Here is a 57,671-nt window from a genome sequence, read left to right as displayed (position 1 = left end):
TAAGGTTTCTCTGACTTTTTTATGATCAACGATTTTTATCTGCCAAATATCTCCCATGGTCTTTATAATAAGAGGGTTTCTTTCCAAAATTTCCGCATCTTTTTTTATATTGTTATTTCGTATATCTTCAGCACAGGCAATGTCATTTGCAAGCATATTGCCAAAAACAGCGTAACTTATATCCTGCATCATTCTATTTACTAAAAGGGGAGTACCATCATATTTTGAAAAACAAATACCATCGGGAAGGTTGTCCATACTATCCTTAATAGAATTATTTCCGATTATTGTTTTGCTTCTTTCCATGAATTTCTTTGCGAATATTATTTCTATACTTAGAATAATTAGATAGTAGATCAATAATACGTATACTGGAATATTTACAAGAAATTTTGCCATATAAATTCTTCCCGTACCAAGCTCTGCTAAAATCTGTAATGGAATCAAGCTTAATAAAAATAGTATCAGACTATAAATAAAATATTTGCTAGAAATCTTAGTATTTGTGGATTCTACTACCATATTGATATTAATAGTTAAGAGGATTGCATTAAAAACAAATAATAAGGCAAGCTTATAGATGTTTAGATTTCCTAATATCATAGTTTGCTCCTTTCAAGAGAAATTACAAGCTTAATTTCATCTTTCGCAATATCTTCACTAATTAAAATCCCATTTTGTTGATAGTTATCATCCAAATCGTACAAGAAAGATTTTTCTTTCGCACCAGTAATTTTAATAATAAGCTGAGGCTTTTTGTTTTTCATAAAAAAGCTTATACTAATTGAACTTATACCTGGCATATAAAATTCTAAGGCATTTTGAAATATCTCATAGAGACTAATACAAAAGTCTTTATCATAGCTAGTATATTCTTCCCAATCTATTTTTGTCTTCACACCAGTTAGACTTAAATAATCAAGAGATTCGCAAAATGCAAGTTTTAACTCGGATAAATTTAGTGTGCTTTTATTTTTTGTTAGTAAAAATAAATTGGAATATCTTTTGATATAGACATCGAGAAAACAAGCGTGTTTGAGCTTTGTCTCAAACAAATCTTCATCTTCAGGTAGATTCATAAAAATATCGTTAAGTATGTCAAATTGCGGTTGAAGCTTGGTATGAATATGTTCTCTGATTTGATTTTGTTCTTCAACTTTTATCATATTTTTCTTCAAGGAGTTCTTTGCTTTGAGAAGCTCATTTTCATTTAACATATCTTCGCTCATATTCATCAGTTTTCTCTTTAATTGGTTAAAATCAGTCAGATCAACAAAATAAAATGAGATTCCACCATTGATTTTTGCACTTTCTAATAGTGTGTTCTCATCAATGAGGATAGGATTATAAAGTGCCCTACACACTAAAGAAGAATCAATGTTTTCATAAATCTTTGGTCGATAAATCATTTGACCATTTGAATCCATAATACCGATATTGAGAGAAGATAGGGACAGAAATAATTCGTATCCTCTGTTTGAAGGCAGAAGTCTTTTAAATACCAAAGATTCAATAAATAGCATTACCATCAATATGTTAAATTCAGCGCTCTTGAAAAATATTTTAAAATACTCAAATTTGTCCCATCCAGTCATATATAAGAAAGTATAAATCCCCCAGATGATAATAATTGATATAGGAAGTTTTACTGAAGAAAGATATCTGTTTTTATATGAATAAATCATTGTAAAAGCAATATTCATTATAGTTAAAAGACCAATGTAAAAAACGACAAAGTAGAATACAGGTCCATACATTTGTAGGCTTTTGGCATTCGGATCAAGAGAAAAAAGTAGACCGTGTAAATTGTTTGTTATGATTAATAAACTCGCTATCAAAGTTGGTATCCAAAGAAGACTCCAATACTTGTTTATATTTTCTCTCTCAGATTTCCCAACATGTAAAGAGGTAAGAAATATCAGCTGAGTGAGAACTAATGGAAAAACTAAATAGAGATACCTTATAAATCTGACGGCATCTTCATTTTCTATTAAGATTAGATATTTTAAAGTTCTCACAAGCAAATAAGAAATTAGAAGAAATCCAATAAGTTTAAATCTAGCTACAATTGCACTTCTTAGAACCCTATTTTTCATATTATTCATCCATAGAACAATTACAAAACTATAAAGTGCGAAAATAATAGCATGAACAGGGAAATAAAGTTTCTTAAAATAATCCAAGGCGTGCAAAAGACAGGCTAAAAAAACCAAAAATATACAGATAATATAACTAATAATTTCTTTGCGATACACAACTACTCCTCCAATAAAATATCTTGAAACCATAGAAAACGATACCACTTAAATATATTTTAAAACTAGTCGGAAAAGATGTCAAATAGAATTTAGATAAAACAATAAATTGGTCTTTTATAATGAATGATTTGGGTTTAATCAATGTGATAGGAGAAATTTTATATTGTCTATTCGAAACAGAAATTAAATTTTAAATGAATTAAATTATTATGTTTTACAAAATATCATACTTTTGGGTGATGTGGGGATTGTTGAAGATATATATAATAAAATTAGAAAGTAACAGATGTGCTTTCTCACAAAATCAATGTCAAAGAAATTTTATTAAAAGGGAAATGATGTATGGTTTTTGTGTAGTTAATTGAAATTGAAAGCAAAGATTTGTTTTTATAGTCATCTAAGTTTCTAAAAAATTTAGAACACAGTACTTGTAAAAACATTTTCACAAAATACTAATTTAAAGGAGGATATTATGGGATTTATTAAAGCATTTACAGGAAGTTTAGGCGGAACTTTTGCAGATCAATGGTTAGATTTTTACGGACCAGGTTCACTTGAATCAGGAACTCTAGGAATATTTCCAGCAAAAGCACAGGGACAAAACAACGGTCGTGGTGAAAATACTAAGGGAAACAACAACATAATCACAAACGGTAGTAAGATAATCGTTCCTGAGGCAACAGCTCTAATCACTATACAAGATGGTTTGATTACAGGAATCATCAATGAACCTGGTGGATTTATATTTTCATCAGATGATATAAACTCACAAAGTATTTTCGCTGGTGATGGTCCAACTGCATCACTAATCAAGTCAACTTGGGAAAAGTTTAAATTTGGTGGCCAAGCTGGATCTGAACAATTGGCATTTTATGTTAACCTTAAGGAAATACCAAAAAATAGATTTGGCACGCAAAGTGAAATATATTGGGACGATGCTTTCTTTGGTACACAAGTTGGGGCAGTCACAAGAGGAACATATACTTTAAAGATTGTAGATCCTTTACTATTTGTAAAAAACTTTGTTCCACAAAAATATTTGGTTGCAAATTCCCCAGCGTTTGACTTTGCAGATATGGATAACGAGGCAGCAGAAGAACTATTTAACGAAGTGGTTTCATCACTTTCAGCAGCCTTTTCAAACTACACGAATGATCCAAGCAAGGGCAATCGTATGAATAAGATACAAGGAGATCAAATAGGTTTTGCTAAATCACTATCTAGTGCTGTAGAAGATGGATACCAATGGAGATCTACAAGAGGACTTGAAATTGCAAAAACTGCAATACTTGCAATAGAATACGACGAAGATACTAAAGTTCTTATGTCAGATGTCAAAAAGGCAGATGCACTTTCTGGATCTCGTGGAAATTCATTCTTCCAACAAGCAGCAGCAAGAGGAATGCAGTCAGCTGGCGAAAATGGCGGTGGTGCAAACATGGCATTTATGGGAATGGGAATGAATGCAGCTGGTAATATGATGGGAGCAACTCAGCAAGCTAATGGACAAAATTCTTATCAACCAAATTTTGCAAATAATAATTCTAATCAAAATCAAGCTCCTAATCAAGATTCAAACCAAGTTCCGAATCAAAATCAAACTCCAAACTCTAACCAAGTAGACCCAACTGAAAAGCTTATTAACATGAAAAAACTATTAGATGCTGGAGTTATCACTCAAGAAGAATTTGACAAGGCGAAAAAAGATTTACTAGGCATATAGAGGTGATCTTATGACTACAGAAGATATTAAAGTAAGAGAAATAAATACTGGACTAAAAGATGGTCAGATAAAGTGTCCAAAATGTGGGTCAACTGACATAGAGACTAATACCAAGACTGGTAAGTTAAGGTGTAATTTCTGTAGGCACGAATTTGAACTAGAGCTTGCACCAGAAGATGAAGATATATCAAGCCTAGAAGGAACAACCATGGGAAGAGGAGCTTTAGATATAGACGAAGCAGCAGAAGATATAATTACTGTTAAGTGTGAAAGCTGCGGTGCCGAAGTAGTTATCGATACCAAAACCAATACTCAGGCAAGGTGTCACTGGTGTAGAAATACCCTATCACTTAATAATATTATTCCAAATGGAGCCGTTCCTGATGTTATCCTACCTTTTAAGGTAAGGAAAAATGAGGCCCAAGAGCAAATAGAAGACTTTGTTCAAAAAAGAAAGTTTTTTGCTCATCCTACATTTACAAGAGAATTTAGTACCGAAAATATATGTGGGGTTTATTTGCCATATATGTTGGTCGATGTCAATTCTCATATGAGATTAATAGGTGAAGGGGAAATTAAAACTGCTAGTTACGAAGTTAAGAATGGCAAGGATAGTCACATGGAATACGATGCAGATTCATATCATGTTGAAAGGGATTTTGACATTTTCATAGATGACTTATCTATTGAAGCTAGTAGCGATAAACTCGATTATACAGCAAAGGATAAGACAACTAACATTATCAATGCCATCATGCCGTTTGATACAGAAAATTGCGTAAAATTTAATGCCAACTATCTGAAGGGATTCACTTCAGAAAAGAGAGATAGCAACATTGATGTTTTAAGAGATGCTGTTGAAGCACAAAGTTCTGATGTTGCAAGGCATGCGGCCTTGGATACTATTGAAGAGTATGACAGGGGTGTAAGATGGGAAGAGGAAGAATACAATATTAAAGGCGACTCTTGGAAGGCTGCATACTTACCTGTTTGGCTATACAGTTATATGCAAAAGAAAAATGGCAAAAACCTACTCCACTATGTCGCTGTAAATGCAAGAACCCTTGAAACAATGGGTAGCGTACCAATAAATTACACAAAACTATTTATAGCTTCTGTATTGGTTGAAATCTTAGGTGGATTAGCTGCATTTGTACTAAATATAGTTGCCGCCATGGATGTATTTGATGATACAAAATTCCAAGATATGAGAAATTTATATTGGTTACTTTTACTTTCTGGATTTATATTCTTCTACACAATTTACGCTAGGTATAGAAATATAGATGAAAGACATCACTACGAAGATGAAACCAAGCATGAGATAAGCAATTTGCAAAGCATAGATGATTTCTTGATGAAACGTACTGGCCTTGTAAATGTTGTAATTGAAGGGGAAAACTCCAAAGAGCTTAAAGGCAATAGGCTTGATTTGAAAAAAGACAAGGGGTTTAAGAAGGTAATCGACAAGGGTCTTTACGATGAAGTGGAAGAGAATAAAAAGAGACTTAATGAGACTATTGACAAGCAGTCAAAAAATAAGGAACATGATAAAAATACAAAATAGATCTAAAAACCAGTTTCATAATTGCTCAAACAAATAAAAAAGATAAATAGATGTCGTAAGATATCTATATGATAGAGGTAGATTTATGAAAAGAAATACAAAAATTTTAATTGCGTTTATTTTGGCTTTGACTTTTCTTTCTGCTTGTAAAAAAGCAAATGATTCAGCTGAGACTGGCAAAAAGATAGTAAATCAAGTAAATGAAGTAAGTAAAGAAAAAGAAGTAAGTAAAGAAAATAATTTAAAACAAGTTGATGGAGCGATAATAGGTTCTCTTTCTTCATATGTTGAAGATAGAAAAGTTTGGAATGAATTTATCGATAAAGAATTTTTGAATTCTGCGAAAAATCATGAAAAAGGTATACACCTACCTAGGATTCTTCTTGATTCTGCTGATGCAAAAAAAGCTAACAGTGAAATTGATGCGATAGTTAAAAAAATGAAAGAAGTATATAAAGCTAAGAAGTCTAATATGGAAAACGGTGATACAGGTATTGTTGCTTCATTTTCTGTATATCAAAACCAGAAAATCCTAAGCATTATGATTGAAGAATACGATATTTACAACGGTGACTATACTAATCATCATGTATTTAATTTCTCGTTACCTGATGGTAAGTTCATTGATGATGCTGAGCTTATTAAAGATTTTGGTGTTGAAAAAGACGGGATTTTGACTTTGGTAGAAAATGGGTTGATAAAAGAAGCAGAATTAGCTAACAAAGTCTATTGCAAGGATCTCACTGATTTATCTTATATTTACAATCTAAATAACTTAGTAGGTCTTACGCTTAATGACTTGTGGGATAATTACAATAAAAAAAGCCATAAATTATTTTTAGATGAAGTAGGTAGACCAAAATTTGTTTTTGATAATTATGAAAGTGCACATATGGAACAAGTTCCTTTAATTTTCGAGCTTGAATCAAATAGGTTTGAGAGAAGTATATATTCTGATCAGTACATTAAAATGGCAAGAGGACTTGGACTTAATCCTTATGATAAAAACAACAAAGCCTTTGTAATTTACCTAGGTGGTGCAAATAATGAAAAAGATTTGAAAGCTTCTCTTTCGAAATTACAAATCTGGTCAAATATTTTTGCAAATTATGAAGATCCTAATATGATTGTTGCAGTAAAACAATCAGAAGGCGGTAATATACCTTACTTAATTGGAGAAGAATGCTATCTAGTCATACCTAAGTACAAGAATGCATCTGTTTCTCTAAAAGAGTTAGAATTAACAAAAGATGGGAAATTAAAAGAAGTGAAAAATCCTTACCTAGATAGTAATGCTTGTAGCGGAACAACATTGATTTGCCAAAATATTAGCGATACAAGTCCAAATGGGAAAATTATAATTAGGTACAGGGATGATGTCGTCGAATTTTCTCCTCAACTTAGTCTTAAAGACGGAAGCTTGATGGTTCCTAAGGGAATCATTGATGGGGGCAAAATTATCGATTGGAACAAAGAAGTCCAAGATGATTTCTATTCATATATAATATTTGAAAGAATCAAGTATTTAATTGGCGTTGGTTAATAATAAAATGATCAGAAAATGAAAGGAGTCAGTCATGAAATTATTCGGTAAAAAAGAAAAAAAATTATGTCCAATATGCGGCAAAGAATTGAAGTTGTTTAGCAGTGTAGCTGTAGATGATGGAGAAATCTGTAGTGATTGTGAGAAAATGCTGCGTGGTAAATTCAATATCACTGAATATTGGAAACAAAGATGGGGCACTGATGGCTACGATCGAGCAGATTATGTTTTAAAAACCAAAGATCCTTTGAAAGTTATGACAGTAGCTGAAATTACAGAAATGGTTAAGTCAATGAAAGAAGAGCAAGCACAGATTATCGAGGATGTAGGTTCCAATTATGCTAATGTAGCCAAAGCCGATAATTGCTTTTCAATTGCACCGAAGGCGACAAAAGTGGGATTAAAACGCGCGAAAGCTTATAAGAACAGATTCGTGGCTACTTGTCAAATCATAACTGGTGAATTTGCCAAAGATGATACGGTTACAGTTACTACAAACGGGGAAAATATCACAACGAGTATTCTAGATGTTATTGAATGCAGTAATAGCTCAACATTTGAGACAATGCTCGAAGCCAATATGGGCAAGCATAAGGCTGGAGCGAAAACAAGTGCATGGATTCTCTTGGATCTAACGGAAGGTGTACGTGAAGGCAGTCTGATTCAAAAGTAACCAAGAACTCAACAGGGATAGAAAATTCTATCTCTGTTTTTTTGTTCTACTAATCTGAATGATGTATTTACGGTAAAAATATAAATTTTTAAAAACGCTATTTTGTCGTAAAAACATGAAATTAAGAAGAAAAAACGTGGTATAATATAGATGAGAATAAGTATCAAGAGGAGGGGAAAATGTTTAAGCGTTTTTTTGAAAATTTTAGAAAACCGAAAGACAATTTTGGCGGCAGATTTATGTTAAAAAGCATGAATAGAGGACATGAAAAATTGGCAAGTTGGGGAAGGTCTTACATAAACATTGAAAACGATTATATTGTCCTAGATTTGGGCTGCGGCGGGGGTCGTAACATAGAACATTTTTTAACTAAAGCAAAAAAAGTTTACGGAATTGACCACTCAGAAACAAGTGTAAAGATGGCTAGTGAGATAAATAAAGAAGCGATTGAGTCTGGAAGATGCGGAATTTTTCTGGGAGACGTAAAAAGCCTTCCTTTTGAAGATGAATCCATAGATATCGTCACAGCGTTTGAAACTATTTATTTTTGGAATGACATAGAAGAATGTTTTAAAGAAATTTATCGTGTGCTTAAAAAGGGCGGACAATTTTTAATATGCAATGAAGTTTCATCTATGAAAAGAAGAGATGTAAAAAAATTAGCGCACATGATAGAAATGGAAGTATACACACCCGACGACTTAACAAGAATGCTTGGAAAATTGGGATTTAATTTTGAATATCATTTAGATAGAAAACAACAACTCGTATTTATCGCAAGAAAATAGGAAAGACAAAGAAAGGCAAGGATAAAAATGAAATATCACAGTTTTTATTTCTATCAGTTTCGACATCCTATGAAAAAAGTTTTGGTGGAAAGATATGGAAGTAAGTATGCTAGGGATATCCTCAAAAAAAGCAAAAAAATTTATCGAAAACTAGTAGAAGAAGCAGATGATATCGGAGATGATAATCCAATGGCATACAATGAGATGTTCGCTCTTGTATTTGTTGCGCCATATTTAGCAAGTGAAAAAGAAATTCCTCCAGAGACCATCCAGGAAATGATGCGTCGCTCTTTGTATTTTGTCAAATGGTTTTTTTCATTAACTAATCTAAATACTAAGAGAGGAAAAGAGGCTAATAAGAAAAATATAGTTAAGTATTATAAATGGTATACAGAAGAAAAAGAAAAGCTCTATCCCACATCATTTAAGGTCGATTTTCAGGGAGAGCCATATGAGGGCGCTTGTTATTACAGAATTACTCGTTGTCCTATTTGTACATATACTAAAAAGCTTGGGGTACATGAATTAATGCCGCTATTCTGTGAATTGGATGAGGTTATGATAAGTCTTCAACATGGAGTTTTACATAGAAAAGGCACGATAGCAAATGGAGCAGATTGTTGTGATTATTTTATCACAGGTGATAGAGAATGAACCAATTTTATATTAATAAGAAATTGGTAAAGTTTGTGATTAATTTATTATTATTGGAGTAGAATAAAATGAGCTTAACTTATAAAATTGCATCGACAATAGTAAGACTTATCGGAGTCAAAAAAATGTTTTTAAAGAACAAAGAAGAGATGCTTGAGTATGCAAAAAGTGAAAATGCAAAAATAGTATTTGATTTAGAAAAGGCAAAGGCAAGGGCTACGAGAAAGAATTATTATCTTTTTGATAGGGATGTTATGGGATACAGACTGATTTCATATCAAAAAAATCAAACGCCCGACGACGGTGCAGTTCTTTATCTATTTGGCGGAGGAATGATAACACAACCGAATAAACTGGATTTTAAATTATCGGAAAGAATAATGGAACAAACCGGAAAAGATGTTTGGTTTTTATTTTATCCACTATGTTCAGAAAATGTAAAGATAGATAAGACATATGAAGTATCATTTGAAGCGTATAGGCTTATGACCGAAAGTTACAAGGCAGAAAACATCAGCGTCCTTGGATTTTCATCAGGGGCTTGTCTATCACTAGGGATTTTTTTGCATAACAATGCCGTAGGAAGACCACTTCCGATGCCAGGCAAGATTATTTCGGTATCTCCAGGAGGAATTCCAGATGTAACTGTCGATGAAAACAAAGAAATTTGGGAAAGAGTAAATGCACTTAACTACAAGGATGTAATGATTGATCCGACGTACATTAAAACAGCAAGAGAAATCGCAAAAGGAGATGAAGACATACCTGAATATATGTTAGATGGAACTGTAGGAGATTTTACCGATTTTCCGAAAACATATTTTTATTTCGGAGAAAATGAATGCCTCTATGCCTTTGCGCAAACCTTTAAAAAAGCAATGGAAAAATATCACGTTCCATACGAAATTATTGTTGGAAAAGGAATGTGCCACTGCTATCCGTTGGCGAGATTTTTTAAAGAAGGAAGAGAAGCACAGGATGAAATTATTGAATTGTTAGGACAATAATTGAGGACAGACAATGAAATCACAAGAATTTAAAATGCCGATATTCGGTGTCGGGCCAATATATGTAATAACATGTCTAATCCTTACAATCGCTGGGATATGGCTTCATCTCAATGGATACATTTATCAAGGAAACATGATTAAAGGCAAAATATTTTTTATCATAGTTGGAATATTCATGATCCTTTTAGGAATATATTTATGGGTACAAGCGGTAATAGTTCAGAAAATAAATAAAAAAGTTACAGAAAAAAAGTTGATAACAACAGGAGTATACAGCATAGTAAGAAATCCTGTTTATTCAGCATTTACAATTATATTCACAGGTATACTTTTATTTACAGCAAACTATATTTTATTAATACTTCCATTTGCATTTTGGGCTTTTTTAACAATATTAATGAAAAACACAGAAGAAAAATGGTTAAAAAATGAATTTGGAGAAGAATATAAAATATATTTAAAACAAGTAAATCGAGTAATACCACGGATCAGAAGAAAATAAAATTAATCTTATGCAAGCATCTACAGTTGTAGGTGCTTTTTTATGGATAATTTTAGGAAGAGATAATATTATCATTTACAAGGACTATCTTATTCAAGTAGATATGCTATATAATATAAGCATACAATTAACATAATTGTACAAATCAAGGATTTATGGGTGGTGACAAAATGGGTAAAATATTGAACAAGAAACAAATGATTGAAGAAGATATTAAACTTCATTATATTACACCGTCTATAATGAGAAGATGTGAAAATGTTATAACTGATGTTTTGCTTCGTATATGTGAAGCATTAAACTGCAATTTACAATATATTGTAGAGCACGTGCTCATTAATAATGAAAATAAAAAGACTGAAAGAATAACTGATCGGAGGAGAAAAAATGGCAGAAAAAACAAATGCCAACATTGGCTTTGAAAAACAAATCTGGGATGCAGCGTGCGTTCTTTGGGGACATATTCCGGCAGCAGAATATAGAAAGGTAATCATTGGTCTTATCTTTCTAAGATACATTTCTACTGCTTTTGAACAAAGATATAAAGAACTTGTAGAAGAAGGCGATGGATTTGAAGATGATCGCGATGCTTATACAATGGAGAATATATTTTTTGTTCCAAAAGAAGCAAGATGGAGCACAATTGCAGCTGCGGCTCATAGCCCTGAGATTGGAACAGTTATCGATAGTGCTATGAGAGCAATCGAAACTGAAAACAAGAATCTTAAAAATGTTCTTCCTAAGAATTATGGAAGTCCTGATCTTGATAAGAAAGTATTAGGAGATGTTGTTGATATCTTTACCAATAACATTGATATGTCAGATACAGAAGCAAGCGAAGATTTACTCGGCCGTACATATGAATATTGCATTGCACAGTTTGCAGAAAAAGAAGGTGTAGGTGGTGGAGAATTTTATACGCCATCAAGCGTTGTAAAAACACTTGTATCTATCTTAAAACCTTTTGAAAATTGTCGAGTATATGATTGCTGTTGTGGGTCAGGGGGAATGTTTGTACAAAGTGAGAAGTTCCTTGAAGCACATGGAGCAAAGAGAGGAGCTATCTCTGTATATGGTCAGGAAGCAAATCCGGATACTTGGAAGATGGCTAAGATGAACATGGCTATTCGTGGTATTGATGCAGACTTTGGTCCTTATAATGCGGATACATTTTCAAATGATTTACATCCAACCTTAAAGGCGGATTTTATCCTTGCAAATCCACCATTCAATTATCATCCTTGGGGACAACAAGCTTTACAGGATGATAAACGTTGGAAGTATGGCTTGCCACCTGCAGGTAATGCAAACTATGCATGGATTCAACATATGATTCATCACCTTGCACCAAATGGAAAGATTGGTCTCGTACTAGCAAATGGTGCTTTATCAACTCAGACAAGTGGTGAAGGTACAATTAGAAAGAAAATTATAGAGGATGACTTAATTGAAGGTATCGTAGCGATGCCTACCCAACTGTTCTATAGCGTAACAATTCCAGTTACTCTGTGGTTCATTTCAAAGAATAAGAAGCAAAAAGGAAAGACCCTCTTCATAGATGCTCGCAAGATGGGACACATGGTTGACCGTAAGCATAGAGATTTTGATGAAGAAGATATCCAAAAGTTAGCTGATACTTTCACGGCTTTCCAAAATGGAACACTTGAAGATGTTAAAGGCTTCTGTGCAGTGGCTTCACTTGAAGATATTGCAAAACAGGATTATATCCTTACCCCTGGACGCTATGTTGGAATTGAAGAGCAAGAAGATGATGGAGAACCATTTGAAGAAAAGATGGCAAGACTTACTTCTGAACTTTCAGATATGTTCGAAAAATCTCATGAACTCGAAGATGAAATCAGAAGAAAGCTGGGGGCGATTGGTTATGAGATATAAAGATACAGAAGTCGGTATTATTCCGGAATCATGGGAAGTGAAACAGATTAAAGAAGTTACAGAAATTGTTACAGATTATGTTGCGAATGGAAGCTTTGCTTCATTAGCTGAAAATGTTAAGTATAAAGATGAGCCGGATGAAGCAGTACTAATTCGCTTAGTTGACTACAATAATGACTTCAACGGGAAATTTGTATTTATCGATTCGCATGCATATGAATTTTTAGGAAAGAGTAAGCTGTTTGGCGGTGAAATTATCATATCAAACGTAGGTGCGAAAGTAGGAACGGTTTTTCGCTGTCCAACTTTGAAATATAAAATGAGTTTGGCTCCTAACTCAGTTATGGTTAAATTCAAAGAAAATGATGACTTTTATTTTCATTGGCTAAGAGGGTATAATGGCCAAAGCATGCTCAAGTCAATTGTTACTGGAAGTGCTCAGCCTAAATTCAATAAAACCAACTTTCGAGAAATGCTAGTTCCAGTACCACCCGTAGAAGAACAAACTAAAATAGCCAATATATTAAATTCGATAGATGAGAAAATTGATTTGAATAATGGAATAAATAAGAATTTAGAGCAACAAGCCTTTGCTATATTTAACGAGATGTTTGTTGACTCGATTTATGGTGAAAATTTTGTAGGAGATATTCTCACACCTAATCGAGGCAAAGGACTATTGTCCAAAGATGCAGTTCCTGGCAATGTTCCAGTCGTAGCAGGTGGATTAGAACCAGCTACATATCATAATCAATCAAATACGGTTGCTCCCGTACTAACAATTTCTGCTTCAGGAGCTAATGCTGGATACGTTAATTTATGGAATATTCCAGTCTGGTCATCTGATTCTTCTTTTATTGACACCAATATGACAGAGAATGTTTATTTTTGGTATGCAATGCTTAAATCACGCCAGTCTGAAATATTTGATGCACAGACAGGCTCTGCTCAACCACATATTTATCCAAAGCATATTGCCAGATTACCGATGGGCAATATTAGACCTGATGAAATTAATCAATACACTGTATTAGTATCACCTTTGTTTGAAGCAATTGGTGCTAATAAGGAAGAAAATTTAAGTCTTGCTTCAATGAGAGATGCTTTGCTTCCAAAACTCATGTCTGGCGAAATTGATGTAACTAACATCGACCTTTAAGACGCTAAATTCTTATTTATACTAATAACTTCTGAGAGTGGCAGAAGCTAATATGGGGACTGCCACTCCGTAGTCATTCTCTAGTAACAAAGGAGAATAGACTATGAAACAAAAATTAATCAATGAAGTTGTACAAGGAATGCTTGGATACATCAACAATGCACAGCTTCAAAAACTAGAACAAATATTAGAACATGCACTTTTAGATAAAGAAATTGTTGAAAGTTATAGTGTGCAGGAAGACACAAGTGAAGATTTACTCGAAAACTTTTTATCTGCAAAAAGGATTGAAGGTTGTTCTGAAAAGTCACTTGTGTATTATAGAAACACAATTCAAGCAATGCGTGATAAAGTTGAAAAACCTGTCAGAGAAATCGAAACTAATGATTTGAGAGAGTATCTCACAGGATATCAGAAAGAAAAGAATTCAAGCAAGGTTACAATTGACAATATCCGACGTATTTTTTCCAGTTTCTTCTCGTGGTTGGAAGATGAGGATTATATAATTAAAAGCCCGGTTAGAAGAATACATCGAGTAAAGTCGGCTACGACTATAAAGGAGACGTACTCAGATGAAAATTTGGAAACAATGAGAGATAGCTGCTCTGAATTACGAGATCTTGCTTTGATTGATATTCTGGCTTCGACCGGAATGCGAATTGGAGAATTGGTGCATTTAAACCGAAAGGATATTAACTTCGAAGAAAGAGAATGCGTGGTATTTGGTAAGGGTAGCAAAGAAAGAATGGTATACTTTGATGCAAGAACCAAGATTCATTTGCAAGAGTATCTGAATAGCAGAAAGGACGACAATCCTGCACTGTTCGTGTCTTTAAAGGCTCCATATGATAGAATGAAAATAGGTGGAATTGAAGCAAGGCTTAGAGGAATAGGTAGAAACCTTGGAATAGAAAAGGTTCATCCGCATAAGTTCAGACGAACACTTGCTACAATGGCTATTGATAAGGGAATGCCAATAGAGCAGTTGCAACAGCTTCTGGGGCATAAACGAATAGATACGACATTGCAATATGCAATGGTAAAACAGAGTAATGTTAAAATTGCTCATAGGAAATATATAGGTTAGGAGGCTGAACAAATGCTAGAATGGAAGAAGGTCACTATTGGTGATTTATGCGATACAATTTCAGATACCTATAGAGGAAATGCTGATGAGGTGATATTAGTGAATACCTCAGATGTACTTGAAGGTAAAGTTTTAAATCATGAGAAAGTTCCAAATAAAAATTTAAAAGGACAGTTTAAAAAGACGTTCAAAAAGAATGATATTTTATATTCAGAGATTCGCCCAGCGAATAAAAGATTTGCCTATATCGATTTTGAAGATACCAGTAATTACATTGCCTCCACAAAGCTGATGGTGCTTCGTCCGAGGGTCGATGTTGTATTACCTGGGTTTTTATTTGCATTACTGAAATCAGAAAGAATGCTAGAAGAATTACAGCATTTAGCAGTAACAAGATCGGGTACTTTCCCTCAGATTACTTTTAAATCTGAATTGTCTACAATGCCTGTAGCGCTTCCGGATTTTGATTCGCAAAAAAGAATAGTAAGTATTCTTGAAGCGATTGAAGGGAAAATGAACCAGAACGTTCAGATAAATAAGAATTTAGCGGCTTAAATGTCAATATCGGAGACATCAAGTTCACCGGACATTAATTGTGGCAGTAAAGAATCACGTAAGCTGGAAAGTTTCTCGTTTTCCAACCCATTATAGAAAATCTTATCAAAATATTTGTGACAGATATCTTCAAACTCACAAGCATCATCAAACGACGGAATTCTAATTTTCTCAGTTGATAAGAACCCTTTTAAATCTAGATTTTTTATGCCAGTTGTTCCGTTCTCATAAAGAAAAAAGACATTGAGATCATATAAATACTGCCAATAGAAATACAAAAACATGCTGTATCCGTTCTTTGGCTTCATTGCTCTACAGAAATTAGTGCATACCATTTCTTGATCATAACGATCTAGAAGTGATTGTGAAACGGCAGCTACTCTTCCAGTGGATTGCGTAGGACTACCTCCTGAAATTTCTACAACAACATCACCTGGAGTTAATATCTTCTTTGCATAATTCTTGGGAAGAATATATCTTGTTGGCATTTTACCTTTATTCCCTACCTTGATCTCTGGAATATCCGCACCACGCATACAGTAAACTTGCTCTGTATAGTTACCTGTGGGGGCTTCCTTTCCCCAATCACCACCTAATGTGGCATCAACTATCTCAGAAAAGGTCCCATTTTTCCATGTTGATGACAAAGGAACATCTATGAAGCGAGCTTTGAATATAGTTTGCAGCTGTTGCTCTAAATTCTTATTTATCACTCGAATGATAAGATACAAACATAAAAACAAACAAAGGAGTTGAAACATATGTCAGGATTTTATACCGAAGCAGACTATGAAAAATCAATAATAGAGCTGTTTCAAGAAATGGGATATCGCTATGTATATGCGCCGGGTTTAGAGCGTGATTTACACAGCCCATTATATGAAAAAGAATTAGAGGATGCATTATATCGTCTGAACCCGGATATGTCGGATGATGCGATAAGAGATGCTCTCTATAAATTGCATAATTTCGAGAATGGTGAATTAGTACAGAAGAATGCTGTCTTTATGGACTATATTCAGCATGGTATTGAAGTTCGCTATTTTGTAAAGGGTGAGGAACGTTCTGGTATCGTATATTTGGTTGACTACAGTAATCCTGACAATAACTCCTATGTAGTCGCTAATCAGTGGACTTTCGTTGAAAATAGTAATAAGCGTTTGGATGTGCTTTTGTTCTTGAACGGACTTCCTGTCGTTCTTGTTGAGTTAAAATCTCCATCAAGAGAAGAAACGGCTGCTTCTGAAGCATATTTACAGATTAGAAATTATATGCATGAGATTCCGTCCATGTTTATCTATAACTGTATCTGCGTTATGAGTGATCATTTGACATCAAAAGCAGGAACTATCACATCAGGAGAAGACCGCTTTATGGAGTGGAAAACTAAAGATGGAAATTATGAAAATACGCAGTATGCTCAATTTGATACTTTCTTTGAAGGAATGTTTGAGAGAGCACGCTTGCTTGATATTATAAAAAACTTCATTTGTTTCTCAAATGAAGGATTAAAACGTTTCAAAATTTTAGCAGGATACCATCAGTATTTTGCGGTAAACAAAGCTATTGAATCTTCAAAGCATGCTTGCGAAACTGACGGTAAAGGCGGTGTGTTCTGGCATACACAGGGAAGCGGTAAATCCTTATCTATGGTATTTTATGCGCATTTATTACAGACTGCATTGAATAGCCCAACTATCGTTGTCATTACAGATCGTAACGACCTTGATGATCAGCTTTATGGTCAGTTTATGAAGTGTAAAGATTTCCTTAGGCAAGAACCAGTGCATGCTTCAAGTAGGGCAAACCTGAAAGAACTTCTTGAAGGTAGACAGGTCAATGGAATCATCTTTACGACTATGCAGAAGTTTGAGGAATCCTTCGAATGTCTGTCTGAACGTAGAAATATTATTGTTATGGCAGATGAGGCGCACAGAGGTCAGTATGGATTAAAAGAGCGAGTAGATGAAAAGACTGGTGAAATTAAAATCGGTTCTGCTCGTATTATTCGTAATGCTTTACCGAATGCAACCTATATTGGATTTACCGGTACTCCGGTATCTATGAAAGACAGAAATACGAGAGAAGTATTCGGAGATTATATTGATATCTATGACATGACTCAGGCAGTAGAGGATGGTGCTACAAGACCTGTTTATTACGAGAGTCGTGTTATGAAGTTGAAGCTTGATGAGCAGACATTGCATCTTATTGATCAGGAATATGATGTTATGGCTGAAAATGCTGATGTTTATGTCATTGAAAAGAGTAAAAAAGAACTTGGACAGATGGAAGCTATCCTTGGCAATGACAAGACGATAGATTCTCTTGTTGATGATATCCTTGATCACTATGAGAATTACAGAGAAAACTTGCTTACTGGTAAAGCGATGATAGTTGCATATTCGCGTCCAATTGCTATGAAGATTTACAAGAAAATTCTTGAACTTCGTCCAGGTTGGACTGATAAGGTTGCGGTGGTAATGACTAACAGCAATAAAGATCCGGAAGACTGGAGTCATATAATCGGAAATAAGCGCCACAAAGACGAGCTAGCAATGTCTTTTAAAGATGATGAAAGTCCATTAAAAATCGCCATTGTCGTAGATATGTGGCTTACAGGATTTGATGTTCCTTCTCTTGCAACAATGTATGTCTATAAGCCAATGCATGGATATAACTTGATGCAGGCTATTGCTAGAGTAAATCGTGTGTTTGGAGATAAAGAAGGTGGTTTAGTTGTAGATTATGTAGGTATTGCATCTGCATTGAAACAGGCCATGAATGATTATACTGCGCGTGATAAGAAGAACTACGGAGATACTGATGTTGCTAAGGTGGCATATCCTAAGTTCCTAGAAAAGCTTTCAATCTGTCGAGATTTGTTCCATGGATACGATTATTCTAAGTTCATGGAAGGAACTGATCTTGAAAGATCAAGAGCTATTAGCGGTGCGGTTAACTTTATTGTTGCACCAATTAGAAAAAAAGAACGCGAGGACTACTTAAAAGAAGCGCTTCTTTTGAAGCAGGCTTTATCATTGTGTTCATCGCTTGCAGAAAGAGAACTCCGTATTGAAGCTGCATTTTTTGAGTCAGTTAGAGTTCTAGTTACAAGAATTATGAATCAGGGAGAAGGAAAGAAAATATCTCTTCATGAAATAAATGCACGCATCAATGAGCTGCTTAAAGCGAGTGTAAAGAGTGAAGGCGTTATTAACCTTTTTTCTGATGTGTCTGGCGGGTTTAATTTGTTTGATCCTAAGTTCTTAGATGAAATTTCTAAGATGAAAGAAAAAAACCTCGCAGTGGAATTACTTAAGAAGTTGATCTCTGAACAGGTAAAGATATACAAGCATACGAACGTTGTAAAGTCTAAAAAATTCAGTGAAATCATCCAACAGGCAATGAATGCATACCTTAATGGAATGCTTACAAATGAGCAGGTAATTGAAGAACTTCTTAACCTTGCCAAACAGATTGCAGAGGCTCACAAAGAAGGCGAACAGCTTGGCCTTACTGCAGATGAGCTTGCATTCTATGATGCACTTACAAAGCCACAGGCCATCAAGGACTTTTATGAAAATGAAGAATTAATTGCTATTACTAAGGAACTAGCAGATACACTTAGAAAGAATCGTACTATTGATTGGCAGAAGCGTGATTCTGCAAGAGCTAGAATGCGTATGATGATCAAGAAACTTCTTAGAAGCCATAGATATCCACCTGATGGAATGGATGATGCTGTAGAAACTGTAATGACTCAGTGTGAGCTTTGGACAGATAATTCTGATATGGAAGGGAATATGGAATCAAATAATAAGATAAACTATTCACTTAATCTAGATACACACTTGATGGTTGCAGACGAATCTAGCAATTACGGGAATAGGAGATAGGAGAAAAAATGGACGCAACCAAAGGAAATATTTATGCTATTTTAAATGGTAATAAACAATTTTTGATACCTGTATATCAACGCTATTATAGTTGGGATCTATCACAGTGTCAAAGACTGTGGACAGATATTGTTGATATGCAAAAGAAAAACAAACCTGGACATTTTGTTGGCTCCATTGTAAATATTGCAGAGCAGGCAATGCCAACAGGTGTTCAAAAATATATGATTATTGATGGTCAACAGAGAATTACAACCCTAACTTTGCTGTTAATTGCGTTGCGCGACTATGCAGAAAAACATCCTGAAGGACAGATGATCAATGCAAGGCGAATAGATAATACACTGCTTAAAAATGAGTACGAGGATGGGGATGACAGATATAAGCTTTTGTTGACGGAAACAGATCGTGATATATTGGTCTGTTTGATCGAAAAGAAACCAATCAAGATGGATACAAAATCTCGTTTGCTTACTAATTTGAAATTCTTCGCTGATCAAATTGAAAAGCTGGAAATTAAGCCGGAAGAAGTATATGAATCAATCGGAAAGCTCCAAATTGTCAATATTACACTTGATAGAGCTTTGGATGATGCACAGGCTATATTTGAAAGCTTGAATTCTACAGGTAAAGAATTAACAGAATCAGATTTGATTAGAAATTATGTTTTGATGGGACTTGAGCCTTTAGAACAGAGATACGTATATGAACATCTGTGGAGACCGATGGAATTATTATTTGATTATGAAAAGCAGGAATCCACTATGGACAAATTCTTCAGAGACTATCTTACAATGAAACTTACTAGAATTCCAAAGCAGGATCATGTATATGAAGAATTTAAGCATTATCATTTGAATTGTGAATTTGGAAGTATCAGAGAGCTTTGCCAAGATCTATTAGATTATGCTGACTATTATACAAGAATGATTTTTGCAAGAAGTTCAGATCCTGTTTTGAAGAATTTATATGAAGATATCATAGAACTTAGAATGGAAGTAGCATATCCATTTTTGCTTAAGGTACATAGCGATAAAAACATTGGATTAATTGATGATGCAAGTTTGAAAGAAATTTTGAACATGTGCATCAGCTATGTGCTAAGACGAAATATTTGCAAAATTCCAACTAACTCTTTAAACAAGACATTCGCAACATTCAAAAATTATGTTCGAAACGATGATTATATGAATTCAGTGAGAGCATATTTTGTGCTTCTCCAAACATATAAAGAATTTCCGGATGATGAAAAATTTGTAGCTGCATTTGTTACTCGTGATGTATACAATATGCGTCAGAGAAATTTTATTCTTCGACACTTAGAAGAGCATGAAAATAAAGTATCCATCAATATTGAGAATTTTACAATTGAACACATAATGCCTCAGAATCCCGGGTTGAGTGTGGAATGGCAAGCTGAGCTTGGATCGGAGTGGAAGGATATACAGAAGAAATATCTTCATACAATTGGAAATCTCACATTGACTGCGTATAACTCAGAGATGAGTGATCATTCCTTCATAGAAAAGGTGAATATGAGTGGTGGCTTCAAACAAAGTGCTCTTAGATTGAACAAATATGTTGTCATGCAAACATCGTGGGCCGAAAAACAGATTCTAGAGAGAGCAAAACAGCTTGCTACAAAGGCTGCTGAGATTTGGAAGTATCCTACAATCTCAAAAGCAAGTTTAGCACCATACCAAGTTAAGATAAAACCAGCAACGTCATATTCAGTTGATACCTATGATTTTAATCTTCATACTAAGACATTGTATGAACTACTTGATAAGAGAATAATGAACTTGGGTACTGATGTTCGCAGAGAATTTAAGAAGCTTTATATCGCATATAAACTTGATACAAACTTTGTCGATATCGTGGTTCAGAAGAATCAACTGTGCATTTCTATCAACATGAATTATGCGGATGTATACGACCCAGATGGAATATGCCGAGATGTTACAGGCCTAGGAAGATGGGGAAATGGAGACGTTGAAATATACTTTAAACATACCTCAGATATAGAACAGGTAATGAAAATTATCAAACAGTCATTTGATGCACAAATTGATGAATAATGTGATGAGCTAATACGAGACTTTTACTAAGAAATTTAAAAACGGTTACACTATTAAAAATTCTGGAGAACGACACAAATACAAAGCAATTTTGCAGAGTGATGGTGGCAAAATGCTTACACAAGAAATGAACATTACTTTTAAAGAGGGAAATTTAATAGGGCGAACTCTTCCAAATGGTATAACAGACCAATTTGAAATCACACAAGTAAATTATTCAAGTGATTTTATGAATATGGCTATTAAAAATGTAATTAATAATAGTAGTTTGGTTTCAGCTTGTTAATTAGTTCAAATATTTTTTGTGTAAATTCTTTTTATCCTTAGTTTCCATAAATGACTTATCCACAAAAATTATTGGGTATAAATATATAAGGAGGAATTTATGGATGTTTTTTTGGTAGCAACTAGATTAATATTAGCAGCGATACTGGGAGCCGTAATTGGAATAGAGAGAGAAATCAAGAATAGGGCTGCGGGTTTTCGAACACACATTATTGTCAGTGTTGGGGCGTGTTTGATTATGCTTATTGGAATTGATGGTATTGGTAAGTTTTCATCTGACACTGCGAGGGACACTGCGAGGATTGCGGGACAAGTTATAAGCGGTATTGGTTTTTTGGGTGCTGGTACTATTCTTCAAAAAAAGAATGCGGTAACAGGATTAACTACGGCTGCGACTTTGTGGCTATCTGCGGCGATTGGGCTTGCGGTTGGAATTGGATATTACGAAGGGGCAATCATTGCGACTGTGATTTGTCTTGTAACTTTGATTTCACTCAATAAAATCAGTGATTTGATCAACAAGAAAACTATAAAATCATATTCAATGATTTTCGATACTTATAATTTTAATCAAGATAGTTTTTATGAATTTACTTCAAAAGAAGGTGTTGAAATTAGAAAACTAGATATTATTGACGAGGAAATGGATGATAAATCTATGATTGAGGTGACTTTTTCTTTTAATAAAAATTATGATATTAACGGATTTTTCAAAAAATTAAAGTCAGAATATAATTTGCAATCTGTAAAATCGGTTGATGATGAGGGGTAGATTTATGAATAGAATTAAAAAACTTTTGCCATATTTAATGGTTAATATAATCTGTTTTTATTTGTTGACAATGCTTGTGAAAGATACGGGCAGTGGAATGTTTATTTTGTTATTTGCAATTCCTATTATAACTTTTGTGAATGCAATAATGTGTGGAAAGAAGAATTCTTTTGATATTCTGTATCCTCTTTTAGTTATGGTGATTTTCGTGCCTTACGTGATTATTTATATGAATGAAAGTGCCACGATTTATATATTTATTTACGGGGCGATTTCATTGATGGGATGTTTCGTAGGTAGCAGATTGAAATAATCCTCGGAGAAAATGATGAACTGGATTAATAGTTTCGAGCTTGTATGCTATTTTATTGTATTTATCTTGGTTGTCGATATTTTGAAAAGCAAAAACTACAGGGAGCTTGGTCTTTTGATTTCGGGGGCATTAGCTGGGTTTTGCTTGGAACTTTTGGCAGTGAGATTTACAGATATTTATCATTATAGCAATGATTTTTTCATAAGTATTGGTTTTTATCCGTATCAGTTTCCTTTTTTCGGAGGTTTGATGTGGGGAGGAATCAGCGTGTGTGCGCTTAGAATCGCAAACAAGTTTTCAATCAGCAATGTAATGAAGGCTTTGTTGAGTGGTTGGTTAATTGTGAGCATGGATTTGCTTTTGGATGTAGTGGCCATAAGGTTAAACGGAGGCTTCTGGGTGTGGGATGGACGCCCAATCACTCTTGATATCAATCATCATATGTTCATGAGCGTAATTTGGGTTAATTTTTTGGGATATATGTTTGAAGTGCCAGCAATTATTTTTATGACTTTGAAACAATGGGACAAATCTTCTGACAAATCAGATTTTAATATCGGCAAATCATTGCTGATAGGAATTTGTGGAGTATTGTTCGTGGCAATCGCAAGTGCAATTTCTCTCGTTTTAGATAAAATAACTGATGAATGGTTTTCGTGCATTGCATTTTTGTTGATTTGGATTTTTGTTTTTATAAAATTGATATCAATTTTAATTAATAATCACAAATCAATTACGTTCAAAAACAAAAAGGATTGGTCACTATTTGTTTTCTGGTTTAGTATATATGTTTATTGTATTGCTGCGCTTTTTAATCTTAATATTATGAGTGCCAATTTTTTATACGCGTTTTTTACATTTTTCATTATGATAATGACGTTGGTTTTGAGTTTGATAGATATTGAAAATAATCATTAGGCATCTACTTAGTAGGTGCTTTTATTATGTCCAAATTTACCATTTCAATCACAAATTGGGTATAAATAATACAACGAAAGTATACAGGAGTTTATTATGAGAAAATCTATAATATCTAGAACAATCAAGACTGCTTTGGCTTCACTTTTGGCGATAATTGTGTCGCAGGAACTTTCTCTTGAGTTTGCAGCTGCGGCGGGAATTATTGCGATATTAAATGTGTTTGATACGAGAAAAGCTACGATAGAAGGTGGCTTGAAGAGAACTTTGTCCGCAATAATTGCTCTTTTAATTGGAGGATTTTTATTTGAAAAAATAGGATACAAAACTTGGGTTTTCGGATTGTATTTGCTTTTATTTGTGCCTGTGTCTTTTTTATTGAAGATAGAACTGGGACTTGGTCCTTCAAGTGTAATCGTGACTCATTTATTAGCTTTTGGGAAAATTGATGTATCGATTATTTTGAATGAAATGGCTCTTGTGTTTATAGGGACGGGATTTGCGATGTTGACCAATTTCTACGCTCCTACTAGACAGGACAAATTAAACACGTTGATCGAAAGCATCGATGACGATATGAAGTTTATATTGAATTTGTTCGGAGAATCTCTTGTTCAAAACTTGGATGTGAAGTTGTATGAGGACAAGATTTCAGAGCTTGAAGCAGACATCGACAAGGCTATTGATATTGCGATTATTGAGAATGACAATTTGTTTGAAAACAGCAGGGATTTGCTTTTCGATTTGCGTTTGAGAGAAAGGGAGATGGATTTGTTGCAAGAAATGTATGATGATTTGAGGACGATTCCGCCGGAATATTCAGACGGCAAATATATTTCTGATATTTTAATTCAAGCATCCCAAAATTTAACTAAACGTGAGGATATGATTAAATTGAAAGAGAGAATTGATTTTCTGAAAAATCACTACCACATGATGAAGCTTCCAGATACCCACGAGGAATTTGCGATTCGTTCGGCGATTTTTCAAGTGTTTCGAAGTCTGGATCAATTTATAGACGTTAGCAATCAAATTACGAAAAGACCAAATAATAAAATTAGGATAAAAACAAGAGGGTGATTATATGTGTGAAGAAAAAAATGAAGAACTGATTTTCAAAGAAAAACTCGACGAAACTGTGGAAAGTTTCGGCAAGGGTAGCCAAGAAGGAGCGAAGGTGTCTATTAGAAATTGCCAGGATTTTTTTGGGTGTGTGTCGATTAGTCACCAAAAACAAATCGCACAAGCTTTTGATATTGATGAGAAATACATCAAGACGATTATAAAATTCATTCCATCTATCAAAGAATCCAAGGTTGAATACGAGATAGTGTGTTGTTCGGGACCGAGATGCGCGAAGAACGGATCGATGGAAGTGTTGAAGACGGTGAAAAAAGAGCTTGCCATGGATTTTAACGAAACATCTGCTGATGGGAAAATCCGACTTAGAACGCAAAACTGTTTCAAAAAATGCAAAGATGGACCAAATATTATGATTAATGGCAAATTCTATCACCACATGGATGCTGAAAAAACAAAAGAAGTTTTGGAGAAAATAAAATAACGATAAAATCTGCTTATAAATACTAAAAGGAGTATAATCAAATTAGGTGATTTTATGAAAATTTTGAAGGTTTTGTCAGTAATTATATTAGTTTTTATTGTTACATTTTCGATTAATAAATTTATGCTGTCAATAGAAAGAAACAAGATAGTTGGTTACGGAGAAAAAATCGAGATAAAAGGTAAAAATATTAATATTGTTGAGAAGGGCTTGGAGAATAATCAGGTTGTCATCATAGATCCAGGTTATGGAACTACTGCGCCCGGACTTGATTTTATGCCGCTTATGGATGAGCTTTCCAAAACTTATCATGTCATTGCGATTGAGCCTTTTGGATATGGCGATTCGGACACAATTGGAAGCCCAAGAACAGTAGAAAATATAACAGACGAGCTTCATCAAGTCATTCAAAAACTGGGATACCCGAAATATATTTTGTGTTCGCATTCGATTTCTGGAGTTTATTCGTTATATTATTTGGACAAATACCAAGACGAGGTTACAGGATTTATTGGAATGGACACATCGGTTCCGAATCAATTGGAGTACACTGGCAATACTTTTCTTCCAATTTTGAGAAAATGGTCAAACAAACTTGGGCTGATTAGAATTGCATCGAGAATTCATCCCGAATGGTTCATGGCGAATAATCAATACTATACAGATGAAACAAAATCGCAAATCAGATACAGATTGTTCAGGGATTTTGCAAATGTCGATAATTTGGATGAAGGAAGACATTTCGCTGACAATTGGAACAAAATTAAAGATTTGCATTATCCAAGAGATATCAAAAAGATTTTCTTTCTAACGAAAAAAGAAGACAAGGACAAGGACTGGAGATACATCGAAACACAAAATGCTTTTGAAAAAAATAACGGCAAAATATATTTGATGGACGGAAGTCATTATATTTTCAGGGATAATTTCAAAAAAATGTCACAAATTATAAGAGAAAATTTCTAACAAAACTGATTAAATATTATGATTAAATAGATTTATGTGTGTTTACATCACATAGGTCTATTTTTTAACAAAATATATTTGACAAGACATATTATCGAAATTATAATTAACGTATCAAATATTGATTATTCAACAAACGGAGGTAAAAATGAAATTATCAGATGAATTGAAATCAAAAAACATAAATTTTAAAAACAGAATTGTGATGCCACCAATGGCAACTGCAAAGGCTGATAAAAACGGACATGTTACAGAAGAAATCCTGAACTATTATGAAGAAAAGACCGAAAACAAATTATTTTCAACTGTAATTATCGAACATTGTTTTGTGGATGCTTTGGGAAAAGCTAGCAAAAACCAAACATCCATAGCAGATGATTCTACAATTGATGGGATGAAAAAACTTGCAAAGCTTGTAAAATCTAATGACTCAAATGTAGTGTTGCAAATTTCTCACGCTGGTAGTTCTGCTAGTGAAGAAGTTATCGAAAACAAACCTGTAGCACCATCAGCTATCAAAAATCCATCCAAATCTACAACAGAGATTCCGAGAGAACTTACTCTTGAAGAAATAGAACAAATTATTGAAAAATTTGTCGACGCAGCAGTTAGAGCAAAAAAAGCAGGATTTGATGGAGTGGAAATACATTCTGCTCATGGATATTTATTGAACCAATTCTTATCGCCAATTACTAATAAAAGAACCGACGAATACGGTGGAGATATCGATGGAAGAATCAAAATCCATTTGGAAATTATTAGAAAAATCAGGGAAAAAGTAGGAGAAAATTATCCAATTTTCATAAGAATGGGAGCTGGAGATTACCTCGAAGGTGGATTATCAACAGAAGACAGCATACACGCAGCCCAAGAATTCGTAAAAGCTGGTGTAGATGTGCTGGATATTTCCGGTGGAATGTGCATGTTCTCAATTGATGATCAAAGAGCGGGCTTCTTCGATTTTCTATCCAAACCAATTTATGAAAACGTAGATGTTCCCGTGATTTTGACTGGTGGAGTGAAGACAGGAGAAGATGTAGAAGATATATTGAATCGCGGAGTGTGTGATTTGGTTGGAATTGGAAGATCTGTATTCAAAGATTCTAACTGGATTGAAAATGAAATCAAACCTCTTATATAAGCAAATATGAAATTACACAATTTAGAATCTATTGAAAAAAGTTGCAGTAAATATCGAGCTGGTTTTGATTTATAAATTAAAAAATTCTATAAAAAATAGAAAAATTGTTGACACTAAAAATAAAAATTAAGCGGAATGTAAAGCTCACATTCCGCTTAAAATTTTTTAAATTATTAAGTGATATTATTATGTCACAAGCACAAATTATTTTGTTTCATCACCCAAATGTTTTAATTTGTCCACTTGATCTTCTCTACCAAGGACAATCAACACATCTCCAATTTGGAAAGTGTGGTTTACTGGTGGGTTGAAAATCATTTTATTATCTTCAATTGTTTTAATTGCAAGTACAATCAGACCTGTTTTATTTGGAATTTGAGCTTCAATTAAATTTTTGTTTTCGAGATATGATCCGCTTTTAACAACAACCTCTTCCAAATCCAATTCCACATCGCCAATTCTTGTAACCACATCTAAAAACGAAATAATATTTGGTTTGGTCATCAAAGAAGCCATTCTTTTGCCGCTGATTTCTACGGCGGACAAAGTTTTGTTGGCGCCTACTTTCATTAACTTTTCGCTTCCCGATTTAGTAATAGCATTGGCTATTATGTAGATGTTTTTGTTGAGATTTCTTGCAGTTAACACAGTAACGATATTGTCTACTTCAGAATCCAATGTCGATACAAGACCCTTCGCTCTGTCTATTCCTGCATGTTCCAAAACTTCTTCTTCAGTTGACATGCCTTCCACAACTAAAATATCGTGGTGACTGTAATCATCAAGATCTTCACGTTTATCTGTAATGACAACAAAATTCAAATTTTGATCGATAAATTTATTTATAATTACTTCTGCCAATTCACCAGAACCGCAAATAATGTAATGATCGTTGAGTGAGGCAATTTTCTTTTCCATTTTACTTCCCTTCCAAAAATCTTTAACTTTTCCTTCTACAAACATAGCAACAACCGTAGTGAATGCGTATCCGACGATGCCAACACCTAAAAATATCATAATTATCGAGAAAAGCTCGGACCAACTACTTGTAGTACCAATCTCTCCGAAGCCAACAGTTGAGATGGTTATAACCGTCATGTATAATGCATCTATAAAATCGACTTTTAACAAAAACATGTAGCCAACAACACCTACGATTAATAAAAGTGCAAATGCATATAAAATAAATTTAAGCTTCCTTTTTTCTTCCATAAGTCACACCTCGTTTCTTCAATTATAATATAATTTACAACAAAAAACTATTAATTTTAGATTAATTGAAACAACCTAAAAATACTAGAATTTTAAGAAAAGTGTTGTGAAAGCAAAATAAATTTTCTGGTAATTTTGTTAGACAATGATGTAGCAATGTAGTGTATGAAATTGTTTGTTATTTTTTTATGTTTTGATGGTGCAAATTATGGGCAGCTGTGATATAATATATTGTAAATTATTTTAGTGGGGGCAAAATAATGAGCGTTATTGATATTTCAATAAATTTCATAAAAAAGCTTTTTGATTTGAGATTTACAAATCACGATCTAAGCCTTATCAATAAATTGAGAGGCAAATTGAGAGCTATTTTTGCGTCCAATAAAAAAGTGTATATTTGTCAAAAAATTTAGGAGAATTCTATCTAGAATTCTCTATTTTTTTATTTTAGGAGGCTATTATGGAAAAATTGTACGAAGGTAAAGCAAAAGAAGTTTATTCAACAGAAAAGGCTGATGAATATATCATCAGATACAAAGATGATGCAACAGCTGGTAATGGTGAAAAGAAAGCTACAATTGCAGGTAAAGGTGAACTTAATTTGGCAATCACTACAATGATTTTTGAAATGCTTGAAAAAAACGGCATCAAAACTCACTACATCGAAACAATCAACAACACTGATATGAGAGTTAAAAAAGTTACTATTATGCCACTTGAAGTTATCGTTAGAAACATCACTGCAGGTTCTTTTGCAAAAAGATACGGAGTTGAAGAAGGAAGAGTTTTGAATCAACCAACTTTCGAATTATCTTACAAAGATGATGATTTGGGAGATCCATTGATGTGTGAAGATCACGCAATTGCTCTTGGTGTTATCACAAAAGAAGAATACGACTATTTGAGAAAAGAAACTTTGAAAATCAACGAATTATTAAAAGAATTTTTCTTAAAAATCAACTTAAAATTAGTTGACTTCAAAATCGAATTTGGTAAGACTGACGACGGACAAATTTTATTAGCTGACGAAATCAGCCCTGACACTTGTAGATTGTGGGACAAAGATACTAACAAAAAATTAGACAAAGATATTTTCAGAAGAGATTTGGGAGATTTGACAGAAGGCTACAAAGAAGTTCTAAACAGAATGAGAGGCTAGGATGTGTGGAGTTATAGGGATATATTCTAAGTCCGAAGTTAATAAGAAATTATTTTTCGGACTTAACTCCTTACAACACAGAGGACAAGAATCCTGTGGTATCACCGTTAGTAACGGTGAAAACCTACATAGAGAAAAAGGCATGGGACTTGTTATCGATGTGTTTAAGGAAGAAAATTTGAATAATTTAGTTGGTAATATTGGGATAGGACATGTGAGATATTCTACTGCTGGTGGTTCTCACGATTACAACACTCAACCATTGATGGCTTTTGCCAAGGGAATCGAAATGAGTTTGGCTCACAATGGAAATCTTATCAACCATCAAATTTTAAGAACTAGACTTGAAGAAGATGGTGTGATGTTCCAAACAGCGATTGACAGTGAAGTTATTTTGTTTTTGATTGCTAGATATTACAAGGGCGATATCGTCGAAGCTATCAAAAAAACAATGAAACTTATCAAAGGAGCTTATGCTATTGTGTTGTGCTTGAAGGATAAACTTATAGCATTTCGTGATCCTTTGGGAATTAGACCTCTTGTTATGGGAAAAAATGATGAAGATGTTGTGTTTGCATCAGAAAATGCAGCCGTAGAAATCGTCGGAGCAACTGAAATTCGTGATGTAAAACCAGGAGAAATAATTGTCGTAGACAAGGAAGGAATTAATTCTTCGATGTATACAACAGAAGGATCTCCACGTCATTGTTTCTTCGAATATGTGTATTTTGCAAGAGAAGACGCTACGTTGGATGGAACAAATGCGTACAATTTTAGAAGAAGATGCGGAGAATATTTGTCACAAGAATCTCCATGTGATGTTGATTTGGTAGTTCCAGTTCCAGATTCAGGTATTCCATCAGCGATTGGCTACGCGCAAAAAGCAGGAATTCCTTACGCACAAGGTTTGGTAAAAAATAGATATATGGGAAGAACTTTCATCAAACCAACTCAAGCTGAAAGAGAAATGGCAGTTAAATTGAAATTAAATCCTTTGAGACATGTATTAAAAGGAAAGAGAATTGTACTTATAGATGATTCCATTGTAAGAGGAACTACAAGCGCTAATTTGATTCAAAGAATTAGAGAAGCTGGTGCGACAGAAGTTCACATGAGAATTACATCGCCACCTGTCAAATTCCCTTGCTATTACGGAATTGACACTCCTTCAAGAAAGCATTTGATTGCGGCTAACATGGATATCGAAGCTATTCGAGAAAAAATAGGTGCAGATAGCTTGGCGTTTATTTCGATGGAAGGAATGATAAAATCGAGCAGCGACAAACACGACAAATTCTGTAAGGCTTGTTTCGATGGCGATTATCCAGTGGATCCAATAGTTATATAGGTGATTAAATGAATATTGCAGTTTTTATTTCAGGTACTGGTACCAATTTGAAAGCTCTACTAGATGCGAAAAAAGAAAATTATTTCAAAAGCGACATTGTCATTGTGGTTAGTAACAAAAATGCAGCTGGTCTTGATTTTGCGAGAGAGTTCAACGTGGATACTTTAGTTTCAAAAGATGATGAAGAAATCATCAAATGTTTAAAATCAAAAAACGTAGATTTAATTGTGTTGGCAGGTTTCTTGCCTAAAATTTCAAAGAGAATTATAAATGAGTTTACAATTGTAAATATCCATCCATCATTGCTTCCAAAATACGGTGGCAAGGGATGTTATGGAATTCACGTTCACGAAAAAGTTTTTGCTAATAAGGAAAAAACTAGCGGTGCGACTGTGCATTTCGTGAATGAAAAATTAGATGATGGAGATATTTTGCTCCAAAGATCTGTGGATATTTCTAATTGTAAATCGGAAGAAGAGATAGCAAAGAAAGTTTTGAAAATAGAACATGGCATTTTGAAAGATGCTATTAAAAAATTGGAGGAGAGTTCATGCGCGCGTTAATTTCACTTACGGATAAGACTGATGTAGCTAAATTAGCAAAAAGTTTACAAGAATTGGGATATGAAATCATATCTACTGGTGGTACTTACAAGGAAATCGAAAAATCTGGAGTAAATGTAATAGACATTTCCAAGGTTACAAATTTCCCTGAAATTTTGCAAGGCAGAGTGAAGACTTTGTCCCCATACGTTCACGGTGGAATTTTGTACAAAAGAGATAACGAAGAACACAAGAAAACTGTAGAAGAATTGAACATTCAACCAATCGACATTGTTGTTGTTAATTTGTACGATTTTCAAAACGCATTGAAAACTGGAGACCACGACAACATCGTTGAAAACATCGATATCGGTGGTCCAACTTTGATTAGAAGCGCTGCGAAAAATTACAAGGATGTTTTGGTTGTAACTGATCCTTCTGACTACGACGAACTTATCGACAGATTGAAAAACGACAACGTGGACATCACTTACAGAGAAAAATTAGCGATGAAAGCTTTTAGCTTGACAGCTTACTACGATTCTGTTATTTCAAGATATTTCCAAGAACAAGTTGGAGAACGTAGCAAATACAGAACTTTTGGTTTCAAAAAAGAAGACGAACTTAGATACGGAGAAAACTCACATCAAAGTGCAAATCTTTACATAGATCCATTTGTAAATGGCAAATTGACTGATTGCGAGGTCATTCACGGTAAAGCAATGAGCTTCAACAATTACAACGATTTGAATGTAGCAGTGGAATTGGCTGACGAATTGGGAGCAAATTCTTGTGTTGCATTGAAGCACCAATCTCCATGTGGAGTTGCCATTGCAGACAGCGTTTCTGAAGCGTACCACAAGGCATACTTGGCAGATTCAACTTCGATTTTCGGTGGAATTATCGCCATCAATGGAGTTGTGGATGAAAAATGTGCTGAAGAAATGAGCCAAATTTTCTTGGAAATTATCGCTGCGAAAGATTTCGACGAAAAAGCGCTTGAAATTTTGACTAAAAAGAAAAACATCAGACTTGTTAAGATAAAATTTGACAACGATTCAGTAAAAGAAGACATTAAGTATTTGAATGGAAAAGTTTTAATCCAAGACAAGGACTTCGGTGTTGACGAATACAACGTAGTTACTGACGAAAAACCAAGTGATGAAGACAAGAAAGATTTGGAATTTGCCATGAAAGTGGTTAAATTCACAAAATCAAATGCAATTGTACTTGCAAAAGATTCTCACACTTTGGGAATTGGTGGAGGACAAACATCTAGAATTTGGGCGTTGGAAAACATCGCTAATAACCATCCAGACGTTGATTTTACTGGATGCGTATTGGCATCAGATGCATTCTTCCCATTTTCTGACTGCGTAGAATTTGCACACAAATTGGGAGTAAAAGCTATTATTCAACCAGGTGGAAGCATCAAAGACCAAGACTCCATCGACAAATGCAATGAGTACGGAATTAGCATGGTGTTCACAAAAAACAGACATTTCAAACATTAAAATTAGGAGGTTTTATGAAAATTTTAGTTGTAGGTTCAGGTGGAAGAGAGTTTGCACTTGGACGTAAAATAAAATCTTTTGATGAAAGTAGGAAAATTTTCTTCGCTCCAGGAAATGCTGGAACAGAAAGTATCGGTGAAAACGTAGATATTCAAGCAGACGATTTAAATGGCCTTCTTGAATTTGCAAAGATTAATAATATTGACTATACAGTTGTAGGCCCTGAAAATCCATTATGTGATGGGATTTCAGATTTATTCGAACAAAATGGTCTCAAAATATTTGGACCTGTAAAAGAAGCTGCTGAATTTGAAAATTCAAAATCATTTACGAAAAAATTCTTGGGAAAATACGACATCAAAACAGCGAAGTATTTGGAAAGCAAAGATTTTGATGAATCTTATGATTTTGCAAATAAATTGTTGGAAGAAAATGGCAAAGTTGTCGTTAAAAGAGACGGACTTGCAGCTGGAAAAGGTGTCTACATTGTAGATAATTCTGATGATTTGGAGAAAATCTTAAAAGATGTACTAGAAAAAGACAACATGGTTGTCATCGAACAATTCCTCGACGGATTTGAGATGAGTTTGTTGTGCTTTACAGATTCGAAGACGATTCTTCCACTTCCAACTGCGAAGGATCACAAGAAAATTTTCGAAAGAGAAACGGGTGCAAACACTGGTGGCATGGGAACTTATGCTCCAAATGTCGAAGCAGAAGTGTTCGTAGATAAAATCAAAAATAGCGTATTGGATAAAATTCTCACAGGATTAAAAGAAGAAAACATTGATTTTAGAGGATTGTTATTCATTGGATTTATGATTACAGACGATGGAATTTACGTTTTGGAATTTAACGCGAGATTTGGAGATCCTGAAACTCAAGTTGTGCTTGAACTTATAGACAACGATTTGTTAGATATAATGATGAAAACAAGTGAAGGAAAATTATCCGATGTCGATTTGAAAATAAATGACAACAAGGCGCTTTGCATTGTACTAAGTGCTGGTGGATATCCAGAAAGTTACGACAAGAATGATGAGATTACAATTTCTGATATGGATAGTTATGTTTTTCATGCAGGAACGAAAAAAGTCGACGGAAAAATCGTCACAAATGGCGGTCGTGTGTTAAATATTGTAAATTCAAAAAAGAATTTCGATGGTGTTATTAAGGCTTGTTATGAAGATATAGAAAAGGTGGATTTTAAAAACATGTATCACAGAACTGATATTGGTCCTAGAGTAAAAAGAGTTTATGTCAGAAAAAAAGACGAATACGATTATGAATCTAAGGAAAAGAAAAAGCAAATTGAAAACTTACTTGGAATTGATTTGGATAAATTCGTAATTTACAAGAGATACGATTTGGAAATTAGTGACGATAATTTGAAAAAAATTGTCGACACAGTTCTTAGCGAAAAATCTGTGGATGATGTGTTCTACGGAGAAGATGCGTTGAAATTACAAGCTGATATGAAAAACGCAATCGCTGTAGAATATTTACCAGGACAATTTGACCAAAGAAAACAAGGCGTTCTTGACACAATAAGCTTGATTTTGGATGAAGATGTCGACTGCAAGACTTCGACAGTTTACGAAATCGAAGGCGCTAGCAAACAAGATTTGGCAAAAATCGAAAAATATTTGGTAAACCCTGTTGACAGTCACAAGGTTAATTTGCTTGGTATTCCAACAACTTTGAAGCAAGAAAATCCAAAGAATTTGGAAAACGAAACATACACGAATTTCAGAAATATGAAGGATGACGAGCTTCAAAAATTTGTCGACGATCATTCGTTGGCGATGAATGACGAAGATTTGAAATGCATCAGAGATTATTTCAAATCAGAAGACAGGGATCCAAACGAAACAGAAATCAAGATTTTGGATACTTACTGGTCAGATCACTGTAGACACACAACTTTTAACACTTTCTTGGATATTGAATTTAATGCAAAGACCAAACTCGATGAAGCAATTCACAATAGTTTTGAAGAATATTTGAAAGTTAGAGAAGAATTAAAAATAGAAAAACCAATCAATCTTATGAGTTTCGGAACGATTTTATCCAAATACATGAGAAGCAAAAACGAGTTTGATGATTTGGAAATTTCATCAGAAATCAATGCTTGTTCTGTAAAAATCAAAGTTCGTGTAGAGGTAAATGGCGTTGACGAAACTAGAGATTACTTGTTGATGTTCAAAAACGAAACACACAATCATCCAACAGAAATCGAACCATTCGGTGGTGCAAGCACTTGCTTGGGTGGAGCAATAAGAGACCCACTAAGCGGAAGAGCATTTGTCTACCAAGCCATGAGAATCACAGGAGCTGGAAATCCTCTTACTTCATTGGAAGACACGATGGACGGCAAGCTTCCTCAAATTAAAATTACACAAGAAGCTGCGAAGGGATATTCTTCTTACGGAAACCAAATTGGTTTGGCAACTGGATTTGTAGATGAAATTTACCACGACGGATACGTTGCTAAGAGATTGGAATGCGGAGCTGTCATGGCTGCAGCGCCAATTGAAAATGTAAAAAGAATTGAACCTGAAAAAGGAGACATCGTAATCTTACTTGGCGGAAGAACTGGACGTGACGGAATTGGTGGAGCGACAGGTTCATCAAAAAGCCACAAAGTTACAAGTATCAAAACAGAATCTGCACAAGTTCAAAAAGGTAACGCACCTGAAGAAAGAAAAATCCAAAGACTTTTCAGAATTCCTGAGCTTGCAAGTTTGATCAAAAAATGTAACGACTTCGGAGCCGGTGGAGTGAGCGTTGCGATTGGTGAGCTTCACGATGGTGTAGATATTTATTTGGATAGAGTTCCATTGAAATACAAAGGTCTTAAACCATTTGAAATTGCCATCAGTGAATCACAAGAAAGAATGGCGTGTGTAATCGCAAAGAAAGATTTGGAAGAATTTGTAAAATACGCAGATGCAGAAAACATCGAAACGACAGTTGTTGCAGACATCACAGACACTAATAGAATGAGAATGTTCTACGACGAAGATTTGATTGCAGACATCAGCTACGATTTTATCAACACAAATGGTTCGGATAGAAACGCTGAAGTAGAAGTTGTATCAGAAGATGTCCCAGAAATTTTGACTGAAAAATGTTCCGATGCGAATAAATTCTACGAAAAAGTAAAACAACTCAACATCACATCCAAGAGAGATTTGATAGAAATGTTCGACTCCACAATCGGAAGAAACACAGTTATTAATCCAATGGGTGGTAAATTGCAATTGAATCCATCACAAGCGATGGTTGCAAAAATTCCTACAATGGATGGAATTATGAAAACTGTATCCATGATGAGCTACGGATTTGACGCTGATTTGTCCGTACAATCTCAATACTTGGGAGGATACTACGCAGTTGTAGAATCAATCAGTAAATTAATCGCATTGGGTTCAGATAAAAACTTAATCAGATTGACATTCCAAGAATATTACGAAAAAATGTTGGATAAAAAAATCTGGTCCAAACCATTGAAGGCACTACTTGGAGCGTTCACTGTTTCTAAGTATTTCAAAGCAATGCCAATAGGTGGAAAAGACAGTATGAGTGGAAACTTCGAAGACATCACAGTTCCACCAACAATGATTTCATTTGCAGTGACTCACGAAGATGTGGACAACATCATTACGAATGATTTGAAAGGCAAGGGCAAAATCGGTCTTGTGAGAACACCTTACGAAGAAGACGGAACATTGAACCTTGAAAAATTGGAAGAAAATTTCGATTTTATCACAGAACAAATCAGAAACAAAAACATAATTTCTGCGATTGCATTGGACAAAAAAGGTCTGTTGGCAAATATATTTGAACAATCTGTAGGAAATACTGGATTTAATATCAAATTTGATAATTTGTACAATCCAATGTACGGAAGTTTCGTAGTTGAATACATCGATGACGACGAAAATATAGAACACATCGGTGAATTTAGTGATGAAATCATCGTAAATGATGTCAAATTAGATTCAGAAAAATTACTAGAAGGCTACACTCAAGTTTTAAATAAAGTATTCACACCAAAAGAAAAAATCGAATACAAACCAATTGAAAACAAAAAAATCGAACAACGTAGAATGAAATCCAAGAAACCAACTGATACACCTCACGTTGTAATCTTGGCAGCTCCTGGAACAAACTGTGAATGGGATACATTGAACGCATTCAAAGAAAATGGAGCTGATGGAGAAATTGTTCTATTCAAAAACAGAAACCAAGAAGATATATTAAATTCTATCGATGTTTTGGCAGAAAAAATCAGAAAAGCGCAAATATTTGCCATTCCTGGAGGATTTTCACTAGGAGATGAGCCAGACGGATCAGCAAAGTTCTTGGCAAATATCTTAAGAAATGAGAAAATAAGTAGTGCGATAGATTATTTGTTGAACGAAAACGACGGATTGGTAATTGGAATTTGTAACGGATTCCAAGCCTTGGTGAAGACTGGACTTCTTCCTTATGGAAAAGTTACATCACCACAAGAAGACGATCCAAACTTGACATTTAACACAAACAGAAGACACATTGCAACTTTTGTAGATACATTATGCTTGACTAATAACAGTCCATGGACAAATGGAATTGACTTGAACAAAACTTACAGAATGCCGATTTCACACGGTGAAGGTAGATTTGTAATCAAAGAAGACAAACTCCAAGAACTTTTGGATAATGAACAAGTTTTCTCAGCTTACAAAATCTCTCCAAACGGATCGGACTACAATATCGAAGGAATTTTGTCCAGAGATGGTAAGATTTTGGGAAGAATGTGTCACACTGAAAGAATCGCAGACGATTTGTATAAAAATATTTACGACATCGACAAACAAAATATTTTTAGAAATGCAGTAGAATACTTCAAGGAGAAATAATGAACAACGATATTTACCAAAGTCCATTAAATACGAGATATGCAAGCCACGAAATGAGCCACAATTTCAGTTCACAAGTAAAATTTGAAACTTTCAGAAGATTGTGGTTGGCATTGGCGAAATCCGAAAAAGAATTGGGACTTAATATTACAGACGAACAAATAAAAGAATTGCAATCACACATTTCAGACATTGATTTCGACAAGGCAGCTGAATACGAAAAAATTCTTCGCCACGATGTAATGGCTCACGTAAAAACATACGGCGAAGTGTGTCCAAATGCAGCTGGAATTATCCATTTGGGAGCGACAAGCTGCTATGTAACAGATAACACTGACATTATCGTGATGAGAAACGCACTTGAAATCGTAGAGAAAAAACTTGCGATTTTGATTAAACACTTGTCTGATTTTGCAATTAAATACAAAGATTTGCCAACACTTGGCTACACTCACTACCAACCAGCACAATTAGTAACGGTTGGAAAGCGTGCTACTTTGTGGATTCAAGATTTTCTAATAGATTTGGAAGAAGTCATCTACAGAAAAGAAAATTTGAAATTGAGAGGAGTAAAGGGAACGACTGGAACTCAAGCGTCATTTTTGAAACTTTTCGACAATGACCACGCCAAAGTAAAAGAATTGGAAAAGAAAATCGTAAAAGAAATGGGATTTGAAAGTGCAGTTAGCGTGAGTGGACAAACATACACTAGAAAAATCGACTACCACGTGCTTCAAGTTCTATCCTCAATTGCACAATCAGCTCACAAAATGACAAATGACATCAGACTTTTGCAAAACAGAAAAGAATTGGAAGAACCATTTGAAAAAACACAAATAGGTTCATCAGCGATGGCTTACAAGAGAAATCCAATGAGATGCGAAAGAATTTCATCACTTGCAAAATATGTGATGAGTTTAGTTCAAAATCCACAATTTGTGGCTAGCACTCAATGGCTTGAAAGAACATTGGACGATTCCGCAAATAAGAGAATGAGCGTTCCAGAAAGCTTCATGGCAGTGGATAGTATCTTGGAAATTGCAATCAACGTTACCGATGGACTTGTTGTTTACGAAAACCAAATCAAATCTCACGTTAATGAAGAATTGCCATTTATGGCGACTGAAAATATATTGATGGAAGCTGTAAAACGTGGGGGCGACAGACAGGAACTTCACGAAAAAATCAGAGAATATTCTATGGTTGCAGGTAGACGAGTAAAAGAAGAAGGACTAGACAACAATTTATTAGAATTATTGGAAAAAGACGAAGCCTTTAATTTAAACAAAGACGATTTGAATTCACTTTTAGATGGCAAACTTTATATTGGAAGATGCCCAGAGCAAGTGGTAGAATTCATCGAAGAAGACGTCAAACCAATTATTTCAAAATACGATACAGAATACTCTGTTGATTTGAAAGTTTAGAAACATTAGAAATGCACATGGCAAAAGCTGTGTGCATTTTTTTGGTTGAAGATATTAAACTTATACGATACAATTAATTCAAATAATAGGTAGGTGACAAATGGAAAAATTTAAAAAAATATTTATGATAGTCCTTTTAGTTTTGTTAACTGTGGGACTAATGGTATTCGTTCCGTACGATTCGATTAGAAATTTGGTACAAAAATCTGGCCCATGGGGAGCAGTTGTGTATATTTTATTGTTCACGATTCTTCCGATAGGATTCTTTCCAGTTCCAGCGTTGGCATTAATCGGTGGAGTAAGCTTTGGGCTTGTAAAAGGAAGCATTTATACAGTTGTTGGAGCTTCGATGAACTGCTTGTTGATGTTCGAACTTTCACGAAAAATCGGACATGATTATGTAGTCAAGATGATTAATGAAAAATTCTCCGAAAAAAACAGAGACAGAATACTGAACGCTCCTGATTCAAAATTATTCACGCTGTTGTTTATTTGTAGATTGATTCCGATTATTCCATATAATCTTATAAATTACGGATTCGGTTTGACAAATATAAGCCTATCCAAATACATGTTTGCATCAGTTCTTGGAATAATTCCCGGAACACTTGTATATTTGAATTTGGGGGATAAAGTGTTAAATGTAGGATCCAAGGAATTCTACCAAGCGATTATTTTGGTAGTGGGACTTACTGTTGTGAGCCTGATATTTGCAAAAATAATCGACAAAAAAGACAAGGAAAAACAAAAAGATTTGAAGTAATAAAGAATGACAGGTAATATATCAAAGTATAACTCACTTCGTCTCGCTTACAAAAATTTGAAAATTCTAATCTCGAAATTCTAAAATTCAAAACTCGCTTACGCTCAAACAATTGAATTTTTAACGAATTTCTCGATTGAATTTTATAAAATTTTTTCCAGAGGACTCGTTCGCTATACTTTGATATAATTTAATTAGTCTAAATTAACCAAACAAACACACAAAAACCGCAATTGCTAATATAGCTATTGCGGTTATTTTTATGAACTAAAAATTTTCTTCTAAGTATTTTTTTGCAAACTTTACAAAATCTATTACAGGTTCTGACAATAATGTGTTGGAACGATACACAAGATAAAAGTGACGTACCGATTCAAAATCGTCGATCTTGAAAGAAATCAATTGATTATTTGCGACTTCCTCTTCTACAGAAAGCTTACTCATAATTGATATTCCCATTCCACTTCTTATGCATTGCTTCAAAGTTTCGGTGCTATTTGCAGTTCCTATTAAATTCAGAGAATTCTTGCTAATACCCAAAGCATCAATCATTTTCATAGATTCTTTTAATGTACCAGAACCTTGTTCACGAAAAATTATCGGCTCTTTTAAAATAGAACTAATCTTCACGTTGTTTTTCTTCAATGCATTGTAATAATCGTTATAAGGCGTGACAATTACAAGCTTATCACTGAGAACTTTTTCGAAAGTAAGCTCCTTATCCATAGTAGTCATGCCGACAATTCCAATATTTATAGAACCATTTATAACGCCATCAATCGTAGTTAAACTATCTGATTGAATTATATTCACCAAAGTTTTAATGTGAGATTTGTGATATTTTGATAAAAGAGAGGGTAGAATATAGGTTGCAGGAACAGAACTTGCTCCGATATTAAAAGTAGTAAGGCTTTTTTTTGAAAAAGAATCCTGCATACTTTCCATAATTCTAGAAATCGACTTAGCATAATTATAAAATTCTCTGCCTTCTGGTGTAAGCTCCAACTTTTTCGTTGTTCTTTTCAACAATTCTGTATTCAATTCGTTTTCAATTTGTTTTATATGAGTACTAATCGTAGGTTGTGTAAGATATAGCCTTTTAGCTGCCTCAGAAAAACTATCCCATTCCACAACCGTGATGAATGTTTCTAATTGTTTTAAATCCATTTTATTATCTCTTTCGTGGTATTTAATATATATATTTTATCATATACCTTTTATTTTACAAAATACACAAATACTTTATAGTAATATACCCAATTGTAAAGAAATTTAACAAACGAATTTTTACTTATAGAAAAAATCAATAAATGAAATAAAATCAACAAGTGTTATTAATTCAATGTTTGAACGGTGTTTTTGTAAAAATTGATGAAAAAAATTTGCAAATAAACACAAATAACACGTTATTTATAAAAAAATTCAATCAATGAATTAACAAAAACTATGGTAGAATGATTTGTGAATAATGAGAAATTAATACTAAAAATCATTAAATATTTAAGGAGAAAAATATGAAAAAAATTTTAAAAATTTTACAATTGGTAGCTGCAATTATTTTAGCATTAATACCAAAAGTCATCGCAAAACCATGCATGGTTATGCCAGGTAAGATGCCTATGAAATGCTTCCACATGTCAAATGCAGTTACAGTTGTTGCTGTAAGTATCGTTATTTTATTAGCCATAGCATACATTATTAAAGACGAAAAAATCGAATGGGGAATTAATATTGCAGTTCCTGTATTAGCTATCGATTCATTTCTATTAGCAAAATTTGTAATAGGTGGTTGTAAACACGCAGGTGCCGCTTGTCAAATGAAGACAATTCCAGCAGTTTCATTCTGCTCTATTATACTTGCTATAATTTCTATAGCATACCTTGTTGTATTGAAGAAGAGTATCGATGAAAAATAAACTTTACCTTAAAAACTGGATGTCATCAAATTCTGTCAGAACTTTCGTAATAGTTTTGATAATGGCAATTGTATCCGCACTTTTGTTTGTCAGCATGTATTTTTCGATTGGACTTAACAATTCAATCGACAATATGAAACAAAGACTTGGTGCAGACATGATGATTGTTCCAGAAAAAAGCGGCAAAGAACAAGAAACATTATTCGTATCAGGTAAACCTTCTGAATTCTATATGAAAAATGATGTACTTGATAAAGTGCAAAAAGTCGAAGGCGTCAAACAAGCAGCACCACAATTGTACATTGCAACTCTTCAAGAATCTTGTTGTTCATTTCCTGTCCAAGCAATAGGAATTGATTTTGAAAAAGACTTCACGATCAAACCCTGGATGAAACAAGATGTAAAAGAATTGAAAGACAATGAGATTTTAATTGGTAATAATGTAAGCGTTGTTGATGCAAATACATTGACTTTTTTCGGCAAAAAATACACTGTCAAATCCAAACTAATGCAAACTGGTCTTGGATTTGATAATGCAATCTTCATGAATTTTGATACGGCGAAGAAAATGTTACATGATGCCGCCAAAGTTCATCCGGAAAAATACATTCCAAATTCTGAAATATCTTCCATCATGATCAAAAAGGAAGATAATGCGGACAGCGAGCAAGTAACAGTAAACCTTATGAAATCACTTAGAGGAACGTCTACAATGGTTGTTATGAACAAAAATTTCGTCGACAACCTATCCAAAGAAATGTTCTCTTTGATGAAATATTTGAAAATATTATTAACTTTTACGTTGATAATGGCAATAATCGTGTTGATTTCGATATTCACAGTTGATTTCAAAGACAAAGAAAAGCAAATGGCGACATTAAGAATACTTGGAATAACAAAGAGCAAACTAAAATCTATAATTCTACAATACTCTGTAGTATTATCTATAATAGGAGCAGTAATCGGAATTGGATTATCCATACTAACAGTCAAGTTGTTCTCCGGACAAATCGAAAAATCTTTGGACTTGGCATTTATGAGCGTAAATGCAAAACAAATTCTAATAATTTCAGCAATAACATTATTAGTTGTTGTAGTGATTGCACTAATCACACAAATATTCAACGTAATCAAAATATCCAAAGACGAATTGGCGCTTAAATTGAGAGGTAATTAAATGGAAATATTAAAAATACAAAACTTATCAAAAAGCTACCTTATCAATAAAGACAGAAAAAACGAAGTTCTAAAAGATGTGAACTTAACTGTAAATGAAAATGACTACATCGCAATAGTCGGAGCAAGTGGCGCAGGAAAAAGTACACTTCTAAATGTTATCTTGGGATTTTTGAATTACGATGAGGGAAGCGTAAAAGTTTTCTCCAACGAAGTAAAAGAGTTTACAGATGAAGAAATATCTGATCTTCGCTCCAAAAAAATATCATTTGTGCCACAAGATTTGATTGTGTTTCCAGCATTAACTGTCGAGGAAAACTTGGAAATGAAAGCAGAAATCTCAGGTGTGGATGATTTTGATTATGAGAAATTCATCAAAAAATACGACATGGAAGAATTACTCGAACTTAACAGTGCGAAGAATTTGTCCGGTGGAGAAATCAAAAAACTTATGATTCTAAGAGCGTTGATAAATGAGCCAGAACTTTTAATCTTAGATGAGCCAACGGCAAACTTAGATGAAGAATACGTCGACAAATTCTTGGATTTGCTTGACGAATTGAATAAAAAAATGACCATAATTTGTGTAACGCATGATTCACGACTCAAAAACAGAGCGAAAAAAGTGTACAAGTTATCTGGAAAGAATTTATCCTAATAAAAAACTGATCTTCAACAGTCACACGACTGTGAGGGTCAGTTTTTTTGTGCAAAAATAATGAATATATTGTTAGGAAATATTCAATTTCAATAAAAAATAAGCCGTTAATTGTGAGGAACAAGGGATTCGTTCAAAATATATTTCATTTTTGTAATAATTTGTAGAATATTCACAAATAGATAACAACGCTAGCAATTACGGATTAAAAAGATATTTAAAAATAATTAAAGATTATGAAATGAATGTGAAATATAGTTCATTATACGAATAAAAATACAAAAAAATATCAGATTAGAGCAAAAATCACCCGTAACTTTAGCTAGATAAATTCAATGAATAAAAATAAATTAAGTGAAATTTGTGAAAAATAATAGAATCATTCAGAAAAAAGAATAAAAAATTTCTCGTAAACTACGTCAAGCATATTAAAATACGAAAATAAAATAAAAAATTATGAAATAAAAATGAAATGAATAACAACAAAACAAATAAAATTTCTATTAAAAAATGATGAGAATTATCCACGAAATAAACAAAAAATACAAATAAAAACATAAAAATACTATAAAAATTTAGATTGTGAAAACGGATTATCATTTAAAAATGTCTAAAAATTCAAATTTTTAAAGCTAAAAAGATTGACATTAAGGCGTTAGATGGAAAACACCGAACGTTTAGAAAAAAATATTTTAATTTTTATTATCACATGGTAAAATATGCATTGTAAAAAATACAAATAGTATTTTACTAAATTAGCTTATTCAAAAATTAAGAAAAGCTAAAATAAAAATTGTGAGGAAAAGAGATGAATAAGAAAAACAAACTTAACAAAATTATCGAAGAAAAGAAGGCAAATAGTTTGAACAAAAAACTAAGATACGGATTAAGAAAATTATCAATAGGAGTTGTGTCATGCTTTTTAGGCTATGCGATTGCTTTAACTCCAAATTTATCATACGCAAATAAAGAATCAAACACAGTTGTATCATCTGAGCAAGCAGAAAAAACAACAAAAGATGAATCAAAAACTACACAAAAAGAAAACAAAGACTTTTTAGAAGGAAAAACTGTTCCTCCAGTAGGACAAGAGGATCATTCTCAGTTATTAACAAATCAAATAAATCATAATTCAAATATACAAAAGGGTAGCTCAGTTGATCCTATAGCAAAAGCTGAAGACATAGGAAAACCTGAAGAAAAAGTAGAAAAAATGAATACACAATACACTGCTACTTATGGAAGTGTACCTGGACTTGTAAATGTTGGCCAAAGTACAACAATGAAAGTTTCATTTAATCAAAATAATACGAAAACTGATATCCCTGAAGGTACAACATTTGAATTGGCACAAAATTCTGTAGATGGAGCTACAGTTGATAAAAATACAGGAATGATTAGCTACACTCCAGATTCTACTAAATTTAAAAATATTGAAAAAGATGAAAATGTAACAGTAAATGTGAAGATAACATATAAGGACAAAACTTCATCTACAATACAGGCGACAATCACTGTGAGAAAAGAAGAAAGTGAAAATCCTGGAATAAACCCAGTTGTAGAAGGTCAAACAAAAATCACGGGAACTGGCGTAAAAGGTGCCAAAATTGAAGTACAAATCGAAAAGACATTAAATAAACCTGAAAAAGCAGGAGAAACAACAGTAAAACCAGATGGTACATGGGAAGTTGATGTTAATGAAGATTCGATTAAAAAAGGCGACAAAGTAAGAGTAATTCAAACTGAAAGTAATAAAAAACCGACAGCAAGATATACTATTGCAACTTTGAAGAACGAACAAGATAACCAACAACCTGATGTTGGAAAACAAAAACCTCAAGACGATGGACAAGCAAAGCCACAAGCAAAATCAGAAAAACCTACAATAAATCCTGTTACAGAAGGTGAAAGAATTATATCAGGAACTGGAAAACCAGGAGCTAAAATCGATGTTACAAAGTTTAATAGTGGTCAAGGTCAAATCATGGGATCAAATATAGTAGTAAATGATAAAGGTAAATGGACTTTGAATATTCCTGAAGGAATAGAATTGAAAAAAGGCGACACTATTCTAGTTAATCAGCAAGAAGGAAAAGAGCGTCCTATCCAAGTAAGTGCTGAAGTACAAGCAAAGAAAGCCGAAAATCCTGATCAAAATAACCCTAAAAATCCACAACAAAACCCACAAGAGAAATTAGAAAAACTTACAATAAATCCTGTTACTGAAGGAGATGAAACTATATCAGGAACTGGAAAACCTGGAGCAAAAGTAAATATTGCAAAAATGGGTAATAACGTGACTGAAAATGTTCTTTTAGCTAAAGATGTAGATGTAAAAGAAGATGGAAGTTGGTCAGCTAAAATTGATCCCCAAAAGTTTAAGGCTGGCGATTCTATTTACGCCGTTCAAAAAAAAGATGACAAGGTTTTAGAAACAACAAACATAAAAGTTAAAGGAATATCGAAAAAACCGACAATAAATTCAGTAAAAGAAGGAGCCAAAGTAATTTCTGGAAAGGGAGAACCTGGGGCAAAAATAGATCTTGGAAGGAAATATAAAGACTCGGAAAACCGCGATATCTTAGCAACAGATATAACAGTTGATCAAAACGGAGATTGGAAAGTTACAATTGATGCCAAAAAGTTTAAAGCTGGCGATAAGATTTACGCTCATCAAACAGAAACAGACAAGAAAATTTCAGAATTAACAGAAGTAACTGTTGGAGAAGCAGATAAGCAACCAGAAGAAGACAATAAAAAACCTCAACCAAATTCACCATCAGATGATGACAAAGAAGCTCGTGAAAAAGAGGAACGAGAAAAAGAAGAAGCTAAATTAACAATAAAAGATGCTTATGCAGGCGAAAAAATATTAAGCGGAACAGCAGCAAAAGGCTATAAAGTTAGTATTATCATAGAGTTGAAAAACGAACAAGGTAAAGTCATCAACAAAGATGCGACTGTTGATGAACATGGTAACTGGTCTGCAAATTTAGTAGATGAATTGAAAGAAGGAGACAAAGTTACTGTATATCAAACTAAACAATTTAAAAATGGCGAGAAAACTATAATAGTTAAATCAAAACAAGAAAAACCTCAAAAACCAGCTGATGATAATAAAGGCAAACCAAATCCACCAGCAAAAGAAGATGAATCGAAAAAAGAATTGTCGAAATTCCCGGTTGCAAATGAAATTAAAGCAGGGGATGCAAAAATAACAGGACAAGGAGCGCCAGATGCTACAATTGTAGTGACAAAACAAGGTGAAAATGGCAAAGAAGTAAAAGCTACAGTTGGTAAAGATGGAAAATGGTCTGTTGATTTGAAAGAAGCAGCAAAACATGGAGACGAATTCATAATCAAACAACAAGAAAAAGGTAAGAGAGATTCCATCGGAATTTTAAAATCTGTGCCAAAGAAACCACAAGTTAAGAAACCAGAAACAAATACTCCAGATGAAAACAAACCAGGAAATAATAAAAAACCTGAAAATAATAATCAACAAAACAAATTATCGGCCTTCCCAGTAGTAAATGAAATTAAAGCAGGGGATAAAAAAGTAACTGGTAAAGGAGTTCCAGGAGCAACAATTGTAGTAACAAAGCAAGGCGAAAATGGAAAAGAAGTAAAAGCTACAGTTGGAACAGATGGAAAATGGTCTGTTGATTTGAACGAAGCTGCAAAAGAAGGAGACGAATTTATAATTCAACAACAAGAAAAAGGCAAAAAAGATTCTCCAAGAATTTCAAAAGTTGCTCAAAAATCTGACAAAAAACAAAATCCAGAAAAGAAACCTGAAGATGAAAAGAAACCTGGAGATAATAAAAACCCAGAAACAAAGAAACCTGATGTAAAAAAACCAGAAACAGAAAAAAATCCTGAAGGTGAAAAGAAACCTGGAGATAATAAAAAGCCAGAGGACAATAAAAAGCCAGAAGCAAAGAAACCTGATGTAAAAAAACCAGAAAAAAAAGCTCCTGAACAAAAACCAGAAGTGAAAAATCCTGGAAAAACAACAAATCCTTCAAATAACAAAAAGCAACCAGAAAAAACACCAGAAAAAACACCTGATGTGAAAAAACCAGAAACAAAAACACCGGAAATGAAAAGACCAGAAAAAAATGCGAAGAAACCATCAACTCAAAACAAAAAATCAATGGATGGATTATCATTGCATTACGAAATAAAAACTGTTAAAAAAGGTGCAAAAATTAAAGTAACACCAGTGTTCAAGGACAAATCTGGAAAGATTATCAAAATGCCACAAGGAGTTATGTTCTCATTAGACAAGAATTCACCAAAAGGCGTTAAGATTGATCCAAAAACTGGAGAATTATCAGTAGACACTACAGGATACAAAAATGGAGACAAAATTGTTGTGACAGTAGTAGCAACTATCAAAGGATCCACTACAAAAGTATATTCTTTATTCGCAAAAGATGGAAAAACAAATCAACCTAACGAACCAACAAAAACAACTGAACAAGATACAGTTATTAAAACAAAGGTTGAAATAAACATCGAAAAATCTGAAAAGAATAAAACTAATAAAAACAATAAGAAAGCTTCAAACAAGAAAAAACTACCAAAAGCAGGATATGAGAATGAAATTATATCATTAGCAATCGCTGGAATCACTACTTTGGGAGGAGCTTATATAACAAACAAGAAGAAAAAATAAATATATTTTTCAAAAACACCCTAATAAGAAAGCTGTTCATATTATTGAACAGCTTTTTTGCTGTCTTAAAAACAGACATTATTTTAAAAATAAAACGCGAAACAAACATTGGAAATTAAATATAAATGAGTTAAAATATAATTAAATATAAAAAACGGAGGAATATATGAAAAAAACAAGCAAGTTAATCAAAGTAATCCTTGTATTTGCATTGATTATAGGAGCGTTTTCATTTAATTCATCATTTGCTGCTGCGCAAGATGTTGAAATCAATGAAACAAATTTTCCTGATGCTAATTTCAGAAAAATGCTTAAAGCAAAAGAATATGATGCTGATGAAAATGGAAAATTGAGTGAATCAGAAATTAAAGCTATAAAAAATATTGATGTAGCGGGTAAATTGGTTGGTAACTTAAAGGGATTAGAGTATTTCACTGAACTTGAAGAATTGACATGTACTAATTCAAGCTTAACAAGCCTTGATATTACTAAAAATACAAAACTTAAAAAAGTTGAATGTGGGAAAAACCCAATTAAATCTATTGATTTAAGTAAAAACACGGAATTATTGGAATTTAGCTGCGGATTAGGTAGACTGGAAAATATTGATTTAAGTAATAATAAAAAAATACAAAAGATAGAAACATATAACTGTCCATTAAATAAAATAAATTTAAAAAATTGTACAAACCTTAAATATTTAGATTGCTCAGGCGGAGAAATAACAACATTAGACGTAAGTGATAATGTGAATTTAACTACACTAATATGTTCCTCAAATAAGTTTTTCACTCTTGATTTGAGTAAGAACACAAAACTTGTGGAGTTATATATTATAGACAACCCAATATCAGAAATAGATTTGAGCAACAAAAATAACTTAGAAACATTTGGCTGTTCCAATACTTTTATCAAAAAATTAGATGTAAGTAAAAATACAAAACTTAAAAACTTATACTGCTCAGAAGTTGGTTTAAGAAATTTAGATGTAAGCAAGAACACCGACTTAGTAAGGTTAGAATGTGATAAAAATCAACTTACAAGTCTTAATTTAACTAACAATTCAATGATACAAGAATTAGATTGCAAATATAACAGGATTTCTAACTTGGATTTAAGTAGACAAATATTCCTAAAAAATCTAGATTGTGGTAACAATATTCTTGAAAAATTAGACTTGTCTAAAAACACAGAAATTAAAAATGTTAAATGCAATGACAACCTTCTTAAAGAAATAAATCTAAAATCATGTAAAGATTTGGAAGAACTTGATTGCAGATACAATAAATTAGAAAATATAGATATAACTAATAACTCCAAAATGTTACAAATAAAATGTAACAATAATGAGTTAAAAAGTTTAAATCTTGAAAAAAGCAGTGGATTAAAATATATAGAATGCGGAAATAACAAATTAAGCAACTTAGACTTATCAACTACTAAAAATGCTAATTTGGATTTGAATAATCCAACAGTTCAAGAATTGGATGTTGAAATAAGCAAAAAAGATAATTCGCTTGATTTGACAAAACTTCCAGGTAAGTTTGATCCTAGTAAAGTAAAAAATTTAAAATCAGCTAAGTTTGATGGAAAGAAATTAATAGTAGATAAAGATGCAAAAACTGTTACTTACGATTACAATGCAGGTGGCAAAAATTATTTAAAAGTAACTATGAATGTGAAGTTCTCAGATAAAGAAGAAGATATTGAGAGACTTGCTGGATCTGACAGAATTGCCACAGCTATCGAAGTTTCCAAAAAAGAATATCCAAGCGCTAGTACAGTTATCATCGCAAGAAGTGACATCTACCCAGATTCACTTGCAGCAGCATCCATTTCTCACAAATTAAGAGCGCCAATTTTATTGACAGAAAGTAATAAACTTGATGACAGAGTAAAGACAGAAATCAAAAGATTAAAAGCTACTAACGTAATAATCGTTGGTGGGGAAAAATCTATCACAAAAGATGTTCACGATGCTTTACTAGAATACGACAAAGACAAAAATATCGAAAGAATCGCTGGTAACAACAGATACGAAACATCTGCAGCATTAGCGAAAAAACTCGTAGAAGATTTGAAAGAAGTGAAACACGCAGCAGTTATCGCAAGTGGAGAAAACTTCGCAGATGCATTAACAGCAGGAGCATATGCAGCTGGTGAATATTATCCAATCTTATTAGTACAAAAAGACGAAATTGATCCAAGCATAGCAAAAGTTATCAAATCATACGAAATTAACAAGACAATAATAGCTGGTGGAAAAATGTCGGTGTCTGAAAATGTTGAAAAAGACCTACCAAAAGATACGCAAAGAATTGCTGGAGCTGACAGATACGAAACTTCCGCAAAAATTGCTGATCAACTTTTCAAAACACAATTAACATACGTAGCAAGCGGCGAAGTATTCGCAGATGCATTGGTAACATCTCCAGTAGCTGCAAGCCACAAAACACCAATATTATTAGTTAGCAAAAACGGAGCTTCAAAAGAAGTAAAAGACTACGTTAAGAAAACAATCGACTACTTTATCATAGTTGGTGGGGAAAAATCTGTTCCAAACTCAGTAGTATTGGAATTGGAAAAAGCTAGCAAATAATATTATACAAATAATTGCACACAAAAATCAGAGCTGTATAAGGCTCTGATTTTTTGATTTCTTGTTTAAATTTCATATATTTCTTCAATTTGTCACGGATATTGTATCATATCCGTGACAAAAACTCTAAATCTTCCTATAATCGCAAACTTTAGCAAATCGAAATGCTTTTGGAACCACTTCAAAATCCAAGAAATCAGTCGTGAAGATTTCTCCGTCGACATTGACCATCAATTCTTTTTCGAATTTTATATATCCTTTCGTCAATTTTTGAAAATGAATAAGCGAATTGGACAAGTGAGCGCCTTTTTTGTATTTGAAAATCAACGGTATTAGCTTATACAATGGCATTGTTTCTGCCAAGCACAATTCCAATATGCCATCTTTTATATTCGCATAAGGTGAAGGGTTGAATCCTCCGCCGTAGAAGCCGCCGTTGCAGATTGCACCGAGAAGATAATATCCTTTCAAACTAACCTCTCCGTTTTCTCCGTTGCTTGTGCTGGATTCTAGCTTGTATTTTGGTATTTTAAATAAATTCTGCAACACTGCAACAGGATATGCATTTGCCTTTAGTTTTGGGTTTTTCTTTAATAATTTGTACACCGAGTTTAAAATCACCGTATCAAATCCGAAACTAAGCACATTCACGCAGTATCTGTCATTTACTCTTATCACATCAATATCGTCAATAATGGGTTTAATTGTGTCTTCGATTTTGAAGTTTGAATAATCGAAATTCTTGGAGAAATCATTCGCTGTTCCAGAAGGGATGAGTCCCACACTGAACTTCGCAGCGGTTTGTTTCATCGCATTTACAACTTCATTTAACGTTCCATCTCCCGAACACACATACAAGACGACGTCCGAACAATCGCTGTACTTACGAACTATTTCCGATGCGTGGTTTTTGTATTCAGTTTTTATTATTTTATATTTTAAATTATTGCTCTCGTAGCATTTGACAATAGAGTGTTCCAATTCTGAAAAAGAGCCTTCTCCAGCCTTGCTACTCAACAAAAATACGTATTTCATTTAATCACCATTCATATTATAATATAAACATAAATAGCTGTACACATAAATTTTTGCAAAGGATGATATTATGGATAAATTTTTTTACAACATAATTTACGTGCTGATAGCTTTGGCACTTCTAGCTTTATTCGAAAAAATTTTCAGAAATAGAAAAGACAATCCTACGCTCAACAAAATCTACAAAATAATCGTGGGAATTTTCTGGATAATCGCTGCAATCGTGACAGTTTTGTTGTATTGGGTAGGTTACGGATATTTTAAGCAAGGAAATTCATCTATCGCGATAAAACTTTTTGTGTTTGGAATATTGATGACATTAAGTGTTGGATACAAGATTTATACTACGTTTGGAAATAAAAATGAACGTAATTAATGAGCTTCAATCCTTGCAAGATTTGAAATACCGAGACTTTCAAGCGAAACTAATTCCGACAATCGACCGATCCACGATAATTGGAGTTAGGATGCCTGATTTGAGAAAATTAGCCAAGAAAATTGACGAAAAACAGGCACAAATTTTCATGCAAGATCTGCCACACACATACTACGAAGAAAATATGCTTCAATCTATTTTGATTTCCAATATGAAAAACTACGATGATTGCATCGATCATTTGGAGAGATTTCTTCCGTTTGTCGATAATTGGGCGGTGTGCGATTGCATTTCACCGAAAATTTTCACAAAAAACACCGACAAATTAATCGAGAAAATAAAATTGTGGGCAAAATCATCTCACGCATATACAGTGAGAGTGGCGATTTGTTTGTTGATGAAATATTTCCTCGATGAAAAGTTCAAGGTAGAGTATTTAAAAATAGCAACGCGAATCAGAAGCGAAGAATATTATGTGAATATGATTGTTGCGTGGTTTTTCGCGACGGCGCTTGCAAAACAATGGGACGATGTTATATTTGTGCTTGAAGATAATTTACTGGATGAGTGGACACACAACAAAACAATCCAAAAAGCGAGGGAAAGTTTCAGAATTACACCGGAACAAAAACAATATTTGAATTCGTTAAAGAAAAGGAGATAAAAATGCGAAGAAAAGATCGCGAGATTACAAGTTTTGAAGAACAGTTGAAGATAATTGATGCTTGTGATGTATGTAGGCTTGGGCTTGTGGATGATGAGGGTTATCCATACATTTTGCCGTTGAATTTCGGATATGAAGTGATTGAAAATGAATTGGTGCTGTATTTTCACGGAGCGTTGGAAGGATACAAATACGAACTCATCGACAAGAACAACAAAGCTTCTTTTGAGATGGATTGCAATCACGATTTGTATTCCAATAGAGAAATAGGATACTGCACGATGAATTATTCGAGCATAATGGGCAAGGGTATCGTGGAGTATGTGACAGATTCGCAAGAAAAGTTCAATGCACTAACTGTGATGACGGACAAATACCACATGGATCATTTCGAATTCAATCCGAAGGCAATCCCGAGAACTAGGGTTTTCAAATTAAAAGTAACATCTATGACTGCAAAACACAAAGAAATGAAAAAATAAACTTATAAAACAGAAAAATTATTATTCAAAAATACTTGACAGTATAACATTTGAGCTGTATACTGAAAAGGTAGTAAGTAATTAAGGGTAGTGAATCAAAGTTTTGTAAAATATTTTATTCTCTTAAATTAATTAGTTATCACAAAAAATAAAAAACAGTACAGTGGTACGGTTATTCTGCGGAATAACAAGGAGGATATTATGAGTAACGGAACAGTTAAATGGTTTAATTCTACTAAAGGATTCGGATTTATTACAGGAGAAGACAACAAGGACATTTTTGTTCACCAAAGCGCAATCCAAGAAGAAGGATTCAGAACATTGGAAGAAGGACAAAAAGTTTCTTACGATGTTGAAGCTTCTGATAAAGGCGACAGAGCAGTTAACGTAGTTAAATTATAATATATTAAATTCAGACCAGTATGCGTGAGAATGTATACTGGTTTTTTATTTGTCAAAATATTACAAATAAATACAAATGTGGTATATTATTATTAGATTCTAAAAAATTTGGGAGGAATAATATGGATTTTGAAGAAGTAATCAAAAATCGATATTCTTGCAAGAAATATAGCGACAAAAAGGTCGAAAAGGAGAAGCTGGATAAGATTTTGGAAGCTGGAAGATTAGCTCCAACAGCTAAAAATTTACAAGAATATCACATTTATGTAATACAATCAGAAAAAAACTTGAAAAAAGTCGACGAAGTGACACCTTGTAGATATGGAGCTAGCACCGTTTTGCTTGTAACTTATGACAAGACAAACGTGTTTACATATCCAGGAGGCAGCAGAGATTCTGGAATCGAAGATGCTACAATAGTCGCTACTCATATGATGCTTGCCGCTAAAAATCAAGGCGTAGAAAGTTGCTGGATCAATTTCTTGGATCCAGACATCACACACAAGAAGTTCCGCCTTCCTGCAAAAGAAGAAGTCCTTATGATGCTAGACCTTGGCTATCCTGCAGAAGATTGTGAAATCAATCCACTTCACGACAAGAGAAAAGATTTGTCAGAAACAGTAACATTTATTTAGGTTTAATGAATTTAAAATACAACGAAATATTAGTTAGAAACGCCTCTTTGCTAGATGTATCTAATTTATTAAAATGGTGGAATGATGGCAGGGTAATGGAACATGCAGGATTTCCCCTTGGATTAAACACTACCGATAACAGAGTTATACAAAATATTAAAGATCACGACATGATAAATAATGCTCTGTTGATAATTGAATATAATAAAATTCCAATTGGAGAAATGAATTACAAGAAACTTGATCATAAATCAGTGGAGATTGGAATTAAAATTTGTGAAGAAGAATATCAAAATAGAGGTCTAGGAAAAATTATTTTAAGTTTATTAATCAGTGAGCTGTTTTCAAAAGGATTTGAGAAAATAGTATTGTCAACAACTGCTGAGAATAAAAGGGCACATCATGTTTATGAAAAACTAGGCTTTGTCAATACCGAAATTAAAGAAAATTCGTGGACAGATCAATTGGGGAACATTCGCTCCTCTGTGATGTATGAGCTAATTGAAGAAAATTTTAATAACCAATTAACCAAACTAAAGGAAAACTAATGAACAAAAAGAAAAGATTTGTCAGAAACAGTAACATTTATTTAAATCGCAAAACGACTCAGTCACATTGGCTAAGTCGTTTTTAAATTGCTCACTTGATAGAAGAAATTTGCCAATTCTTCGGTGCTTTCCACGCCACCTTTTCTAATCCAATGCAAAATAATTCCCGAATTTAACGACAAAAATACCTCCGTAGAATAATCTTTTGGCAAGAATGGGTGATTGTCAATCGAATGCTTCAACTCCGGAAGCGTATCAATCAACGCCAACAAAAACTTCCTCAACATATCGTTGATGTAGTTGTAGCTGTTCATCGTCAACGCGTAAATAAAATCGAAATCATCCTTTACATAATCGATAACTTTTTTGATAATATCGTATGAATATTTGCTGCCGATTTTTTCCGACGTCAAAATCTCCTTTAATTCCTCGAAGATTTCCTCCACCAAATTATCCACCAAATCCATTTTATCATCGTAGTGCAAATAAAATGTTCCACGATTGATGTGAGCCTCTTTCGTCAATTCGCTCACAGAAATATCGTTCAAACTTTTTTCGTTCAACAAAATCGTCAACGCTTTTTTTAATTTGTCCCTGGTATCTGTTTCTCTAATCATAAAATCTCCTTAAATCAACAAACTGTTCAATTTTGTTTTGTTACAATTCTACTTTTAATATAAAATAATTTATAAGATAAATCAACACATTGTTTATTTAAGAGGTGACACATGGCATACATTGAAATGAAAAACAGCTACAAACGCTACAAATCAGGACAATCTGAAATAATTGCAAACAACGACATATCGTTTGAAATAGAAAAAGGAGAATTGGCGATCATTCTCGGCTCATCAGGAGCGGGCAAATCAACTGTCCTAAATATTCTCGGGGGAATGGATACTAATGATGAAGGAAATGTGTTAATAGATGGCAAAGACATCAGCACATTCAACGAAAGAGAACTCACGAATTACAGAAGAAATGACGTGGGATTTGTGTTTCAATTCTATAATCTTGTTCCCAACCTAACTGCCAAAGAAAACGTGGAGCTAGCATCAGAAATCGTGAAAGATGCGCTCGATGCAACAGAAGTTTTAAAATCTGTTGGCCTTGGAGAAAGAATCGACAATTTCCCAGCACAATTATCAGGTGGAGAACAACAACGTGTAGCAATCGCACGTGCAGTTGCGAAAAATCCGAAGCTATTATTGTGCGACGAACCAACAGGGGCTCTCGATTATCACACAGGAAAACAAGTTTTGAAAATCTTGCAAGATATGGTTAGAAAAGAAGGAGCAACTGTTGTTATCGTTACGCACAACCAAGCGTTGGCGCCGATTGCGGACAGAGTTATTCACATGCATGATGCGAAAATTCGCGATATCGAGTTGAATTCAAACCCACAAAACATAGAAACATTGGAATACTAAAATGAAGAAGAAAACATTAAACAAGACGATTTTCAAATCGTTTATAGAATCTAAGGGACGATTTTTGTCGATAATGTTGTTGATGATGCTAGGATCCATGACACTTGTCGCACTCAAAGTCACAGGTCCGGACATCGACAAGACGGCAAACAAATACTACGAAGATTATAATTTGTCCGATATCAACGTCATCAGCGATTACGGAATAACGAAAAATGATGCGAAGGAAATCGACCAAATCAAAAACATAGCAGATGTTGAGTACGGATATTTCTCGGATGCGACGATAGGTAACACGCCAACATCATTCAGAATATTTTCCAATACGAAAAACTTATCGAAGTTTGAGCTTGTGAGTGGAAATTTCCCACAAAAAATCGGAGATATAGCACTCACTGATCAATACCAATCCAAATACAAAATCGGAGATAAAATAAAATTCAAAGAAAAAGACGAAGACAGTAAGATTTTGAAACAAGAAGACTTCACTGTAACTGGATTTGTGAACTCTACAGAAATTATCTCCAAGACAGCTCTTGGAAATTCTTCTGCGGGATCTGGAAACTTGGAAGGATACGCAGTAGTAACAGAAGAAAACTTCGACACAGACCTCTACACAATTGCACGTGCGCGTTACAAAGATGTGCGCGGAATCAACTTCACGGATTCTGAATACACCAGAAAAGTCGACAAACATCAGAAACAACTCGATGAAATTTTGAAAGACAACGGCAAACAACGACTCGAAGAAATAAAATCAAAGGCGAATGACAAAATCGCAAAATCAAAGAAGAAAATCGAAGATGCCAAGAAAGAAATATCAGATGCAGAGAAGAAATTAGCAGA

The 57,671-nt window shown here is 33.8% G+C and carries 50 protein-coding genes (2 of these 50 running past the window's edge); 43 read left to right on the top strand and 7 right to left on the bottom strand.

Annotated features, from left to right (window positions below; genetic code table 11):
* Together FMG_RS07310 and FMG_RS07305 are read right to left on the bottom strand one after the other, a co-directional pair.
* Positions 1-603: the 5' portion of an ATP-binding protein gene (locus FMG_RS07310; RefSeq protein WP_012291049.1), read on the bottom strand. It extends 687 nt beyond the left edge of the window; 603 of the gene's 1,290 nt are visible here — the first part of the coding sequence; the start codon lies at positions 601-603; the stop codon falls past the left edge of the window.
* Positions 600-2,255, bottom strand: a complete 1,656-nt coding sequence (locus FMG_RS07305; protein WP_231840047.1) for a hypothetical protein — start codon at positions 2,253-2,255, stop codon at positions 600-602. Before FMG_RS07305 ends, FMG_RS07310 begins: the two co-directional genes overlap by 4 nt.
* Before the next feature lie 475 nt (positions 2,256-2,730).
* Between FMG_RS07305 and FMG_RS07300 the strand changes: the two genes are divergently transcribed.
* The 13 genes from FMG_RS07300 to FMG_RS07235 all read left to right on the top strand — a co-directional run bounded on the left by FMG_RS07300 (position 2,731) and on the right by FMG_RS07235 (position 15,415).
* Entirely contained in the window at positions 2,731-3,981 is a 1,251-nt protein-coding gene (locus FMG_RS07300) for an SHOCT domain-containing protein (RefSeq protein WP_012291047.1), read from the top strand.
* Positions 3,982-3,991: 10 nt separating this feature from the next.
* The gene (locus FMG_RS07295) at positions 3,992-5,548 is read left to right on the top strand and encodes a TFIIB-type zinc ribbon-containing protein (protein ID WP_012291046.1); all 1,557 of its coding nucleotides are present in this window, start codon (positions 3,992-3,994) and stop codon (positions 5,546-5,548) included.
* Between the two features lie 85 nt (positions 5,549-5,633).
* On the top strand, positions 5,634-7,091 hold the full coding sequence (locus tag FMG_RS07290; protein ID WP_012291045.1) for a hypothetical protein: 1,458 nt from the start codon (positions 5,634-5,636) through the stop codon (positions 7,089-7,091).
* A 34-nt stretch (positions 7,092-7,125) separates the two neighbouring features.
* A complete protein-coding gene (locus FMG_RS07285) occupies positions 7,126-7,764 on the top strand; it encodes a DUF4428 domain-containing protein (protein ID WP_012291044.1) in 639 nt (212 codons plus the stop codon).
* Positions 7,765-7,943: 179 nt separating this feature from the next.
* Entirely contained in the window at positions 7,944-8,552 is a 609-nt protein-coding gene (locus FMG_RS07280) for a class I SAM-dependent methyltransferase (protein ID WP_012291043.1), read from the top strand.
* A 27-nt stretch (positions 8,553-8,579) separates the two neighbouring features.
* The gene (locus tag FMG_RS07275; RefSeq protein ID WP_012291042.1) at positions 8,580-9,206 is read left to right on the top strand and encodes an L-2-amino-thiazoline-4-carboxylic acid hydrolase; all 627 of its coding nucleotides are present in this window, start codon (positions 8,580-8,582) and stop codon (positions 9,204-9,206) included.
* 68 nt (positions 9,207-9,274) lie between these two features.
* Complete coding sequence (locus FMG_RS07270; RefSeq protein WP_012291041.1) at positions 9,275-10,213, top strand: alpha/beta hydrolase; 939 nt, start codon at positions 9,275-9,277, stop codon at positions 10,211-10,213.
* Between the two features lie 13 nt (positions 10,214-10,226).
* Positions 10,227-10,718: a methyltransferase family protein gene (locus tag FMG_RS07265; protein WP_012291040.1), complete on the top strand. Its 492-nt coding sequence runs from the start codon at positions 10,227-10,229 to the stop codon at positions 10,716-10,718.
* A 170-nt stretch (positions 10,719-10,888) separates the two neighbouring features.
* The gene (locus tag FMG_RS07260) at positions 10,889-11,140 is read left to right on the top strand and encodes a hypothetical protein (protein ID WP_041250618.1); all 252 of its coding nucleotides are present in this window, start codon (positions 10,889-10,891) and stop codon (positions 11,138-11,140) included.
* Positions 11,106-12,614 (top strand): type I restriction-modification system subunit M, encoded by a 1,509-nt coding sequence (locus FMG_RS07255; protein WP_012291037.1) that lies wholly within the window; start codon positions 11,106-11,108, stop codon positions 12,612-12,614. Before FMG_RS07260 ends, FMG_RS07255 begins: the two co-directional genes overlap by 35 nt.
* A complete protein-coding gene (locus FMG_RS09610) occupies positions 12,604-13,773 on the top strand; it encodes a restriction endonuclease subunit S (protein ID WP_158297416.1) in 1,170 nt (389 codons plus the stop codon). Before FMG_RS07255 ends, FMG_RS09610 begins: the two co-directional genes overlap by 11 nt.
* A gap of 103 nt (positions 13,774-13,876) precedes the next feature.
* Entirely contained in the window at positions 13,877-14,860 is a 984-nt protein-coding gene (gene xerA / locus FMG_RS07240) for a site-specific tyrosine recombinase/integron integrase (protein WP_012291035.1), read from the top strand.
* A gap of 12 nt (positions 14,861-14,872) precedes the next feature.
* Complete coding sequence (locus FMG_RS07235) at positions 14,873-15,415, top strand: restriction endonuclease subunit S (RefSeq protein ID WP_012291034.1); 543 nt, start codon at positions 14,873-14,875, stop codon at positions 15,413-15,415.
* Here FMG_RS07235 and FMG_RS07230 read toward each other — a convergent pair.
* The gene (locus FMG_RS07230; protein WP_050716643.1) at positions 15,412-16,062 is read right to left on the bottom strand and encodes a restriction endonuclease subunit S; all 651 of its coding nucleotides are present in this window, start codon (positions 16,060-16,062) and stop codon (positions 15,412-15,414) included. The genes FMG_RS07235 and FMG_RS07230 overlap by 4 nt on opposite strands.
* A gap of 114 nt (positions 16,063-16,176) precedes the next feature.
* Here FMG_RS07230 and FMG_RS07225 point away from each other — a divergent pair, with 114 nt between their 5' ends.
* From FMG_RS07225 to FMG_RS07185, 10 genes are all read left to right on the top strand, one after another.
* Complete coding sequence (locus FMG_RS07225; protein ID WP_012291032.1) at positions 16,177-19,314, top strand: type I restriction endonuclease subunit R; 3,138 nt, start codon at positions 16,177-16,179, stop codon at positions 19,312-19,314.
* A gap of 8 nt (positions 19,315-19,322) precedes the next feature.
* Positions 19,323-21,392: a DUF262 and DUF1524 domain-containing protein gene (locus FMG_RS07220; RefSeq protein ID WP_012291031.1), complete on the top strand. Its 2,070-nt coding sequence runs from the start codon at positions 19,323-19,325 to the stop codon at positions 21,390-21,392.
* A gap of 112 nt (positions 21,393-21,504) precedes the next feature.
* On the top strand, positions 21,505-21,678 hold the full coding sequence (locus tag FMG_RS09735; RefSeq protein ID WP_158297415.1) for a hypothetical protein: 174 nt from the start codon (positions 21,505-21,507) through the stop codon (positions 21,676-21,678).
* A 99-nt stretch (positions 21,679-21,777) separates the two neighbouring features.
* Positions 21,778-22,449: an MgtC/SapB family protein gene (locus FMG_RS07215; RefSeq protein ID WP_012291030.1), complete on the top strand. Its 672-nt coding sequence runs from the start codon at positions 21,778-21,780 to the stop codon at positions 22,447-22,449.
* A 4-nt stretch (positions 22,450-22,453) separates the two neighbouring features.
* A complete protein-coding gene (locus FMG_RS07210; RefSeq protein ID WP_041250617.1) occupies positions 22,454-22,762 on the top strand; it encodes a hypothetical protein in 309 nt (102 codons plus the stop codon).
* 12 nt (positions 22,763-22,774) lie between these two features.
* Positions 22,775-23,680 (top strand): carotenoid biosynthesis protein, encoded by a 906-nt coding sequence (locus FMG_RS07205; RefSeq protein ID WP_012291029.1) that lies wholly within the window; start codon positions 22,775-22,777, stop codon positions 23,678-23,680.
* 96 nt (positions 23,681-23,776) lie between these two features.
* The gene (locus FMG_RS07200) at positions 23,777-24,760 is read left to right on the top strand and encodes an aromatic acid exporter family protein (RefSeq protein ID WP_012291028.1); all 984 of its coding nucleotides are present in this window, start codon (positions 23,777-23,779) and stop codon (positions 24,758-24,760) included.
* A 4-nt stretch (positions 24,761-24,764) separates the two neighbouring features.
* Entirely contained in the window at positions 24,765-25,244 is a 480-nt protein-coding gene (locus FMG_RS07195) for an NAD(P)H-dependent oxidoreductase subunit E (protein WP_012291027.1), read from the top strand.
* Between the two features lie 54 nt (positions 25,245-25,298).
* Entirely contained in the window at positions 25,299-26,210 is a 912-nt protein-coding gene (locus tag FMG_RS07190) for an alpha/beta hydrolase (RefSeq protein WP_012291026.1), read from the top strand.
* A gap of 148 nt (positions 26,211-26,358) precedes the next feature.
* Positions 26,359-27,351 (top strand): NADH:flavin oxidoreductase, encoded by a 993-nt coding sequence (locus FMG_RS07185; RefSeq protein WP_012291025.1) that lies wholly within the window; start codon positions 26,359-26,361, stop codon positions 27,349-27,351.
* A gap of 204 nt (positions 27,352-27,555) precedes the next feature.
* Here FMG_RS07185 and FMG_RS07180 read toward each other — a convergent pair whose 3' ends face one another.
* Positions 27,556-28,563 carry a potassium channel family protein gene (locus FMG_RS07180; protein WP_012291024.1) on the bottom strand — a complete coding sequence of 336 codons (1,008 nt, stop codon included), beginning with the start codon at positions 28,561-28,563 and terminating at the stop codon, positions 27,556-27,558.
* A gap of 460 nt (positions 28,564-29,023) precedes the next feature.
* Between FMG_RS07180 and purC the strand changes: the two genes are divergently transcribed.
* The 7 genes from purC (at position 29,024) to FMG_RS07145 (ending at position 40,223) form a co-directional block, all read left to right on the top strand.
* Entirely contained in the window at positions 29,024-29,722 is a 699-nt protein-coding gene (gene purC, locus FMG_RS07175) for a phosphoribosylaminoimidazolesuccinocarboxamide synthase (protein WP_002836979.1), read from the top strand.
* A 1-nt stretch (position 29,723) separates the two neighbouring features.
* Complete coding sequence (gene purF / locus FMG_RS07170; protein WP_002841101.1) at positions 29,724-31,070, top strand: amidophosphoribosyltransferase; 1,347 nt, start codon at positions 29,724-29,726, stop codon at positions 31,068-31,070.
* A gap of 8 nt (positions 31,071-31,078) precedes the next feature.
* On the top strand, positions 31,079-31,633 hold the full coding sequence (purN, locus tag FMG_RS07165) for a phosphoribosylglycinamide formyltransferase (RefSeq protein ID WP_012291023.1): 555 nt from the start codon (positions 31,079-31,081) through the stop codon (positions 31,631-31,633).
* Positions 31,621-33,126, top strand: coding sequence for a bifunctional phosphoribosylaminoimidazolecarboxamide formyltransferase/IMP cyclohydrolase (gene purH, locus FMG_RS07160; protein WP_012291022.1), 1,506 nt, complete (start codon positions 31,621-31,623; stop codon positions 33,124-33,126). The genes purN and purH overlap by 13 nt, the downstream gene beginning before the upstream one ends.
* A 14-nt stretch (positions 33,127-33,140) precedes the next feature.
* The gene (locus FMG_RS07155; protein ID WP_012291021.1) at positions 33,141-38,033 is read left to right on the top strand and encodes a phosphoribosylformylglycinamidine synthase; all 4,893 of its coding nucleotides are present in this window, start codon (positions 33,141-33,143) and stop codon (positions 38,031-38,033) included.
* Entirely contained in the window at positions 38,033-39,460 is a 1,428-nt protein-coding gene (purB, locus tag FMG_RS07150) for an adenylosuccinate lyase (RefSeq protein ID WP_012291020.1), read from the top strand. Before FMG_RS07155 ends, purB begins: the two co-directional genes overlap by 1 nt.
* 100 nt (positions 39,461-39,560) lie before the next feature.
* Positions 39,561-40,223, top strand: a complete 663-nt coding sequence (locus FMG_RS07145) for a TVP38/TMEM64 family protein (RefSeq protein WP_012291019.1) — start codon at positions 39,561-39,563, stop codon at positions 40,221-40,223.
* 267 nt (positions 40,224-40,490) lie between these two features.
* Here the strand turns inward: FMG_RS07145 and FMG_RS07140 are convergent, their stop codons facing one another.
* A complete protein-coding gene (locus tag FMG_RS07140) occupies positions 40,491-41,390 on the bottom strand; it encodes a selenium metabolism-associated LysR family transcriptional regulator (protein WP_002837031.1) in 900 nt (299 codons plus the stop codon).
* Between the two features lie 347 nt (positions 41,391-41,737).
* Between FMG_RS07140 and FMG_RS07135 the strand changes: the two genes are divergently transcribed.
* From FMG_RS07135 to FMG_RS07115, 5 genes are all read left to right on the top strand, one after another.
* Positions 41,738-42,139 carry a DUF4418 family protein gene (locus FMG_RS07135; protein WP_012291018.1) on the top strand — a complete coding sequence of 134 codons (402 nt, stop codon included), beginning with the start codon at positions 41,738-41,740 and terminating at the stop codon, positions 42,137-42,139.
* Entirely contained in the window at positions 42,129-43,316 is a 1,188-nt protein-coding gene (locus tag FMG_RS07130; RefSeq protein ID WP_012291017.1) for an ABC transporter permease, read from the top strand. Before FMG_RS07135 ends, FMG_RS07130 begins: the two co-directional genes overlap by 11 nt.
* Positions 43,317-43,973: an ABC transporter ATP-binding protein gene (locus FMG_RS07125; RefSeq protein WP_012291016.1), complete on the top strand. Its 657-nt coding sequence runs from the start codon at positions 43,317-43,319 to the stop codon at positions 43,971-43,973.
* An 808-nt stretch (positions 43,974-44,781) separates the two neighbouring features.
* Positions 44,782-48,654 (top strand): Ig-like domain-containing protein, encoded by a 3,873-nt coding sequence (locus tag FMG_RS09920; protein ID WP_012291015.1) that lies wholly within the window; start codon positions 44,782-44,784, stop codon positions 48,652-48,654.
* A gap of 166 nt (positions 48,655-48,820) precedes the next feature.
* Complete coding sequence (locus FMG_RS07115) at positions 48,821-51,253, top strand: cell wall-binding repeat-containing protein (RefSeq protein ID WP_012291014.1); 2,433 nt, start codon at positions 48,821-48,823, stop codon at positions 51,251-51,253.
* A 126-nt stretch (positions 51,254-51,379) separates the two neighbouring features.
* Here FMG_RS07115 and FMG_RS07110 read toward each other — a convergent pair whose 3' ends face one another.
* The gene (locus FMG_RS07110; RefSeq protein ID WP_012291013.1) at positions 51,380-52,288 is read right to left on the bottom strand and encodes a diacylglycerol/lipid kinase family protein; all 909 of its coding nucleotides are present in this window, start codon (positions 52,286-52,288) and stop codon (positions 51,380-51,382) included.
* Between the two features lie 70 nt (positions 52,289-52,358).
* Here FMG_RS07110 and FMG_RS07105 point away from each other — a divergent pair, with 70 nt between their 5' ends.
* From FMG_RS07105 to FMG_RS07080, 6 genes are all read left to right on the top strand, one after another.
* Positions 52,359-52,664 (top strand): hypothetical protein, encoded by a 306-nt coding sequence (locus FMG_RS07105; RefSeq protein WP_012291012.1) that lies wholly within the window; start codon positions 52,359-52,361, stop codon positions 52,662-52,664.
* Complete coding sequence (locus FMG_RS07100; RefSeq protein WP_012291011.1) at positions 52,651-53,328, top strand: DNA alkylation repair protein; 678 nt, start codon at positions 52,651-52,653, stop codon at positions 53,326-53,328. Before FMG_RS07105 ends, FMG_RS07100 begins: the two co-directional genes overlap by 14 nt.
* 2 nt (positions 53,329-53,330) lie before the next feature.
* Entirely contained in the window at positions 53,331-53,810 is a 480-nt protein-coding gene (locus tag FMG_RS07095; protein WP_012291010.1) for a pyridoxamine 5'-phosphate oxidase family protein, read from the top strand.
* Positions 53,811-54,011: 201 nt separating this feature from the next.
* Positions 54,012-54,212, top strand: a complete 201-nt coding sequence (locus tag FMG_RS07090) for a cold-shock protein (protein WP_002836874.1) — start codon at positions 54,012-54,014, stop codon at positions 54,210-54,212.
* A gap of 122 nt (positions 54,213-54,334) precedes the next feature.
* Complete coding sequence (locus tag FMG_RS07085) at positions 54,335-54,847, top strand: nitroreductase family protein (protein ID WP_041250616.1); 513 nt, start codon at positions 54,335-54,337, stop codon at positions 54,845-54,847.
* A 5-nt stretch (positions 54,848-54,852) separates the two neighbouring features.
* Complete coding sequence (locus FMG_RS07080) at positions 54,853-55,395, top strand: GNAT family N-acetyltransferase (protein ID WP_012291008.1); 543 nt, start codon at positions 54,853-54,855, stop codon at positions 55,393-55,395.
* 71 nt (positions 55,396-55,466) lie between these two features.
* On the opposite strand, the gene FMG_RS07075 is transcribed toward FMG_RS07080, so the two are convergent.
* On the bottom strand, positions 55,467-56,012 hold the full coding sequence (locus FMG_RS07075) for a TetR/AcrR family transcriptional regulator (protein ID WP_012291007.1): 546 nt from the start codon (positions 56,010-56,012) through the stop codon (positions 55,467-55,469).
* A 111-nt stretch (positions 56,013-56,123) separates the two neighbouring features.
* Here FMG_RS07075 and FMG_RS07070 point away from each other — a divergent pair, with 111 nt between their 5' ends.
* Entirely contained in the window at positions 56,124-56,825 is a 702-nt protein-coding gene (locus FMG_RS07070; RefSeq protein WP_012291006.1) for an ABC transporter ATP-binding protein, read from the top strand.
* A 1-nt stretch (position 56,826) separates the two neighbouring features.
* A protein-coding gene (locus tag FMG_RS07065; RefSeq protein WP_012291005.1) for an ABC transporter permease crosses the window boundary here: on the top strand, positions 56,827-57,671 show its 5' portion. Its footprint extends 2,509 nt past the window's final position; only the first 845 of its 3,354 coding nucleotides appear in the window; its start codon is at positions 56,827-56,829; its stop codon lies beyond the right edge, outside the window.

Origin of the sequence: Finegoldia magna ATCC 29328 (assembly GCF_000010185.1) — a bacterium.
GTDB lineage: Bacteria > Bacillota > Clostridia > Tissierellales > Peptoniphilaceae > Finegoldia > Finegoldia magna_H.
Note: the sequence above shows the minus strand (reverse complement) of the source record. Positions and strands in the feature narration are given on the sequence as shown.

Excerpts from the sequence above, each read along its gene's own strand:
- FMG_RS07300 (WP_012291047.1), top strand. The coding sequence starts at position 2,731 with ATGGGATTTATTAAAGCATTTACAGGAAGTTTAGGCGGAACTTTTGCA.
- FMG_RS07295 (WP_012291046.1), top strand. The coding sequence starts at position 3,992 with ATGACTACAGAAGATATTAAAGTAAGAGAAATAAATACTGGACTAAAA.
- FMG_RS07290 (WP_012291045.1), top strand. The coding sequence starts at position 5,634 with ATGAAAAGAAATACAAAAATTTTAATTGCGTTTATTTTGGCTTTGACT.
- FMG_RS07285 (WP_012291044.1), top strand. The coding sequence starts at position 7,126 with ATGAAATTATTCGGTAAAAAAGAAAAAAAATTATGTCCAATATGCGGC.
- FMG_RS07280 (WP_012291043.1), top strand. The coding sequence starts at position 7,944 with ATGTTTAAGCGTTTTTTTGAAAATTTTAGAAAACCGAAAGACAATTTT.
- FMG_RS07275 (WP_012291042.1), top strand. The coding sequence starts at position 8,580 with ATGAAATATCACAGTTTTTATTTCTATCAGTTTCGACATCCTATGAAA.
- FMG_RS07270 (WP_012291041.1), top strand. The coding sequence starts at position 9,275 with ATGAGCTTAACTTATAAAATTGCATCGACAATAGTAAGACTTATCGGA.
- FMG_RS07265 (WP_012291040.1), top strand. The coding sequence starts at position 10,227 with ATGAAATCACAAGAATTTAAAATGCCGATATTCGGTGTCGGGCCAATA.
- FMG_RS07260 (WP_041250618.1), top strand. The coding sequence starts at position 10,889 with ATGGGTAAAATATTGAACAAGAAACAAATGATTGAAGAAGATATTAAA.
- FMG_RS07255 (WP_012291037.1), top strand. The coding sequence starts at position 11,106 with ATGGCAGAAAAAACAAATGCCAACATTGGCTTTGAAAAACAAATCTGG.
- FMG_RS09610 (WP_158297416.1), top strand. The coding sequence starts at position 12,604 with ATGAGATATAAAGATACAGAAGTCGGTATTATTCCGGAATCATGGGAA.
- xerA (WP_012291035.1), top strand. The coding sequence starts at position 13,877 with ATGAAACAAAAATTAATCAATGAAGTTGTACAAGGAATGCTTGGATAC.
- FMG_RS07235 (WP_012291034.1), top strand. The coding sequence starts at position 14,873 with ATGCTAGAATGGAAGAAGGTCACTATTGGTGATTTATGCGATACAATT.
- FMG_RS07225 (WP_012291032.1), top strand. The coding sequence starts at position 16,177 with ATGTCAGGATTTTATACCGAAGCAGACTATGAAAAATCAATAATAGAG.
- FMG_RS07220 (WP_012291031.1), top strand. The coding sequence starts at position 19,323 with ATGGACGCAACCAAAGGAAATATTTATGCTATTTTAAATGGTAATAAA.
- FMG_RS09735 (WP_158297415.1), top strand. The coding sequence starts at position 21,505 with ATGCTTACACAAGAAATGAACATTACTTTTAAAGAGGGAAATTTAATA.
- FMG_RS07215 (WP_012291030.1), top strand. The coding sequence starts at position 21,778 with ATGGATGTTTTTTTGGTAGCAACTAGATTAATATTAGCAGCGATACTG.
- FMG_RS07210 (WP_041250617.1), top strand. The coding sequence starts at position 22,454 with ATGAATAGAATTAAAAAACTTTTGCCATATTTAATGGTTAATATAATC.
- FMG_RS07205 (WP_012291029.1), top strand. The coding sequence starts at position 22,775 with ATGATGAACTGGATTAATAGTTTCGAGCTTGTATGCTATTTTATTGTA.
- FMG_RS07200 (WP_012291028.1), top strand. The coding sequence starts at position 23,777 with ATGAGAAAATCTATAATATCTAGAACAATCAAGACTGCTTTGGCTTCA.
- FMG_RS07195 (WP_012291027.1), top strand. The coding sequence starts at position 24,765 with ATGTGTGAAGAAAAAAATGAAGAACTGATTTTCAAAGAAAAACTCGAC.
- FMG_RS07190 (WP_012291026.1), top strand. The coding sequence starts at position 25,299 with ATGAAAATTTTGAAGGTTTTGTCAGTAATTATATTAGTTTTTATTGTT.
- FMG_RS07185 (WP_012291025.1), top strand. The coding sequence starts at position 26,359 with ATGAAATTATCAGATGAATTGAAATCAAAAAACATAAATTTTAAAAAC.
- FMG_RS07180 (WP_012291024.1), bottom strand. The coding sequence starts at position 28,563 with ATGGAAGAAAAAAGGAAGCTTAAATTTATTTTATATGCATTTGCACTT.
- purC (WP_002836979.1), top strand. The coding sequence starts at position 29,024 with ATGGAAAAATTGTACGAAGGTAAAGCAAAAGAAGTTTATTCAACAGAA.
- purF (WP_002841101.1), top strand. The coding sequence starts at position 29,724 with ATGTGTGGAGTTATAGGGATATATTCTAAGTCCGAAGTTAATAAGAAA.
- purN (WP_012291023.1), top strand. The coding sequence starts at position 31,079 with ATGAATATTGCAGTTTTTATTTCAGGTACTGGTACCAATTTGAAAGCT.
- purH (WP_012291022.1), top strand. The coding sequence starts at position 31,621 with ATGCGCGCGTTAATTTCACTTACGGATAAGACTGATGTAGCTAAATTA.
- FMG_RS07155 (WP_012291021.1), top strand. The coding sequence starts at position 33,141 with ATGAAAATTTTAGTTGTAGGTTCAGGTGGAAGAGAGTTTGCACTTGGA.
- purB (WP_012291020.1), top strand. The coding sequence starts at position 38,033 with ATGAACAACGATATTTACCAAAGTCCATTAAATACGAGATATGCAAGC.
- FMG_RS07145 (WP_012291019.1), top strand. The coding sequence starts at position 39,561 with ATGGAAAAATTTAAAAAAATATTTATGATAGTCCTTTTAGTTTTGTTA.
- FMG_RS07140 (WP_002837031.1), bottom strand. The coding sequence starts at position 41,390 with ATGGATTTAAAACAATTAGAAACATTCATCACGGTTGTGGAATGGGAT.
- FMG_RS07135 (WP_012291018.1), top strand. The coding sequence starts at position 41,738 with ATGAAAAAAATTTTAAAAATTTTACAATTGGTAGCTGCAATTATTTTA.
- FMG_RS07130 (WP_012291017.1), top strand. The coding sequence starts at position 42,129 with ATGAAAAATAAACTTTACCTTAAAAACTGGATGTCATCAAATTCTGTC.
- FMG_RS07125 (WP_012291016.1), top strand. The coding sequence starts at position 43,317 with ATGGAAATATTAAAAATACAAAACTTATCAAAAAGCTACCTTATCAAT.
- FMG_RS09920 (WP_012291015.1), top strand. The coding sequence starts at position 44,782 with ATGAATAAGAAAAACAAACTTAACAAAATTATCGAAGAAAAGAAGGCA.
- FMG_RS07115 (WP_012291014.1), top strand. The coding sequence starts at position 48,821 with ATGAAAAAAACAAGCAAGTTAATCAAAGTAATCCTTGTATTTGCATTG.
- FMG_RS07110 (WP_012291013.1), bottom strand. The coding sequence starts at position 52,288 with ATGAAATACGTATTTTTGTTGAGTAGCAAGGCTGGAGAAGGCTCTTTT.
- FMG_RS07105 (WP_012291012.1), top strand. The coding sequence starts at position 52,359 with ATGGATAAATTTTTTTACAACATAATTTACGTGCTGATAGCTTTGGCA.
- FMG_RS07100 (WP_012291011.1), top strand. The coding sequence starts at position 52,651 with ATGAACGTAATTAATGAGCTTCAATCCTTGCAAGATTTGAAATACCGA.
- FMG_RS07095 (WP_012291010.1), top strand. The coding sequence starts at position 53,331 with ATGCGAAGAAAAGATCGCGAGATTACAAGTTTTGAAGAACAGTTGAAG.
- FMG_RS07090 (WP_002836874.1), top strand. The coding sequence starts at position 54,012 with ATGAGTAACGGAACAGTTAAATGGTTTAATTCTACTAAAGGATTCGGA.
- FMG_RS07085 (WP_041250616.1), top strand. The coding sequence starts at position 54,335 with ATGGATTTTGAAGAAGTAATCAAAAATCGATATTCTTGCAAGAAATAT.
- FMG_RS07080 (WP_012291008.1), top strand. The coding sequence starts at position 54,853 with ATGAATTTAAAATACAACGAAATATTAGTTAGAAACGCCTCTTTGCTA.
- FMG_RS07075 (WP_012291007.1), bottom strand. The coding sequence starts at position 56,012 with ATGATTAGAGAAACAGATACCAGGGACAAATTAAAAAAAGCGTTGACG.
- FMG_RS07070 (WP_012291006.1), top strand. The coding sequence starts at position 56,124 with ATGGCATACATTGAAATGAAAAACAGCTACAAACGCTACAAATCAGGA.